Here is a 57,388-nt window from a genome sequence, read left to right as displayed (position 1 = left end):
CATCTGTGTCACGACGGCGTCCCACCGATGCGTGGGCACCAGCGCATTGACGCCTTTGTCGGCCACCAGCTCGATGTCGTGATCGGCGAGGTTGATGTACAGAAGAATGCCGGTTCGCTCGCTGGTGTGGGTCACCCCGAGCTGACGAAACAGATGCACGGCGCGTTGACGGCACGACTGCCCGTGCCACACTGCCGCGAGCGGCATGGCGGCTTCGATCACGAGACGGATCTCGCAACGATGCTCCGCCTCGGACGCCCGGATCGCGGCTTCGAGCGTATCGAGCGCGCGGTCAGGGAAGATCCAGCGTGCGTGGGCGCGCCAGGTGCCGAAGTGCCGCAGCCAGCGCGAGACGTCATGCGCCTGTTCGTGCCGCGCTTCATGTGGCGTGCGATGCGGTTCCGAAGTCGTCGACGACGTGTCGTGTGTCATGGTCATCACCAGTTCCCCGAGGAGCCGCCGCCGTCGAAACCACCGCCACCGCCGCCGCCAAAACCGCCCCCGCCCCCGCCGCCCCCTCCGAAGCCGCCGCCATCGTTGCGTCCCCAGCCGCCGCCGAGTCCGCCTCCGAGGCCGGCACCGAAGCCGCCGGCGCCGATGCGTCCGCGCTGGCCGGTGAGCACGCGCGAGCGCGGGTCGTTGGCGTCCGCACCGGGCAGGCCGGGGCCACGGAAGCGCCTGCGGCTTTCCATGATCACGACCATCGCGATGATGAAGATGATGAACAGCAGCGGCAGGAAGTCCGACAGATCGGAGTGCGGCGCGCGTGTCGAAGGCAGATCGGGCGCCGGCAGCGCTTCGTTGTTCATCGCCGCCTGCACGGCCGCCACGCCGGCCGCGAGACCGCCGAAGAAGTCGCCGTTGCGGAAGTAGGGGGCCATCACGTCGCGCAGGATGCGCCCGGAGATCGCGTCGGTCAGCGAGCCCTGCACGCCGCGTCCGACCTCGATGCGCATCTTGCGCAGGTCGTTCGGATTGTTCTTCGCGATGAGCATGATGACGCCGTCGTCGACGCCCTTGCGCCCGGCCTTCCATGCGTCCGCTACGCGAATGCTGTACTGGTCGATCGTCTCGGGCGCCGTGCTCGGCACCATCAGAATGAAGATCTGGCTGCCGCGCTGTTGCTCGTATTGCGCGAGCTGCGTCTCGAGTGCGTTGCGTTGCTCGGGCGTCAGCGTACCGGTCAGATCGGTCACGCGCGCCGTGAGCGCGGGCACGGCCACCAGATCTTCCGCGCCGGCCGGCAGCGCCAGCCAGCACAGGCTGGCGAGCACCAGCGCCCAGAGCATCCACACCGGGCCCGGCATGCGCGAGCGCGTGCCGTTGACCCGGACTGCCTGATTCGCCTGAACTGCCCGAACCGCCACCATGAACCGCTCCTTAGAACTTGACCGTCGGGGCCGTCGAGATCGCCTTCTCGTTCTCGACCGTGAAGTTCGGCTTGGCGCTGTAGCCGAACATCTTGGCCGTCAGATTGTTCGGGAACTGGCGCACGTACACGTTGAAGTCCTGCACCGCCTGAATGTAGCGATTGCGCGCCACGGTGATGCGGTTTTCCGTCCCTTCGAGTTGCGACTGCAGGTCGCGGAAGAGGCCGTCGGCCTTCAGGTTCGGATAATTCTCCGAGACGGCCATCAGGCGCGACAGTGCGCCCGACAGCTCACCCTGCGCCTGCTGGAAGCGCTTGAACGCCTCGGGGTCGTTCAGCGTCTCGGGCGTGACCGTGATGCTGGTGGCCTTGGCGCGGGCGTTGATCACGTCGGTGAGCGTCGACTGTTCATGCGCCGCGTAGCCCTTGACCGTATTGACCAGGTTCGGCACCAGGTCGGCACGTCGCTGATACTGGTTGACGACCTCGGCCCAGGCGGCCTTGACCGCTTCGTCCTTGACCTGGATCTCGTTGTATCCGCACGCGGACAGCAACGACGTGAGCAGCCCGAGCGCGAGCCATCGGACGAACGACTGGCGAAGTTTCGCCGGCAGCAGCATTTGCATGGTGTTTCCCCTTGTTATGGGCGAACGAGTGACCAATGACGTGAGAACGTCACGCGGCAAAGGGTAGCGGATCGACCCGCGGCGCTCACGCGAGTGTCCCGAACGCGTCGCGCGCGGCGTCGATCGTCGCATCGATGATCGTGTCGTCGTGCGTGGCGGAGACGAAACCGGCTTCGAACGCGCTCGGTGCGAGATACACGCCGCGATCGAGCATCGCATGGAAGAACTTGTTGAAGCGCGCGACATCGGAGGTCGTGACTTCGGCGAAGCTCTGCGGCACGTTGGCGCGGAAGTAGAGCCCGAACATGCCGCCCACGCTGTCGCCGGAGAACGGCACACCGGCAGCTTGCGCCGCGTCGACCAGCCCGCTCACGAGTCGCGACGTGCGCTTGGCCAGGTCTTCGTAGAAGCCGGGCGCCTGAATCAGCTTGAGCGTGGCCAGACCGGCCGCGACCGCGAGCGGATTGCCCGAGAGCGTGCCGGCCTGATAGACGCCGCCGAGCGGCGCGAGGTGCGACATGATGTCGCGACGTCCGCCGAAGGCCGCCGCCGGCATGCCGCCGCCGATGACCTTGCCCAGACACGTGAGGTCGGCCGTAATGCCGTAGAGCGCCTGCGCGCCGCCCAGCCCGACGCGGAAGCCGCACATCACTTCGTCGAAAATCAGCACGGCACCGTGCGCGGTGCACAGCTCGCGCAGCGATTGCAGGAAGTGGCGCGAACCGCGTACGAGATTCATGTTGCCGGCGACTGGCTCGACGATCACGGCAGCGATCTCGCCACCCTGACCGGCGAACAGCTCGCGAAGCTGTTCGACGTTGTTGTACTCCAGCACGAGCGTGTCGCGCGTGACTTCGGGCGGCACGCCGGCCGAGGACGGCGCGTTGCGCGTCGAATCGGCGAAGGTGAGCAGGCCCGAGCCCGCCTTCACGAGCAGGCTGTCGGCGTGGCCGTGGTAGCAGCCCTCGAACTTGACGATCTTGTTGCGACCAGTGAAGCCGCGTGCCAGACGCAGCGCGCTCATCGTGGCTTCGGTGCCCGACGACACCAGGCGCACCTGCTCGATGGACGGCACGAGGCGGCAGATCTCCTCGGCCATGACCACTTCGGCCTCGGTCGGTGCGCCGAAGCTGAAGCCTTGCGTCATGGCCGCCTGAACGGCCGAAACGACTTCCGGATGCAGGTGACCGACGATCATCGGACCCCACGAGCCGATGTAATCGATGTAGCGCGTACCCTCGGCGTCCCACATATAGGGGCCTTGCGCGCGGGCGATGAAGCGCGGGGTGCCGCCGACCGAGCGGAAGGCGCGTACGGGCGAGTTCACGCCGCCGGGAATGGTTTGCTGGGCGCGCTCGAAGAGGGCGGCGTTGGTGGTGGATTCGGACATGACTTCAGCTTTGCGGCGTTGCCGGGCACAGGGGCCCCGATGCGTCGATTCTAGCGGATGCCGTCGGCGTCCGGGACTTCTCGCGGCGCGGGGGTTCTGTTAGATTGGGGGCAACTCTCTTAACGTCAAGGAAAAACAGGCCCGTCGACATGTCCACCGTCAACTCCCAACGTCCCTCGATTACTGTCTCGACTCTCGACATCGAACGCCTCGAAGCGCTCATGGCGCAGGCGCCGCGCGCGGCATTGCCGTATGTGGAGGCACTCGAAACAGAGCTCGCCCGGGCGAACGTCGTTGACCCGGAACAGATGCCGGCCGACGTTGCCACCATGAATTCGGTGCTGCGCTATCGCGATCTGGCCACGCAACAGGAACATCGCGTGACGCTGGTGTATCCGCAGCATCTGGCGGCTGCGGAAAACGGTCTGTCGGTGCTCGCGCCGGTAGGCAGCGCGCTGCTCGGCCTGCGCGTCGGTCAGTCGATCCACTGGCAAGTGCCGGGTGGCCACCTGATCGAGCTAGAATTGCTCGGCATCGACTACCAGCCGGAAGCCGCTGGCGAATACCACCGCTGATTCACCTCTCCGCAGCACCACTGGGAGATTCGGATCTCCCGAGTCTCCCAACCTTCCCCCGCAGTTTCACGCTTTCCCCCTCTCGGAATCTCCGCAGTCGTCCTGACGCGTTCGCGTTCGTCCCGAGATTGGGGCTGAATGTGGGACCGGCGGACCGGCCCCGGCGAATCAGCGACGCAGCCAGCCGCGTGCGATCGGCCACGCCATCAGGCGGCGGTAGATACCTTCGAAGATCGCCGTGACGATACGGCTCGTCTCGCGTGCGCTCGCCGTGCGCATGATCAGCGCGACGACGATCGACACGACCAGGCCGCCCAGCATGTCGACCGGCCAGTGCACGCCGAGATACACGCGCCCCCAGCACACGGGCAGGGCGCAGATCAGCAGCAGCTTGCCGAGCAGGCGCGGTGTGCGCGCCATCGTCCCCATCAGCACGAAGGCCGACGTGAACATGATCGAGGCGTGATTGCTCGGGAAGGCGCTCGTCGGCGCGTGCGGCAGCAGGTTCGTGCCCAGGCCGACGACGAACGGTCGCGGTTCGAACCACGCCAGCCCGATTACGAAGTTGACCAGCAACACCAGTCCCACGCCCAGCAGCCCGTGCACGGCGCCTTCGCGGTCGCGTCCGCCGGCAAGCCACAGCGTGAAGAGCCCCACCGGCAGGAGCAGGATCAGGTATTTGGCGAGGAAGACGGCTACGGCCAGTTCGCCTTCGCTGACGTTGGGCGAGGCGTTGATGGCCAGAAAGAGGGCGCGGTTGAGCGAATCCATGAAGTCCGGGACAAGTGATTGGCCACCGGTCGTGCGGCGACGCTGCCGGACCTTCTGCGATGGGATTCCCAGACGCAGTGCCAGCGCATCGACGGCCGCCGGCAGGCGGTTTGTGACGAAAACATGACAGATTCTGACGGAGTGTCTGCGCGATGGAAAGTTTCCGTTGTCATCATTTTGTAACACGTTGAATTGTCACTTTTCTTTCGACGCACTCGGGGGTAGAATCGCGCCGTCATAGCTCTCAGGAGGTCCTTCCGTGGACAGTAGTTCTAGTGGTAGTTGCCGGTCGACGCAGGTCGACACCATCACCGCGAGTTAGTCCCCGGGATCTTCCCCGCCGCTGACTCGCTTAGTCGGGTTGGCGCGCACCTCAGATGTTCGTATCGATCGCTCGATGCCCACGGCCACTGCGCCGAAGGGCGTTTTTGGGCCATACCGATAGCGTCCGTCTCTCGTAGCACGCTCCCTCATCAGTTTTACGTTTGCCGTTCGGGCTGTCCCGCCGTGCGTGTGTGTTCGCGTGTTGTCCCTGCCCGTCTGCCGGGCGAGTGACGCGAACCCGACGCCCGTGCCGGGCGGATTGCCGCGCGGCCGGGAGATGTATCGTGTTCCGTTACTCCATGACCCTTCGCGGAGGCAATCCGCAAGCCCTGATGCTGCCGTCCCAGTGCCTGCATCACTATCAGGTGGATTCGCACGCCGATGCGGCGTGCGCCACGGCGGCAGTGCCGGGCAAGACGGCGCGCCTGCGGCAATGGCTGGGTGCCGTCGTGCGTCGCGACAAGCGCGCCGGCTGACGCCACCGCCCGATCTTTCCGGGGCGCCGCCGATTCCCTGTTCCCCGAATCGCCGGCGCCTCTCCGAAGCCTTCTCTGGATGTATCCCATGCAACAAGCTCTCACGCTCAGCGAGCGTCTGATTGCGGTGCTCGGCGCGCGCCTCGGCCTGCGCTTCTTCCGCCGTCGCGACATGCTCGAAACGCTCGATGCGCCCGCCCACGGCCACGAGGCACCGCCAGGTCTGCTTGACGCCGCCCGCGACGCCGGACCGGACCTGCTCGCCCGTCTGCACACGACGCGCGACGGACTTTCCGACGACGAAGCCGCCACCGTGCGCGCACACGCCGGGTCCAATGAAGTCGAGCACGAAAAGCCGCTGCCCTGGTGGCGCCATCTCTTCAACTGCTACCGCAATCCGTTCAACCTGCTGCTCACTGCACTGGCCGCTGTCTCTTACGCGACCGACGACACCGAGGGAACGATCATCATCGCGTCGATGGTGATCATTTCCACGGTGTTGCGATTTGTGCAGGAAGCGCGTTCGAACAAGGCGGCGGAAAAGCTCAAGGCGATGGTCAGCACCACGGCGACCGTGTTGCGGCGCAATGTCGAGCCCGACGCTGCGAACGTGCGCGCGATGGGCCGACTGGGACGCGAAATCCCGCTGGCCGAACTCGTGCCGGGCGACATCGTGTTGCTCGCGGCGGGTGACATGATTCCGGCGGATGTGCGCATTCTGGCGGCCAAGGACCTGTTCGTCTCGCAATCGGCGCTCACCGGCGAGGCGCTGCCCGTCGAGAAATTCGCGCACGCCTGTGAGTCGGGGGGCAGCAACCCGCTTGCCTACGACAACCTTGCCTTCATGGGGACGAACGTCGTCAGCGGTTCGGCCACCGTCGTGGTGGTGGCTACCGGTGCGCGCACTTTCTTCGGCTCGCTCGCGCAACGCGTGAGCGCGCAACAACCGACCGTCACGTCGTTCCAGCAGGGCGTGAACCGCGTGTCGTGGGTACTGATTCGCTTCATGCTGGTCATGACGCCGATCGTCCTGCTCATCAACGGCTTTACTAAGCACGACTGGCTCGAGGCGTCGCTGTTCGCGTTGTCGGTCGCGGTGGGTCTCACGCCCGAGATGCTGCCGATGATCGTGACTGCCACGCTGGCGAAGGGGGCGGTGGTGCTCTCGCGCAAGAAGGTCATCGTCAAGCGGCTCGACGCCATTCAGAACTTCGGCGCCATGGACGTGCTCTGCACCGACAAGACCGGCACGCTGACGCAGGACAAGATCTGCCTGGAGCGCCACACCGATGTCTGGGGACACGCGTCGGAAGACGTGCTCGAACACGCCTATCTGAACAGCTTTTACCAGACCGGCCTGAAGAACCTGCTCGACGTCGCGGTGCTCGATCACGCCGAATTGCATCAGCGGCTGGACGTGGTCAACCGTTACCGCAAGATCGACGAGATTCCGTTCGACTTCCAGCGTCGTCGCATGTCGGTGGTGGTCAGCGAGAACGGCGAACACCACGAACTGATCTGCAAGGGCGCGGTGGAAGAAGTGATGGCGGTGTGCGACCGCGTGCAGCACGGTGCGAATGTCGAGCCGCTCACGCCCGACGTGCTGGCACGTCTGCGCCGCGTGACGGCCGATCTGAATGCCGAAGGTCTGCGTGTCGTGGCCGTGGCGACGCGCCATCTGCCGCCGGTGCGCGACAGCTACAGCGTTGCCGATGAAAGCGAACTCGTGCTCGTCGGCTATATCGCGTTCCTCGATCCGCCCAAGGAGTCGACGGCGCCTGCACTGAACGCGCTCGCTGCCGCAGGCGTCGACGTCAAGGTACTGACCGGCGACAACGATCTCGTGACAGCCAAGGTCTGCCGCGAGGTCGGTCTGAAGGTGACCGGCTGCGTGCTCGGCGACGACATCGAAGCGATGAGCGACGCCGAGCTTGCCACGACGGTCGGGCGTGCCAACGTGTTCGCCAAGCTGACCCCGGCGCACAAGGAGCGTATCGTGCGCATGCTGCGTGCGAATGGCCACGTCGTGGGCTTCATGGGCGACGGTATCAACGACGCCCCGGCGCTGCGCGCGGCGGATATCGGGATCTCGGTCGATACGGCGGTGGATATCGCCAAGGAAGCGGCCGATCTGATCCTGCTGGAAAAGAGCCTGATGGTGCTCGAGCAGGGCGTGATCGAAGGGCGGCGCACGTTCGCGAACATGCTCAAGTACATCAAGATGACGGCCAGCTCGAACTTCGGCAATGTCTTCTCGGTGCTGATCGCGAGCGCGTTCCTGCCGTTCTTGCCGATGCTGCCGCTGCAGTTGCTCACGCAAAACCTGCTCTACGACCTGTCGCAAACCACGATTCCGTTCGACAACGTCGACAGCGAGCAACTGACGAAGCCGCAGCGCTGGAATCCGGCGGATCTGTCGCGCTTCATGGTGTTCTTCGGCCCGATCAGCTCGATTTTCGACGTGCTGACGTTCCTCGCGATGTGGCATCTGTTCGGCGCGAACAGCGTGGAGCACCAGACACTGTTCCAGTCGGGCTGGTTCGTCGAGGGCCTGCTCTCGCAGACGCTGATCGTTCACCTGATCCGTACGCGTCGTCTGCCGTTCGTGCAGAGCCGCGCCGCATGGCCGCTCATGCTGATGACGGGGGCCGTGATGCTGATCGGCATCATGCTGCCGATGTCGCCGTTCGCCGAGACGTTCAAGATGCAGGCGTTGCCGCTGGCGTACTTCCCGATGCTTGCAGCGATCCTGCTGGCCTACGCCGTGCTTACGCAGATGATGAAGGGCATCTTCGCGCGGCGCTTCGGATGGCAGTGAGCGACACGGTGTCGTGCTGATCCACCCCGTCCGGCGGCGCTCGCCGGCGCAGGACGGGGCAGGACGAGCCGGATGAAGTCACGCAGCGCGCGCCAGGCAAGGCGCGCGCGTATGCGTCAGTTGACGTGCACGCGCGTGCCATCGCCTGCCGATGCGTACGTGGGCAGCCCCGCCTCCGAACGGCGATTGGGCGACACGACAATTCCCAGTTCGTCGTACAACGCGTCGAGCGCCTCGCGTGTGCCGACGAGCAGCGCCGTGGTTTGCCCGGTGACATCCGTGACGACGCTCACCAACGTCTGGCCCTGACACGTTTCATGCGCGGCGACGAACTGCGTCGATGTCAGCGCGGCGAGCGTTGCGAAACGTTCGGCCTGCACGATGCCGTTGATCTGAAAGACCGGCTGCGCGGCGCCCGTCGCGCGCGGCGCGAGTCGCACATGGGTGCCATCGCTATACGCGCCCAGCGCGGCGAACAGTCTCTCGCGGCCGTGCGTGCCGATGGCGCAGTAATCGCCGTGCACCCAGCGGGAAATCGTATTGCCGGTGATGCCGGTCGCATAGGCGAGCCGGGCGAGCGTGGTGCCGGAGAGCTTGATGAGCAGCCGGGCAACGGTGCGCTGGCGCTGTTCGATATCGTTCATGGCAAGTGTCCCGATGTGAACTTCGTAAGTCATGGATGGCGGGCGGCGACGCGAGGCTTCAGAACGCCATCGTCACTTACAGCTGAGCCTCGATCTCCTTGCGCAATGCCGGTGTACACGGCATGAGCGGACGACGCACGACCTCCGAGCACAGCCCGAGCGAGGCGAGCGCCGCTTTGATCGCCACCGGATTCGGCTCGACGAACAGGCGGCGGATCAGCGGCTTCATGCCGTTGAAGAGCGTGTTCGCGTGCGACACGTCGCCGTCGCGCACGTAGCGGAACAACTTCAGGTAGAGATCGGGGCGCACATGCGCGGCGGCCGAAATGCAGCCCGCCGCGCCTGCCAGCAGCGCAGGCAGCAGTTGCATGTCGTCGCCGCACAGCACGCGCATGTCGACTTGCGAGGGCAGATGCACGAGCGGATGCGCGTCGCACTCCTTGATGGCGGCGAACGCGTCGTGCGACGCGAGTTCGCGGATCGTGTCGACGCCGAGCGTGACGCCCGTGCGCAGCGGCACGTTGTAGAGCACCAGCGGCTTGCGCGTGCCGCTCGCCAGCGTTCGGTAGTGCCAGAGAATGCCTTCCTGTGACGGGCGCAGATAGTAGGGCGGCGGCACGAGATAGCCGGCGATCGGCAGATCGTCGAGGCGTCGCATCTGACGCGCGGCGTTGTTCGTGTCGGCCGCGCCGACACCGGCGAGCACCGGCGCATGACCGTGCGCGAGGTGGCAGGCCGCTTCGACGAGCCAGCGGCGCTCCTCGTCGTCGAGCAGCGTGCCTTCTCCCGTGGTGCCGGCCACGACGAGGCCGCTCACGCCGGCCGCGAGGTAGTAGTCCACCAGCCGCGCGAACGCGTTGCGGTCGATCTGGGCGCCGTTGGCGCCGGACATGGGCGTGACGAGTGGAATCCACACGCCTTCGAAGATGGCTGTGTTCATATCGTGTGAGGCTGGGTTGGCGAAACCGATGAAAAGGATGAATCGAATGACGTCGGCTCGATGCTGCGAGGCGCCAGGACGTTATGCCGTCAGACGCAAACGCAGCGCACCGAACTCGGCCTCGGGCAGCGACTGCATGACGACGTGCATGGCGTGCGACGCTTCGACACGCGGCAAGGCAATCGACACGACGGCGGCGGTGTCGCGCCGGATCGGGCGGATCGTCTCGACGCGCCACGGCAGCGGCAGGCTCATCGCCAGCGTTACGGCGAGCGTGGAGACGGCGGCGCGACTGAGCGTGATGTCGAGCGTGGCGTCGAGCCGCGCGCGAGGGGTGTGTCGATTGCGTTGACGCGTCACCGGGGCGAGCGCCATAACGGTGGGCATGGCGGGCAGTTCGGGTTTCGCGGTGTTGGCACCGGGAGGTTCGAGGCTGGCGGGCTGAGCAAGCGTGAGCATGGCAACGTGTCGGTGAACGACAGGAGTGATGACGAAGCCAGTCTAGGGATGCACGAATAAAAAAGGCGTCAAGATTCTTGACGCCTTGCGGGCAACACCGACGCGTGCGGCGTCAGCTTCCCTTCGGGTACTGCGCGTCGTTGAACAGCACGCTCGCGCCGTGCGGCGCCGTTCCCACGTTATTGCGGAACAGTGCGAAGAGATTGCGCCACGGGTCGAACGGCCGCTGCGGCACGGGTTCCGGCGTGCGGGCGGCGAGTGCCTTGTCATCGACTTCGCAATGCAGAACATTCTTCTCGCAGTCGATGGTGATGATGTCGCCGTCCTGCACGCGCGAGAGCATGCCGCCTTCCTCGGCTTCCGGTGACAGGTGAATGGCCGCCGGGACCTTGCCCGAGGCGCCCGACATGCGACCGTCCGTGACGAGCGCGACGTGATGGCCCTCGTCCTGCAACAAGCCGAGCATCGGCATGAGTTTGTGCAACTCGGGCATGCCGTTCGCGCGAGGGCCCTGGAAGCGCACGACCACCACGACATCGCGTGTCAATTCGCCCGCCTTGAAAGCGGCCTGCGCAGATTCCTGGTCGGAGAACACCCGCGCCGGGGCGCGCACTTTCTGATGCTCCGGCTTGACCGCCGAGGACTTGATGACGGCACGTCCGAGGTTGCCCGCGAGCATGCGCAGTCCGCCCTCGGCTGCGAACGGACGCGACGCCGGGCGCACGATGTTTTCGTCGAGCGAATCGCGCGGTGCATCCTGCCACGAGAGCACGTCGTCGCGCAGGCAGGCTTCCTGCGTGTAGGCGCGCAGACCGTGCCCCATCACCGTGGTGACATCGTTGTGCAGGAACCCGGCGTCGAGAAGTTCGCGGATGAGGAAGTTCAGGCCGCCTGCGGCCTGGAACTGGTTCACGTCGGCCTTGCCGCTCGGGTAGATATGGGCGAGCAGCGGCGTGACGTCGGACAGTTCGGCGAAGTCTTCCCAGTCGAGCAGAATCCCGCCCGCGTGTGCCATGGCGACGAGATGCAGCGTGTGGTTGGTTGAGCCGCCTGTGGCGAGCAGACCGACCACGCCGTTCACGAACGCACGCTCGTCGAGAATGTGCGACGTGGTGATGCCGGATTTCGCCAGTGCCACGGCACGCGCCGTGGCGGCCTGGGTGAGCGCGTGGCGCAGTGGCGTATGCGGATTGACGAACGACGCACCGGGCAAATGCAGGCCCATGAACTCCATGAGCATCTGATTGCTGTTCGCCGTGCCGTAGAACGTGCACGTGCCTTCGGCGTGATAGGCCGCGAGTTCGGCGTCGAGCAGGGCGGCACGTGTCACGCGCCCGGCGGCGTACTCCTGACGGATGCGGGATTTCTCGTCATTCGGCAGCCCCGAGGGCATGGGCCCTGCCGGACTGAAGACTGCGGGCAGGTGACCGAACGCCTGCGCGGCGATGACCAGCCCGGGCACGATCTTGTCGCAAACGCCGAGGAACATGGCCGCGTCGAACATTTGATGGGAGAGGGCCACGGCGGACGCCAGCGCGATCACGTCGCGCGAGAACAGCGAGAGCTCCATGCCGGCGTAGCCTTGCGTCACCCCGTCGCACATGGCGGGCACCCCGCCGGCGACCTGAGCGCTCGCGCCGTGCGCGCGGGCGGCGGACTTGATGATGTCGGGGAACTCGGCGAACGGCGCATGCGCCGAAAGCATATCGTTGTATGCCGTCACGATGCCGATGTTCGGAATGCGTTCGGAGCGGATCTTGAGGCGGTCGTCGGCCGGCGCAGCGGCGAGCGCGTGCGCCAGATTGGCGCAGCCGATCGTCTCCCGCCCGGGCTGCCCCTGTGCGGCACGCGCCACGCCTTCCAGGTAAGCCTGACGCGAGGTACGGCTACGCTCGACGAGGCGTTCGGTCACGCGCTTTACCACCGGATGCAGCGACACGTTATGCGAGGACTGGGTCATGGGGATTCCGGGTCGTTGTGGGTCGCCTCATGCGGATCACGCGTCTGAAATGCCGGCCGCATGCTGGCTTGCGATGCCCTGCCCTACGTCGTCATGCGATGTAGTCAAAGCACGAGATTTTGTTGATTTGCAGTGTAGTTAAACTACAATGCAGTGTCAAAGTTGTGCATTTTCAGTGCCATTCGAGAGCTATGAACACGCCTTCACCCTATACCTTTGTGTTGTTCGGTGCCACCGGCGATTTGTCGCTGCGCAAGGTGTTGCCGGCCCTGTTTCGTGCGTTTCGAACCGGACAGCTGGGGTCGGACGATTCTGCCGACGCGAACGCAAGCGGACGTATCCTCGCGATTTCCCGCAAGCCGATGGACGCAGCCGGGTATCACGCCTGGTGTGAGGAGAATGCGCGCTCGCACATCAAGCCCGATGTCTGGGACGAAGCGGCGTGGAAGCGCTTTCTCGGCACCATCGATTACATGCCGCTCGATCTGGGACGTCAGGAGGAGTTCGGGGTGCTGGCCGAACGCCTGGCGCAGCGTCAGGGTGTGCGGATCTTCTATCTGGCGACCGGGCCGTCGCTGTTCATTCCCATTTGCGAAGGGCTGCGCAGCGCCAGACTCAACGAGAACAGCCGCATCGTGCTGGAAAAGCCGCTGGGGCACGATCTCGCGTCGTCCGAGGCGATCAACGACGCCGTCGGCGCGATCTTCCGCGAAGATCAGATCTATCGCATCGATCACTACCTCGGGAAGGAGGCGGTGCAGAACCTGCTGGCCCTGCGATTCGGTAACGCCATTTTCGAGCCGCTGTGGCGGCGCGATCTGATCGAGAACATTCAGATCACGATTGCCGAGGAAATCGGTGTCGAAGGACGCGGCGAGTTCTATGAACAGACCGGCGCGTTGCGCGACATGGTGCAGAACCATCTGTTGCAACTGCTCTCCATCGTGGCGATGGAGCCACCGTTGTCCATGAACGCCGACGCCGTGCGTGACGAAAAGCTGCGCGTGCTGCGCTCGCTGCGGCAGCTCGACGACGAGTCGGTCGCCCGCAACGTGGTGCGCGGCCAATACGGCGGCGGTGCCATCGGCAAGTCCGCCGTACCTGCTTATCTGGATGAACCCGGCGTACCGGCCGACAGCGAGACCGAAACGTTCGTGGCGCTCAAGGCAGATATCGACAACTGGCGCTGGGCGGGCGTGCCGTTCTTCCTGCGCACCGGCAAGCGCCTCGGCGAGCGTGTTGCGGAGATCGTCGTCAACTACCGCGCCACGCCGTACCCGTTGCTGGGCGAGGCAACGACGCACGCCGGCGTGAACCGGCTCGTCATCCGGCTGCAGCCCAACGAGTCGATTCGCCTCTACTGCCTCGCCAAGCAGCCGGGCGAGGGCATGAACCTGCAATCGGTTCACCTCGATCTGGCGTTCGACCAGTTCTTCAAGGGCCACCGGATGGACGCCTACGAGCGTTTGCTGCTCGACGTCATCAACGGGCGCCTCGCGCTGTTCGTGCGTCGCGACGAACAGGAGCAGGCCTGGCGTTGGGTCGCGCCGATTCAGGCGTACTGGGCGCGCCAGCACAAGGGCCCCAAACGCTACGCCGCCGGAACCTGGGGGCCGCCTGCCGCGAGCGCATTGCTTACGCAGTACGGCACAAGCTGGGTCGAAGAAGACAATTGAGACGGATCGCCGGTCGGGCGGCTCGCGTTCGCGTCCGTCCGTGACGGCGCATCTCGTCCATCGCCGAGGCCACAGGAGGCAGACACCCATGATTCACTGGCGCATATTCCCGACGCGCGAGGCCCAGGCGCAGGCGCTGGCCAACGCAGTGGTCGCCGGACTCGGCGAAGCGCTGACGATTCGTCCGCGCGCGTTGCTGGCCGTTTCCGGGGGCACGAGTCCCCGAGCCTTTCTGACGCAGCTCGCGCGACTTCCCGTGGCGTGGCGCGATATCGATATCACCCTGGTCGACGACCGGTGGCTGCCGCCCGACCACGAGGAGAGCAATGCACGGCTCGTGACCGAGACGCTGATGCCGGGTGCCACGGGCGCGCACTGGCTGCCGCTCGTCGACACGCACACGAACGCCGCACTGCAAGTGCGCACGCTCAACGACACCTGGACGCATGGGGTGCCCCAGGTGTGTGTGCTCGGCATGGGCGAAGACGGTCATACGGCGTCGCTCTTCGCCGACGCGCCGCAATGGCGAGAAGCCATCACCACGCACGACAAGTTCGTGCTCGTGCAGCCGCAACGCGCGCCGCATCTGCGGGTGTCGTGGTCGCTGGCGGCGCTCGGGGCGTGCGAGCGATTGCTGTTGCAGATTCAGGGGCCTGCCAAGCGCGCCGTGCTCGAGGCTGCGCAGACGGACGTCCAGGACAATGCCATTTCCCGGTTGATTCACCGTGAAGGAGTGAATATCGATGTCTTCTGGAGTGAGGAATAATCCGCCGCATCTGAGCGGTCCGCGACTGCTGGCCGACATCGGCGGCACGAACGCCCGCTTCGCGCTGGAGATTTCGCCGGGCGACCTCGTGGAGATCCGCGACTACGCGTGCGACGATTTTCCCGGGGTTCCCGAAGTCATCCGCGCTTATCTCGACGACGCCGATCACGCCGAGCCCGTGCAGCACGCCGCGATCGCGATTGCGAATCCGATCGAAGGCGACGAAGTTCGCATGACGAACCGCGATTGGCATTTTTCCATCGAAGCGACGCGTCGTGCGTTGCGTTTTGAAACGCTACTCGTCGTCAACGACTTTACGGCGCTTGCGATGGCGCTGCCGTATCTGACGGATGCGCAGAAGCGTCAGGTCGGTGCGGGCGAGCCCCGGCCGAACGGCGTGATCGGTCTGCTCGGGCCGGGCACGGGCGTGGGCGTATCCGGACTGATCCCGGCGGGCGACCGGTGGATCGCTTTGGGCAGCGAGGGCGGGCATACCACTTTCGCACCGGCGGACGAGCGCGAGATCGACGTGCTGCGCCATGCATGGAAGCATTTCCCGCACGTGTCGTTTGAACGCCTCGTGGCGGGCCCCGGCATGGCCATCATCTATCAGGCACTCGCCGCCCGGGAGGGACGCCAGGTGCAGGCGCTCGAAACCCCGGACATCGTGAAGCTCGCCCAGACGGGCGATCCACTGGCGCGCGAAACCGTCGACTGCTTCTGCGCGATGCTCGGCACCCTTGCCGGCAATGTTGCGGTGTCGCTCGGCGCCGTGGGGGGCGTCTATCTGGGCGGGGGGGTGATCCCGAAGCTCGGCAAACTGTTCGAGGATTCGCCCTTTCGCCAGCGTTTCGAAGCCAAGGGACGTTTCGAGGCGTATCTGAAGAAGATTCCGACTTACGTGATTACCGCCGACCATCCGGCGTTTCTCGGCACGTCTGCCATTCTTGCCGAGCAACTCGGCACGCATGCGGCCGGGGCGGGTGCGCTGATCGATCGTCTGCATCGCCTGCGCGACCGACTGAGCCCCGCCGAGCAGCGCGTGGCCGAACTCACGTTGAAGCAACCGCGTGCGCTGCTCGCCGAACCTGTCGCCGAAATTGCCCGTCTTGCAAGAGTGAGTCAGCCCACGGTCATTCGCTTTTGCCGCAAGCTCGGCTGTCAGGGGTTGTCGGACTTCAAGCTGAAGCTCGCGAGCGCGCTCACGGGCACGCTGCCGGTGCGCCACGGGCAGGTGCATGTGGGCGATTCGGCCGCCGAGTTCAGTGCGAAGGTGCTCGACAACACGGTGTCGTCGATTCTGCAGATGCGCGAGCACCTCGACGCCCGCAGCGTCGAGGCCGCCGTCAGCCTGCTCGATGGCGCGCGCCGTATCGAGTTCTACGGTCTGGGCAATTCGGGGCTGATCGCGCAAGACGCGCACTACAAGTTCTTCCGCTTCGGCATGCCGACGATCGCCTACGGCGATCCGTATCTGTTGCAAGCCGCGGCGGGGTTGCTCGGCGACGGTGACGTGGTGGTCGCGATTTCCGCGTCGGGCCGCTCGGCGGATCTGAACCGTGCGGTGGAGGTTGCCGTCGGACGCGGTGCGAAGGTCATCGCACTCACGGCGCGTAACTCGCCGCTCGCGCGCAAGGCGACGATCGTGTTGCCCAACGACCACGTCGAGACGATGGGCGCGCACGTGACGATGATTGCGCGCATCCTGCACCTGGCGGCCATCGACGTGCTGGCCGTCGGTGTGGCGATCCAGCGGGCGGGGCCGGGCGCGGAGACGGCCGGCGAGGGCGCGCTCGACTGGCTCGGCCACGGCAGCCAACAGGACGCCGGCAACCCGTCGGCGGCGTGAGCGGGTTGGCGACGGGACAGAGGGGACAGAGGCGGGATGCGGTGGCGGTCGGGCTTTGCGGCTTGAAATTCCTAAACATGTTTAGCATAATGCCGCGTATGAAAATGTCCGATTCCGCCCAACGTTTCGGCTTTCTCGTGGCAGACGTTCAACGTCTGTTCGGGCGCCGCTTCGAGCAGTTTGCGCAACGCACGCTACCAATCACGCGTGCCCAGTGCCGCTTGCTCGCCTATCTTGCCGACAATCGCGGTGTGAGCCAGACCGTACTGGCGGACATTCTCGAAACCTCGCCGCAGACGCTCGCCCGCATGCTGGAGCGCATGGAGGAGGCCGGTTGGGTGCGCCGCCGTCCCGACGCCCGCGATCCGCGCGTCGAACGATTGTTCGTCACGCGCGCCGCCGTGGCGCAGCTGGAAGTGGCGCGCACGCTCTCGGACGAAGTGCGCAACGAAGCGCTGCACGGCCTGACGGCGTTCGAGGCAGTGCAGCTCACGCAGCTGCTGCAAAAGGTGCGCCGCAATCTTCGCAATGTCGTGCCTACGCCGGTCGACACCGTGGTGCCGGCGGTGCTTCGCCGCGACGCGGCGTCCACCGCAAGCGCGAACGACGATCCCGACGTAACGTCGAACCCTGCCAGCGCCCTGACGCATCCACCGGTGGATGGTCCCGGCGACGATGTGTCGGAATGCGCCGACTTGCGGCCGCAGTAGGACGCGCCTAGCATGGAAAGTCTCCAAACCAACCCCGGAGACTGACATGTCGAATCACGTGTACAAGCAGATCGAGTTGACCGGCTCGTCGACGAAGTCCATCGACGACGCGGTCAGATGCGCCATCGAGCGCGCGAGCAAGACATTGCGCAATCTGAACTGGTTCGAGATCACGGAAACCCGCGGGCATATCGAAGACGGCAAGGTCGCCCACTGGCAGGTCACGCTCAAGGTCGGCGTGCGGCTGGAGGATTGACCGGTCGGCGCCATGCCGGATCGGTCGGATTTGCCCGTGTTCCCTGCGTCATCCATCTCCGGGAAGTCCTTTGCGAAACGCCTGGAAATCGATGGAAACCGCCTCGTCGCAGGGACACGCGGGCGTCGTATAGTCGTGTCACAATAGGCGCATACTCGAGATCATGAAAAAGACAGAAGAGGTTTGCGCATGTCCGAACAAGAACCGGTCCATGCCACCCGATCGATCACCGATCCGGTGGAAGCCGTTGCCTACCTGAAGACGATTTACGACGCCAATACGGCGTATCTGCGCGCCGCGTTCGAACGCTTTTCGACACAGAAGGATCAGTCGCGACGGGTGAGTGCGCATTATCCGTTCATCCGCATCACCACCGAAGAGATCACCCAGCTCGACAAGCGTCTGTCCTACGGCTTCGTGTCGGGGCCGGGCAGCTATCAAACGACGGTCACGCGACCGGACCTGTTCGAGAGCTACTACATCGAGCAACTGCGTCGTCTGGCGCACAACCACGGGGTGGCATTCGAAGTCGGCGTGTCCGACGAGCCGATTCCCGTGCACTTCGCCTATCAGGACGGCGTGTATCTCGAAGGCGATCTCGATCAATCGCACCTGCGTGCCATGCGCACGGTGTTCGACGTGCCCGATCTGGCCACGATGGACGACAGCATCGTGAACGGCACGCGCGATCCGCTGCCCGACGAGATCCTGCCGCTCGCATTGTTTACCGCGCCTCGCGTCGACTACTCGCTGCATCGCCTGCGTCACTACACGGCGACGTCGCCCGAGAACTTCCAGAACTATGTGCTCTTCACGAACTACCAGTTCTACATCGACGAATTCGTCGAACTGGGCCGTGAACTGATGAGTGCGACCGACGATCCGGCATTGCGGGTATACCGCAGCCAGTACACGGCGTTCGTCGAGCCGGGCAACGTCACGCACTGGAACCAGAACATCGCCACGCGCGGTGCCGAGGGCACGTCGCCCGGCCGGCTGCCGCAAATGCCGGCGTATCACCTCGTGCGGCCCGACAACACGGGCATCACGATGGTGAACATCGGCGTGGGACCGTCGAACGCGAAGACCATCACCGACCATATCGCCGTGCTGCGGCCGCATGCGTGGGTCATGCTCGGGCACTGCGCCGGGCTGCGTAATTCGCAGCGTCTGGGCGATTACTGTCTCGCCCACGGCTACGTGCGCGAAGACCACGTGCTCGACGACGACCTGCCGCTCTGGGTGCCGGTGCCGCCACTGGCCGAAGTGCAGGTGGCGCTCGAGCGCGCCGTGGCGGACGTGACCCAGCTCGACGACTTCGAGCTCAAGCGCGTGATGCGCACGGGCACGGTCGTCACCGTCGACAACCGGAACTGGGAGCTGCGCGATCACCGGGAGCCGGTGCAGCGCATGAGCCAGAGCCGTGCGATTGCGCTCGACATGGAGAGCGCGACCATCGCGGCAAACGGCTTCCGCTTCCGTGTGCCGTACGGCACCTTGCTTTGCGTGAGCGACAAGCCCCTGCACGGCGAATTGAAGCTGCCCGGCATGGCAGACCGGTTCTATCGCGAGCGTGTCGATCAGCACTTGAAGATCGGGGTGAAGGCGATGGAGCTGCTGCGCGATAACGGTCTCGACCGCCTGCACAGTCGCAAGCTGCGCAGTTTCAACGAAGTGGCGTTCCAGTAACCGCTGCCAGACGTTCAAAACGGAGCGGTCGAAAAAAAGCGCGCTGACCTCACGGTCGCGCGCTTTTTTCATGACGACGGATCAATGTCCGCCGGGCTCATCCCTTACGCGTACACGCGCTTGGCATGAATGCCCAACCCGAGCGCCACGCTGGCGAGGCGGTCGCCGAAGACCGGTGTTGCCTTGGGGAAGGCGGCACACATGGCATCGGAAAGGCAACGAAGGCCCGTCGAGCCACCGGTGAAGTAGAGCGCATCGACGTCTTCCGCGCGCAAGCCCGCCAGCGCTGCCGTGTGTACGGCGCCTGCCGTAATGCTGGCGATCTCGTCGCTCACGGCTTCCACCAGTCCGGCCTCCGAGAAGGCCACACCGAGTTCGCGTTCGATCAGCGACAGGTCGATACGCGTCTCGCCACCGGAGGACACTTCGATTTTCGCGTCTTCTGCATGGCCCACGAGCGCGTGTCCGAGGCGTTGTTCGACGGTGCGCATGAGGCGGCGATGGTGCGCCGGATCGGCATAGAGATGCGCGGTGAGCGCCAGTTCGCCTGCGCGCTTGGGCGTGTAGACGGTATTGATCAGGTGCCACGTTGCCAGATCGAAATAGATCCGGTTGGGGACTTCCTTGCCGTCGGGACCGAGCGCCTTGTAGCCGAGTTCGCGCAGGATGGTCGCCAGCTCGATGCGACGGTCGAAGTCCGTGCCGGCGATATGCACGCCGTGATGCGCGAGCACGTCGTCCTTGCGATCGAGATGGCGGGCGCGCTCCGGTCCCACGCGTACGAGCGAGAAGTCCGACGTACCGCCGCCGATGTCGACCACGAGCACCTGCTGCTCCTGCGTGAGACGCGACTCGTAATCGAAGGCTGCGGCGATCGGTTCGAACTGGAATTGCACGTCCTCGAAGCCGACGTCGCGTGCGCTTTGTTCCAGCGAGCGCTGGGCAGCGGCGTCGGCGCGCGGGTCGTCGTCGACGAAGAACACCGGGCGTCCCATGACCACCTGGCGCAGATCGCCGCCGTCCGTCTTCAGGGCGTGCGTGCGCAGATGCCGCAGGAATGTGGCGATGATGTCGATGTAGCGCATCGCCGAGCCGTTGCCGAGGTCGGTGGTGCTTTCGATCAGGGAGGAGCCGAGCAGGCTTTTGAGCGAGCGCATCAGGCGCCCGTCGTAGCCGTCGATGTAGTCGGAAACGGCCTGACGGCCGAACGACGCGCGACCACCTTCATCGGCATTGAAGAACACGGCGGTAGGCAGGGTGCCGTAGCCGGCTTCAAGTTCGACCAGACGCATGGCGGCGCCGCTCTTAACAGCGACGGCGGAATTCGAAGTGCCGAAATCGATGGCGCAGAAACTCATGGCATTTGCGGCCCACGCAGGCGAGCCGTAAAAGGTCGGCAGTGTAGCACGGCCGGGTGGGCGGCCGGATGAACGCCCGGAAAGCGCCGATGGAGGTCGAACCGCCGCACGCCGCTCATCGGTGCGAGGAGCGCGCGCCCGGCTGCGCCGACGGCAGCGTGCGCAGACTGCTCACCACGGCCGCGACCGCCGCGAACGCGGCCGCAACATAGAGCGAAGTGCGCGTGCCGTACCCCTGCGGCGCCACGCTGAATACCAGTGCCACGAGGGCGGCGCCGGTCGTTTGCCCGGTCAGGCGGGCGGTGCCGAGCATGCCGCTCGCGCCGCCGCTGCGATGCGCCGGTGCCGACATCAGCATGGCGTAGTTGTTCGGCGACTGGAACAGACCGAAGCCGAAGCCACACAGCGCCATGCGCCAGACGATGTCGATCGATGTGGGATGCGCGGGCAACAGGCCGAGCGCGAGCAACCCGAGCGCGAACGCCGCGAGCCCGACGGCGCCGAGCAGCCCCGGCTTGTAGTACTCCAGCAGTCGTCCGGCGAGCGGGGCGACGACCACGATCGTGAGCGGCCAGGCGGTCATCAGCAGGCCTGTCTGGACATGGTCGAAGCCCAGGGTGTCCTGCAGGAAGAAGGGGAGCGAGACGAACGCGAGCATTTGCGCGCAGAACGACGCCATCGACGTGCAGATCGACAGCCCGAAAATCGGAATGCGCAGCAGATCGACGGGCAGCAGCGGCACCGGCTGACGGTGCTGACGGCGCACGAAAACGGTGCCGATGACGACGGCTGCCACGAGTTCAACCGCCACGAGCCAGCGCGCCTGCCCGTGGCCGAACGAGTCGATGCCGGAAATCAGCAGCCCGAACGTCAGGGCGCTCAACAGTGCGCCCGTCCAGTCGAACGGATGCGAGCCGCGTGGGCTGTCGGGCAGCGCGCGCACGGCAATGGCGAAGGCAACAATGCCGAGCGGCACGTTGATCGCGAAGAGCCACGGCCAATGGGCGATGGAGAGCACCCCGGCGGCAATCGTCGGCCCGGCCGCAGACGACACGGCCACGATCAGCGAATTGAGCGCCACGCCGCGTCCGAGCCAGCGCGACGGATAGATGGCTTTGACCAGCGCTGTGTTCACACTCATGATGCCGGCCGCGCCAAAGCCCTGCGCCACGCGGGCGAGCGTGAGGGTGACGAGCGAGTCGGAGAGGGCGCACGCCAGCGAGGCGAGGGTGAAGATGGCGAGCCCGTAGGTATAAACGCGCCGGTAGCTCACGATCTCGCCGAGCGCCGCGAGGGGCAGCAGGGAGATCGTGATGGCGAGTTGATACGCGTTGACGATCCAGATCGAGGTGGCCGGACTGGCGTTCAGATCACGCGCAATCGTGGGTAGCGCAACGTTGGCGATGGCACCATCGAGCACCGAGAGCGAGATGGCGAGCATGACGGTCACGATGGCCCAGACCCGGGCGGGCATGGGCATGCCGTCAGTGTGTGTGTCGGACATGAGAGCAGCAGAGGACGAAATCCGCGCGTCGAGTGCGAACGGCTAACGCGCGCGGCGAAACCGTCATCCTGCCTGAAATCGGGGAAACCGGCGGCTTCGGCCTGAAAACCCCCGTGTTTATTGGGGCGACGTTCAGGAATTGACGTTTTGTCTGTTGAAACTAATATTTCGACAGATAAAACATTGGGCCGTGAATGCCGCCACCGCGTCAACGCGTCGCGCCATCCGGGCTGAAACGTGCAATGCGGACGTTGCCGAGCGGGTGGTACCCCGAGCCGTCGGCTAACGCCGGGAGGTCGACGCCGCTGTCGAGAATGGCCTGAACGCCGACGGTGGCGAGGGTGGTGGCGGGCGAGCGTCCCGGGCAGGCGTGCGCGCCCTGTCCGAAGGTCCACGCCACGTCGTCCGGCAAGTCTTGCGTCGGCGCGGCGGCAAGTACGACGAGGATCGCGTCGCCACGCGACAGCGTGCGCTCGCCGATCACGACGTTCGCATGCAGGAAGCGGCGCGTGTTCTGCACGGGGGGATCGAAGCGAACGACTTCGCGCACGGCGTTCGCCGCGACAGGCAGCCCGGCGGTCTCCGACGTTTGCGTCGTGCACCGCGCTAGACGGCGAAGGCTGTTGGCGACGAGTCCCGCGCAGGCGTCATGCGCTTGCGTGAACAGGCCCATGACATTGGCGGCAAGTGCGCCGTAGTCGACGGCCTCGTCGCGGGCGGCGGCCCGGGCGGTGTCGCGCAACCAACTGCCCGGGGCGTGGGCGTCATCCAGCCACTGATCGACGCGATGGCGCAGCGACGATGCGGCTTGGTGTCCATGAGCCAGAACGTTGATGCGCGGCGCCGGTTTGGCGGACTCTGCCATGGCGGCGACCAGCTTGTGCGCGTCGTCATAGACCTCCGCCCACTGCGCTGGCGCCACGCCAAGCCATGCCGCGAGCGCGTAAATCGGCTGACGGAAAACGTAGTCGTCCAGACGCGCGGCCAGCGCGTCGCCGCACGCGAGATAGGCGTCTGCACAGGCGGCCTGACTCGCTTCGCGAAGTCGGCCGAGTGTGGCGGCGTCGGCGCGAAGCGTGGCGAGTCGCGCGTTGAGCCACGGCTTCATGGCGGCGTGCACCGGGCCGTCGTTCATTCGCACGAGGGCGCCAAACCAGTCGCCTGCGGCGCCGTCGGCGAGCGCTGCCGGAACGCGGGCTCCGATCGGGCGCACGCCGCAGTCGGCATGCCGCAGCACGGCCGCCATGACCTGTGGCCCGGCGGCGACCCACAGGCCAAGCGAAGCATCGTAGTCGAGCGGACGCCGCGCGGCGAGCGACGCATAAAAGGGATATGGATCGGGGTGAACCACGGCTGCGAGTGCGTTCGCGGGCGGCTGCAATGTGGGAGATTCGGCGGTGACGGCAAGCATGGGGCGTCTCTCGATGATGTCTTGATGCTTCTCATCGTAGGCCACGAAGACGCCATCACGTTTCATCACACGCTGAAGTGTTGATCGCATGCCCCGGCCTATACTGCGAGGCATGCACTTCACGGGATGGATGTCATGGATATCGCAAGAGATCACGCCCCCGGCGTCAGCTCGCTCGCCGCGTTGCTCGCCGATGCGGGGCGCATGACCATGCTCTGGTCGTTGATGGACGGCTCTGCGCGTCCGGCGGGCGAACTGGCGCTGGTGGCGGGGCTTTCGCCGTCGAGTGCCAGCGGGCATCTGGCGCGTCTGGTCGACGGCGGCGTGCTGGCACAGGAATCTCGTGGCCGTCATCGTTACTTTCGGATCGCCACGCCCGAGACGGCCGCGGCGATCGAAGCCTTGGCGAGCGCCGTGCTGGCCACGCGAGAACTTCGTCCGAGGGCCGTGCCGGTGAGCCGTTCCACACCGGTGCCATTGCGTCACGCACGCACGTGCTACGACCATCTGGCCGGCGAAGTCGCCGTCGAGCTGTTCTCTCGCATGCACGATCGTCAATGGATTCGGGTCGACGGCAGCGACGTTGCGCTGACCGACGCGGGCACGCGGGGGCTGACGGCACTTGGCGTCGATCTATCGCATGCGCATGCGCGCAGACGCCGCTTCGCGTGTACCTGCCCGGACTGGAGCGAGCGCAAACCCCACCTCGGCGGCGCATTGGGCGCGGCACTCCTGAGCACCTGTCTCGACGCGAAGTGGCTCGAACCCACTCGCGAAGCGCGCGCGCTGCGTGTCACGCCCCTGGGTGAGCGAAGACTTGCAGTGATCGCAGTTTGATTCGGTGTCCGTTTCAACGGCCCATAGAGAAACACCCCGCGGAAATACGCGGGGTGTGAGGCACCGGGAGCGGTGGGCAACGGGACAGGATCCGAAGTCTATCGTCCTGGCCGCCGTGGCGCCGTCACCGGTTGCCGATGAAGCACGTCGTGTGGCGTGTGACTCGCGCCGACACTGGGTATCAACCGATATTGGCGCGAGTGGCCGGCAGCTTAGCTACCGGCGTAAGTCGAGTTGATGAGTGCGAGCGACGAACCCTTCACATGGGCGCGGGCCGCCGTACCGTGGGCTTCCAGCACCGGATACTCGCTGTCGGTCTGCGTGAGCGTGCCCTGGGCCTGCGCTTCGATCAGTTGCTCACGCACCTGTGCGCGCGGCACTGCGAGCTTTTCGCTGTACACGCTCGACTGCCAGAAGAAGTTCTCGTTCGGATAGCCGTTGCCGCCGGTTCCAGCGAAAGCCGCCGGGGCAGCCGCCACGGCAAGGGTTGCGGCGATCATCAGATGGGAAATCGTGCGGGTCATGGTAATTCTCCTGTCGTTGTTTTTCTGGTGGTCGGCCGGCTCGTTCGAGTGTCCGGCACCGCCTACGCCTCTAAGGTAGGACGACCACGTCGCAGGAGTAACCGCATGGCGCGCAACAATACATTGCGGATAATGCGATGGCTCGAAACCCGCATGAATAAAAGAGTTTCAGGCGTTACGTTTGCCCGGGAGCGTCGAGCAGAAGCTCTAATGAGGAGAATAAATCACAGGCGTGCGACAGGATGTCGCGTGCCGCGCGGCGATGGCAAACCCACCCTCAGAATCGATACCCCACTCCCGCCAGAAAGATGTCGCTGTCGCGGTCGTAACCGGTGATGACGCGGTTCCACGACACGCGTGCGACCCAGTGATCGGTCATGCGATACGCCATGCTCATCGTCAGCAGCCCGGCGACCACGTTCTGGGCGCCGTGCGCCGTATGGTTCTCCCGGTACTGGTTCCACGTCACGTAGGGTCCGAAGCCCAGGCCGAGGCTGAGACGGTCATCGAAGAAGTCGTTCTTGAGCCAGGCCTGTACCGCGGCGCCCTGACGACTGCCGAGGTTGCTGTGTCCTTCGTTGATCAGCGATACGGTGCCGTCGATCCAACGACCGAAGCCGTGCCGGTATTCGATGGCCTCGGCCGCAGCGTTCTGCGAGTCGAGACTGTTGACGACCGAGATGCCCGCCATGACCGACACCACATCGCCGGTCGGTACGGCGGGCGTGGTGTTGCCTGCGAGTGGCCCGGGCGATGCGGGCTTGTCCAGTTGATAGCCGACCCCGAGCAGATACGTGACGCTGTTCACGCTCGACGGCGACTGCACGTAGTTCACGCGTGTCTGCACATACCAGCGACTTTCGAAGTACCACGTCGCGGCGAACGAAAACATGGCGCCCCAGCCGTGATCGTCTTCATAGCTGCGGCCACGGCTGCCCTGCACGGTGTCGTAATAGTGATAGGGACCGACGCCGATCGCGAGATCGAGACGTCTGTCGAAGATCGGCTGATGCGCCCAGAACTGCAACGCGAAGCCGTCGCGATGATGATCGGGCACATGGCCTTCGTTCAGCCACGTGAAGCCCGCCGAGAAGTGTTCGCTCAACCCCTGCCGGTAATCGAAACCCCAGGCATACGTATGGGCGTTGTCATCGTTGCGTGCGTTCATGCCGCCCGCGAACACCGTGGCTTCTTGCGCATGTGCCAGGGCCGATGCGCCACACAATAGGCCCGCCATCGCGGCCCGTCGCCACCACTGCCGACAAGTGAGGTCTGTCATAGGTGTCTTCGCAAAGCGAACGCCGGGCGTGTCGCGCTACCGCGCATGCGCAAGCGTCCTGTGCGAAAAATCCTAGCAAGCCAGATGGCTGCCGGGGGCGTTCGGGCAGGTTCGGTAAGCGAAAATCGAATTACGAATCGTTACGAGAAGCGGGGGCGATGGGAGGTCGAGGCGCCGGGGTTGTGCACACCGGCGCGCCAGTTCAGGGGCGCCGATCCGTCAACGCCCGTGGGGACTGGCGACGGCGGACATGAGACGTCAGCCGCGCTCGGCGGCCGCGAGGAAAGCTGGCGAATCTGTCAGTAATACGGCGAGATCGGCCGCCCCTGATCTGACGGCGCGTGCGGTGCGCTCGCGCGTGAGGGTGTCGGTGCCGACGAGCGTGCGCGGCCCGGCTACGCTCAATGCCGCCAACGGACGGCCGTGGCTGTCGAGCACTGCGGCGGCGCAGGCGTCGATGCCCGCTTCGAAGCCGTCCTGGCTCCACGCGCAGCCCGCGTCGCGGTCGGCGGTGAGTTGTGCGTCGAGCGCGGCATAGGTGCGCGCGCTTTGCGCGGTGACGGCCGCGAGCGGCTCCGGGCCGAGCAGTGCGCGGCGGCGCTCGCTGCCCAGATGGGCAAGCAGGGCGCGCCCGGGCGCCGTCAGATGCGCCGTGACGCGACTGCCCGCGCGAATGTTGCTCACCAGCGGCAAGGCGGGGGTTTCGCACAGGAGATAGCGCACCTGCGCCCCGTCGAGCACCGTCAGATAGCTCGACAGGCCGGTCTCGCCCGTCACCCGCGTGAGCACGCGTCGGGCGGTCGCGAGATGGTCCTCGCTGGCGAGCGCGCTGGCGGCGAGCGTCAGAAACCCCAGCCCCAACCGATGGCCGCCCTGCGGCAACGGTTCGAGCACGCCTTCGAATTGCAGCGTCTCGATCAACCGCATGACGGTCACGCGATTCACGCCGATGCGACGGCCGACCTCGCTCATGTTCGCCGTCGAGCCACCGTCCGCGACGAAGCGCAGCAGCTTGAGCGCGCGCATGACCGGCGTCACAAGCCCGGCCTGCGCCGCGTCGGAGGCGTCGGCAGCGTCAGTGGCGTGCCCGGTGGCGGATGCAGCTTTCGTCATGCGTTCGATTCCATGTCAACGGGATGGGGCGGGGCGCCTGCTCGGTGGGTCGGCCCCGTCAGGGCCGCTCAGGCGGCGAGCGGTACCTGCCATGCGTCGTACTCGTAGACCCAGTCGGCATTGCCGCCTTCCTTGAGCCATTGATTGCCGCGTGAGCCGATCTGCACGCGTGCCGTGCGCTCACGGCGCGCGGCCTCGTATCGGCCAAGCGCTGCCGCGAGCGTGGCGGCGTCCGCTTGCGGGCCGGCGGCGGCCAGGTGGCGAGACAGTACCACAGCGTCCTCGATGGCCATGCCTGCGCCTTGCGCCATGAACGGCATCATCGGATGGCAGGCATCGCCGAGCAGCGACACGCGATCGCGCGACCATTGCGGCAGCGGATCGCGCACGTACAGCGCCGACTTCAACACGCTGTCGCACGCGTCGAGCAGCGCGCGGGCCTCGGCGTGATAGTCGGCGTACATGGCGCGCAGTTCATGCACGTCGCCCGGCGCGGTCCACGATTCGAGCGTCCAGCTGTCTTGCGGCGTGGTGGCGAACACGAAGATGTCGCGTCCGAGATTGAGCGGGAACGTCACGATCTGGCTCGACGGATTCGGTCCCCACCACTTCGTGAACGCACCGAGATTCGGCACGCCTTCGAGTTTCTCCGCAGGGACAACCGCACGGTACGCGACCACGCCGGTGAATTCCGGGGACTCGGGCCCGAACAGGCCCGTGCGCACCACCGAATGGATGCCGTCGGCGCCGATGAGCACATCGACCTCGTCATGCGTGCCGTCGGCAAACGCGAGGCGAATGCGCCCGCCTTGTCCCGCTGCCGGTGCTTCGAACGACACGAGCTTCTTGCCCAGCGCAATGGCCTCGGCAGGCACGGTTTGCTCCAGCGCTTGCAGCAGGTCGGCGCGGTGCATCGTGAGTTGCGGCGCGCCGTATTTCGTCTGGGCGGTCTGCGCCATCTCGAGTCGCGACGTCTCTTCGCCAGAATCCCACGTGCGGCTGATGCGATGACTCGGCTGTGCCGCCGTCTTGCGCAACGCTTCGCCCACGCCGAGGCCGTCGAGCGCACGCACGGCGTTCGGCGTCAGATTGATGTCGGCACCCACGCGGGCGAACTGCGCGGCCTGCTCGTACACACGCACGCGAAAACCGGCGCGCAGCAGACCGATGGCGGCGGCCAGACCGCCGATGCCGGCACCGTTGATGCCGATGAGAGGAGCTTGCATGTGTGACTTCCTTAGCGAGAGTGACGGCAAACCAGCCGAAAGTGCCGATCTGTCGCAAAAATTAAAACGTTCAAATATGAACATGATGTTCAAATATTATTGTTTTTGATTCGCATCCCCGCAAGTCTCCCTCGGGTAAATCCGGAGCCGGCGCGTCACCGTCCCGCGCCCCGTGCGGCGGACGATTGGCAACGCTCGCGGGACGAACGGTGCCGTCGATACCCATGTCCGGCGTACCACTGGTGGTGCAACGCACGCGAGATAGCACGCCAATTTTCCCGCAGCAATTCGTGTATCTCCGCTGCGAGTCTCGAGCGTCACCTGGCCTAAGCTTCGCAACGTTGGTTTCATAAGTAATCCAACGTTTCACAGGTGGAACGTCAAGTGAGCGCGCAGAGCAGGGTAACCGGCTTGGGTTGCCGCGTGCCGGACTGGCGTATTCACCGTTCTCGAATCATCGAACGACAGGAGTACACAGATGAAGCGGTTTCCGATGGGGCGGATCCCGGGCATAACGAAGCTTGCGGCAGCCATGCTGCTCGCAGCAGGCGTGCCGATCGCAGCGCACGCGCAGAGCAATGTCACGCTTTACGGCAGCATGGACGCCGGCGTGGCCTATGTGAACAACCAGGGCGGCAGCGCGAACTGGATGGCCCAGCAAGGCGCCACACAACCCGACCGCTGGGGCTTTCGCGGCGTGGAGGATCTGGGCGGCGGCAATCGCGCCATCTTCCTGCTGGAAAACGGCTTCTCGACACTCACCGGCAACGTGATCAAGGCCGGTTCGATGTTCAATCGCCAATCGTGGGTGGGATTGCAGTCGGACAAGATGGGCACGGTCACCATCGGCCACATGACCACCTTCAACTTCGACTGGCTGGGGCCGCTGAGCACCGCCTATCTGGGCATGAACTGGTACATGTTCCACCCGGGTAACATCGACGAACTCGCCAACACCTCGGTTGTCCAGGCGGACAACTCCGTGCGCTACGTCACGCCGGACTTCGCCGGCTTCAAGGCCGGCGCGATGATCTCGATGGGTAACACCACGAACTTCGCCTACGGTCGCAAATGGAGCGTGGCGGCCAATTACACGAACGGCGGCTTCAAGGCGTCGGCCGTCTACTCGAACGAGAACAACCGCACGCCGAACGTGGCAGTGCTCGGCGGCGCCACGTTCCAGGGACAGCCGGTGGCGACCTATGCCGCATCGAACGTCGAGAACATGGGCGCGGGCGTGTCGTATGGCTTCGGCTCGTGGCTGCTGCACGCGTTGTACACGCGTGTGAAGTTGCAGTCGCCCGGCTACAGCGACACGTACCAGTCGTTCGATGCTGGCGCGAACTACGCCACGAGCATCGCGAACACGGTCACCTTCGGCGCCGCGACGACCGACATGTCGGGCAAGCGCTGGACGCAGGTCAGTCTGGGCGACGTCTACGCGCTCTCCAAGCGCACGCAGGTGTACGTGAGCGGTGTGTATCAACACGCCAGCGGCAACGGCGCCATTACGGCGATCAACACGATAGGTGCGTCGTCGACGTCCAGCCAGGTTGTCATCATTTCGGGTGTGCATCACGCCTTCTGAGCCTTGAGCTCGCGCGGCCTTCGCGCACCCTACGAGATTCACCCAGTGGTCTCACCTCACACGCCGGCCGGCTCACGCCCGCCGGCGTTTTTTTCGCCCCGACGCCACGTGCGATCCCGTCGAAAACCTCATGGGTGCGGGTTTCCCCTAGTCAAAAAACAATTTTGACTCCGGTCGCCACTCCCTATAATTGATCCATAAGTAAATCAACGTTTCACATATGAAACGTGACGCGAAAGAGAAAGACAGGCTGGCAGGCCAGGCAAGCGAAGCGTTGCCGGGGGCTGCCCGAAGCAAGTTGAACATCCAGAAACACGGTGGTTTCCCATGCTCAGGTCGATTCAATTGAAGGACGCGAACCTTGCCGAGGCGCATGCCGACGCTCGTCCGGCGCATCACGCCGCGGCACCCCTGCCGTTCGCCATCGAATACCACGGCGTTACGCGTCGGTTCAAAAATCGCCAGGGCAAGGGCGAAATGACGGCCGTCTCGAATGTGTCGATCGGCATCAAGTCGGGTGAGTTCGTCTCGCTCATCGGGCCGAGCGGTTGCGGCAAGAGCACGTTGCTCAACATGGGCGCCGGGCTGTATGCGCCGAGTGAAGGAAAGGTGACGCTGGCGGGCAAGCCGGTGCGCGGCCCGTCGCAGCAAGTGGCGTTCATGTTGCAGAAGGATCTGCTCATGCCGTGGCGCTCGATCCAGAAGAACGTCGAGCTGGGCATGCAGATCCGCGGACGCAGCAAGGCCGAGCGCGCCGAAGTCGCTCGCGCACTGCTCGCACGCTGCCACCTGAAGGGCTTCGAGAATCACTACCCGCATCAACTGTCGGGCGGCATGCGCCAGCGCGCGGCGCTCGCCCGAACGCTGGCTGTCGAGCCGGACGTGTTGCTCATGGACGAGCCGTTCTCGGCACTCGATGCGCAGACCAAGATGGTGCTCCAGCAGGATCTCGCGCAGATGCTCGCCGCCGAAGGCAAGACGGCGCTGATGATTACCCACGATCTGGCCGAAGCGATCGCACTGTCGGATCGCGTGTTCGTGATGAGCGAGCGCCCGGGCACGATCATCGAGGAAATCACGGTCGACCTGCCGCATCGCGACAACCCCATCGAGCGCCGCAAGCAAGCGGGCATGAACGAGTACGTCGCCCACCTGATGGAACTGCTCAAGGTCGGTCGCGACGACCACCTCGGTTAAGCGACACCAAGCGACACCCCCGACATCGCAAGACACTGGAAATCCTCGCTATGAAATCCCTTTCCAAAACGCAACTGACCGTCGGCAGCTTCTTGCTGTTGCTGATCTTCGCGGCCGCGTGGCAATGGGGCCCGAAGGCATTCGGCGTACCCGAGTTCGTGCTGCCCAAGCTGTCGTCGACCATCGTCGAAGGCGCTCGCATGTTCGAAGTCGAGAACCTGTGGCTGCATATCGGCGTGACGGCACTCGAAGTGATCGCGGGCTTCGTGATCGGTTCGGCGCTGGGCGTGCTGATCGGCGTGATCCTCGGCCTGTCGCCGTCGACCGAAGCCATGCTCTCGCCGTACATCCTTGCGTTGCAGATTGCGCCGAAGGTGGCCTTTGCGCCGCTGTTCGTGATGTGGATGGGCTACACCATCTATCCGAAGATCCTCGTTGCGGTGCTGATCGTTTTCTTCCCGGTGATGATCAACGTGCTGGGTGCCGTGCGCTCGGTCGATCCCGACATGGTCAATCTGGTGCGCGCCTTGTGCGGCCGTCGCTGGCAGATCTTCCGCTTCGTCGAGTTCCCGTCGGCCATGCAGGCGCTCTTCGCCGGGCTGCGCATCGCCTCGACGCTGGCCGTGATCGGCGTGACCGTCGGTGAGCTGGTCGGCGGCGACCGCGGCCTGGGCTACCTGCTGGTCTACGGCGAAGGCCAGGGCAATACCGCGATGGTGTTCGTCGCGATCGCCGGTCTGACCGTCATCGGCATTGCCGCGTATGCCGCTGTTGTCTGGCTCGAGCGCCGTGCACTGCACTACGTGCCGCGCGCCGCCATGAACATCGCATGAGCAACGGGGATTCGAAAGTGAACGAATTGCCCATCCTCGCACTGGATACCGACACGCTCGCGCCGCTCGACGGCAAGCGCCTGCTGATCACCGGCGGTGCCCGGGGCCTCGGCGAAGGTTTCGTGCGCGCCGCCGTCAAGCGCGGTGCCGTGGTGACGATCGCCGATATCGCGGTCCACGCCGGCGAGGCACTGGCCGCCGAATTGTGCGACGCGGGTTATGCCGTGTCGTTCGTGCGTGTCGATCTGTCCGACCCGGCCTCCGTCGACGCGGCTGCCCAGGCGGCGTCCGCGCAAATGGGCGGCATCGACGGCCTGGTCAACAACGGCGCCATCACCAACTCGGGCGGCAAGATGGCGACCGAGCTGAGCATCGAGACGTGGGACGCGGTGATGAACGTCAACGTGCGCGGCACATGGCTCATGACGATGGCCGCACTGCCGGCGCTGCGCGCGTCGGGGCAAGGCCGTGTCGTGAACATCGCTTCGGACACCGCTTTGTGGGGCGCGCCCCGCCTGCTCGCCTACACGGCCAGCAAGGGCGCGGTGATGTCGATGACGCGCTCGCTCGCCCGCGAACTCGGCCCGGACGGCATCACCGTCAACGCCATCGCGCCGGGGCTCGTCGAGGTCGAGGCCACGGCCTACGTGCCCGCCGAGCGCCATCGCCACTATCTGGAAGGACGCGCGCTGCCGCGTGCACAGGTGCCGGACGACGTCATCGGCCCCGTGCTGTTCCTGCTCTCCGACGCGTCTCGTTTCGTGACCGGGCAGGTGCTGCCGGTCAACGGCGGTTTCGTCATGCCGTGACGCGCCGCTCATTGCCTTAATCGCACTCAATTCGCAACGCCTCCAAGGAGCTACACCATGGCGCAAGCCGAAGCTAAAAACACCGCGACGCCTCAGGCCGTCGAGAGCTGGACGCAGTCCGAAGGCCAGACGTTCGGCGACTGGCTCGACACGCGTGTGGCGCGTTTCTCGACGCGCAAGTACGACTGGGACGCCTTGAAATTCCAGGCCGACTACGACCCCAAGTACCGTCGCGCGCAAATGCGCTATGTCGGCACAGGCGGCACGGGCGTGGCCAAGGACATCAACACGGTGCCCGCCGGGCACTTCACGTTCTCGACGATGGTGATCCCGGCCGGCAACATCGGCCCGAGCCATATCCACATGGACGTCGAAGAAATCTTCTTCGTGATGCGCGGCAAGATGAAAGTGATCTGCGAGCGCGACGGCGAGACGTGGGAAGCGATTCTCGGCGAGCGTGACCTGATCTCGGTGCCGCCGGGCGTGTACCGCACGGAAATCAACATCGGCGACGAAGACGCACTCATGTGCGTGATGCTCGGCTCGCAAAAGCCGGTCACGCCGACGTATCCGCCCGATTCGCCGCTCGCGAAAATCAAGCGCGAACAGAAGTAAGCCGCGCGCGGGGACACCGAAGTTTCCCTGCGCAACGCAAAGCCCGGTGAAGTCCCGTCTGTCCATACGACGTGCGCGATCTTCACCGGCAGGAATTCACGAAGTCAGACGTTCAGCCCAGCCATGCAAGCCGAAGCCTTTCCGACCGAAGTGCCCGATGATGATGCCGCCGTCGCAGACCTGCGCGCGCGCCTGGATGCCTTCCCGTACCGCACCGTCGCGACGCGTGTCGGCACGGTGGGCTATCGCTGCGTGCTGTCGACGACCGAGCGGGCCGTGCCGGTCGTGATGCTGCACGGCATCGGTTCCGGTGCGGCGTCGTGGCTGGCGCAATTCGAAGCGCCGTCGGTTGGCGCTTCACTGTATGCGTGGGATGCACCGGGCTACGGCCGGACGTCGAATGTCGGCGCACCGGAGCCGCATGCCGATGCGTACGCCGACGCCCTTGAAGCCTGGCTCGATGCCCTCGGTCTTGACCGGGTTGCGCTCGTCGGGCATTCGCTGGGCGCCATCATGGCGACAAAATTCGCGAGCCGCGCGCCGCATCGCGTGCGCGGGCTCTTTCTTTGCTCGCCCGCAGGCGGCTACGGCAAGGCCGATCCGGCCGTACGCCTCGCGAAGCGCGACAGCCGTCTGGCGATGCTCGACAAACTCGGCCCGGCAGGCATGGCGCGCGAACGCAGCGACAACCTCGTCGCGCCGAATGCCGCCGCACTGCCGCGCGCCTGGGTGAAGTGGAACATGTCGCGTGTGTTGCCCGAGGGCTACGCCCAGGCAACGCATCTGCTCTCCAACGGCGATGTCGCCGGTGAGCTGGCGCACTACGTGGCGGCCAACGCCGGTCCGGTGGCCGTCGCGGTCGGCGCGCAGGACGCCGTGACCACGCCCGCAAGCTGCAAAACGATTGCCGACGTGGCCGGCGTGCCGCTGCAGATCATCGAAGGCGCGGGGCACGCGTCGTACATCGAAACGCCTGATGCGCTCAACGCTGCGCTCGCATCGTGGCTCGAACGCGTTGTGGCAGGAGGGCGCTGATATGGCACCGGCTATCCCGAAGCGCGCCGCCGCTACGCCCGTGGACGACGCCTTGATCGACGTGCAGGGTGACGAAGCGCTCGAAGGCGTCGAAGGCGCACCTGCCGAATCGCGTTACCTCGTGCCGGGCCTCGAGCGCGGGCTGCGCATTCTCACGCAGTTCTCGCCGCGCGAATCGGTGTTCAGCGCACCGGAATTGTCGCAGCGCCTGGGCATTCCGCGTACGACGGTCTTCCGTCTGCTGCAGACGCTCGAAGCGATGGGCTTTCTCGAGCGCGCAGGGAGCGAGAAGAACTTCCGCCTGGGTGTGGCAGTGCTGCGCCTCGGCTTCGAATACCTGAGCTCGCTCGAACTGACCGACCTTGGCATTCCCATCATCGAGCGCTTGCGCGACGCGACCCAGCTCACGTCGCACATCGTGATCCGCGACGGGCGCGACATCGTGTTCGTGGCGAAGGCGCAGAGCGTGGCCGGGGTGTTCAACTCCATCAAGGTCAACGTGGGCACGCGTCTGCCCGCGCACGCCACGGTGCACGGCCACGTGTTGATGGGCGATCTGACGCTCGCGGAACTGCGCGCGCTCTATCCCGAAAAGACGCTGGAGAAGTACACGCCCCAGACGCCCGAAACGCTGAACGAGCTGTTCGAGCGCGTGCGCGAAGACGCCGAGCGCGGCTATGCGGTGTCGGCCTCGTCGTTCGAGCGCGGCATCAGCGTGGTGAGCGCACCGGTGCGCAACGATGCCGGGCGTATCTGCGCCGCGATCACGGTCACGATTCCGCGCGCGAATATCGATTCGTCGATGCTCGACGCGGGCCTGATCGGGCAAGTGCGCGAAGCCGCCGACGCGCTCTCGCATCGCCTGAACTACCGGCCGGGCAGCGACGGCCGGACCACCCCCTACATGAAGTCACTGGGATTGAAATGATCAACATCGACCTCTCCTCACGCGCGGCGCTGGTCACGGGCGGTACGTCCGGCATCGGCCTCGCAACGGCGGAGCGCCTGCTCGACGCCGGTGCGGCTGTCGCGATTTGCGGCCGCAATCCGGAGCGTCTGGCACAGGCCGAAGCGCATCTGCGCGAGCGCCATCCGCAGGCGCGTCTCATCGCGGCGCAGTGCAACGTGCTCGTCGAGAGCGACGTGGCCGCGCTGGCCGAGCGCATTCGCGGCGAATTCGGTCGTCTCGACATGCTCATCAACAACGCCGGGCAGGGCCGCGTGTCGACGTTCGCCGACACGACCGACGACGCCTGGCGCGAAGAGCTGGAACTGAAGTACTTCAGCGTCATTCGCACCACCCGCGCGTGCCTGCCGATGCTGCGTGACGCCGCACGCGAGACGGGCGATGCCGCCATCGTCTGCGTCAACTCGCTGCTCGCGCTCCAGCCGGAGCCGCACATGGTGGCCACGTCGTCGGCGCGCGCCGGCATTCAGAACCTCGTGCGCTCGATGGCGAGCGAGTTCGCGCCGGACAACGTGCGCGTCAATTCGATCCTGATCGGGCTGGTCGAGTCGGGCCAGTGGCGTCGACGCTTCGCCGCGCAAGGCGAGGGCAAGACGTGGCAGGAGTGGACCGGCGAGCTGGCGCGCAAGAAGCAGATTCAGTTGCAACGTCTGGGCAAGCCTGAAGAGGCGGCCGCGGCGATCTTTTTCCTGGCGAGCCCGCAATCGTCCTATACGACGGGCAGCCACATCGATGTTTCCGGAGGCTTGGCAAGACATGTCTAACAAAACCACCGTCGGCGAAGTCATCGCGGCGTTCCTCGAACAATGCGGTGTGAAGACCGCATTCGGCGTGATCTCGATTCACAACATGCCGATCCTCGACGCCATCGCGCGTCGTGAAAAGATCCGTTACGTCGGCGCACGCGGCGAAGCGGGCGCCCTGAACATGGCCGATGGCCTGGCGCGCGTGTCGGCCGGTCTCGGCGTGGCGTTTACCAGCACGGGCACTGCAGCGGGCAACGCCGCCGGTGCGATGGTCGAAGCGCTGACCGCGGGCACGCCGGTGCTGCACATCACCGGCCAGATCGAGACGGAGTTCCTCGATCGCGATCTCGCTTACATCCACGAAGCCCCGGATCAGCTCAGCATGCTGAACTCGATCTCGAAGGCCGCCTATCGCGTGCGTTGCGTCGACACGGCGCTCTCGACGGTGCGCGAAGCCGTGCGCGCCGCGCTCACGGCGCCGACCGGCCCGGTCAGCGTCGAGATTCCGATCGACATCCAGGCCGCTGAAATCGAATGGCCCGCCGATCTGGGTGCGCCGCACATCCCGGTGCCGACGCACGACGACACCCGCGTGGCCGAGCTTGCCGACAAGCTGGCGGCGGCGCATCGTCCGCTGCTGTGGCTGGGCGGTGGCGCACGCGGCGCGGAAAGTGCCGTGAAGCGACTGGTCGACATGGGTTTCGGTGTCGTCACGAGTGTGCAGGGTCGCGGCATCGTGCCCGAAGACCATGCCGCGACGCTTGGCGCCTTCAACATTCACCCGACGGTCGAGAAGTTCTACAAGACGTGCGACGCGGTCCTCGTGGTCGGTTCGCGTCTGCGCGGTAACGAAACGCTCAAGTACAAGCTGGCGCTGCCGCGTCCGCTGTATCGCGTGGATGCCGACGGCCTGGCCGATAACCGTGGCTATCGCAACGATCTGTTCGTGCAGGGCGACGCCGCACGCGTGTTGAACGCGCTGGCCGATCGTCTGCAGGGACGCCTGTCGGTCGATCCGGCATTCCACGCCGACCTGGCCGCAGCGCGCGACGCGGCCGTCAAGCAGGTGGCCGAAGGACTCGGCCCGTATCGCCAACTCGTGGCGGCGCTGCAAGGCGCGCTCGGCCGCGACTTCAACTGGGTGCGCGACGTCACGATCTCGAACAGCACGTGGGGCAACCGTCTGCTGAAGATCTTCTCGCCGCGCGCCGGGGTTCACGCGCTGGGCGGCGGTATCGGCCAGGGCATGCAGATGGGCATCGGCGCGGCGCTCGCGGGCAACGCGAAGAAGACCGTGGCGCTGTGCGGCGACGGCGGCCTCATGGTCAACGTGGGCGAACTCGCCACGGCCGTGCAGGAGAAGGCGCCGGTCATCATCCTGCTGATGAACGATCAGTGCTACGGCGTGATCCGCAACATTCAGGACGCGCAGTACGGCGGCCGTCGTCACTACGTGCAACTGCACCAGCCGGACTTCGCGGCGTTCTGCGCCAGCCTCCAACTCAAGCACGAGCGCATCACGGCGATCGATCAGGCAGAAGGGGCCGTGGCCCGCGCTGTCGCGCACGACGGCCCGGTGCTGCTCGAAGTCGACATGCTGTCGGTCGGCAGCTTCGCGTCGCATTTCGCCGGCCCGCCGGTTCGGGAGCCCGTCAATGCATGAGACGAATCATCGTCCCGTGGACGTCGCGCTGATCGGCTTCGGCGCGATCGGCTCCAAGGTCTACGAAGCGTGCGCGAGCGATCCGTATCTGCGCGTGGGTCACGTGATCGTGCCGGAAGATGCCGCAGCGCGTGTGCGCGAGAGCGTGCGTCCGGGCACGGAAGTCGTGTCGTCGGCGCAGGCGCTGTCGAGCCGCCCGGATTTCGTTCTGGAATGCGCGGGCCATAGCGCGCTGTCGGGCCACGTGGTGCCGTTGCTCAAGTCGGGGATCGATTGCGCCGTGGCCTCCATCGGCGCGCTGTCCGACACCGATCTGCTCGCCGCGCTCGAACAGGCCGCGAAGGACGGCGCGTCGACCGTCACGCTGCTCTCGGGCGCCATCGGTGGCATCGACGCGATTGCCGCCGCCCGAGAGGGTGGTCTGGACGAAGTGCTGTACACGGGCCGCAAACCGCCGCTGGGCTGGCAGGGCACCCCTGCCGAGCAGGTGTGCGATCTCGCCACGCTGACCACCGCGACGGTGATCTTCGAAGGCAGCGCCCGCGACGCGGCGCGTCTGTATCCGAAGAACGCGAACGTGGCGGCAACGGTCGCCATCGCAGGCCTCGGCCTCGATGCCACGCGCGTTCGACTGATCGCCGACCCCACGAGCACGCGCAACGTGCACCACATCGTGGCGCGCGGCGCGTTCGGCGAGATGTCGCTGGAGATGTGCGGCAAGCCGTTGCCGGACAACCCCAAGACGTCGGCCCTGACCGCGTACTCGGCCATTCGCGCGCTGCGCAACCGCGTTGCGAACTGTGTGATCTAGCAGGAACTGCATCATGAGCCATCAAGATTTGCTGCAAGGGTTTTCGAGCGATATTCTGGTCGGCGGTGAATGGCGTGCCGGGACCGGCAAGCGCTATCAAAGCCTGTATCCGGCTGACGAAAGCGTGAACGCCGAGATCGCCGCCGCCGGTGCCGACGACGCCGTCGAAGCCGTGGAAGCGGCCGACGCCGCCTGGCGCCGTGCCGACTGGGCAGGCCTGAAACCGCATCAGCGCGCCGCCGTGCTGCACCGCGTGGCTGACGGCATCACGCAGCGCGCCGAAGCCCTCGCGCATCTGCAACGCCGCGACAACGGCAAGCCGATCAGCGAAACGCGTGCGCTCGTGGCGAGTGCGGCGGGCACGTTCCGATATTTCGCGTCGTGCCTGGAAACGCTGGAAGAAACGCTCACGCCTTCGAGGGGTGACTTCCTGACGATGAGCGTGCACGAGCCGTTGGGTGTGGTCGCGGCGATCACGCCGTGGAACTCGCCGATCGCGTCGGACGCGCAGAAGCTCGCTCCCGCGCTCGCCGCAGGCAACGCCGTCGTGCTCAAGCCGGCTGAAGTCACGCCGCTCGCCTCGCTCGAACTGGGGCGCATCTGCGAAGCCGCCGGTGTGCCGCGTGGCGTGCTGTCGGTGCTGCCGGGCAAGGGCTCCGTGATCGGCGACATTCTGGTGCGTCATCCGAAGGTCAAGAAGGTGGCATTCACCGGCGGTACGGAAGTCGGTCGCGGGATTGCGCGTCTGGCGGCCGAGAAGCTGATGCCGGTGTCGCTCGAACTGGGTGGCAAGTCGCCGACCATCGTGTTCGAAGACGCCGATATCGACCACGCCGTGGCGGGCGTGCTCTACGGCATCTTCAGCTCGTCGGGCGAGTCGTGCATCGCCGGGTCGCGCCTGTTCGTGCACAAGGCGATCTTCGACACGTTCGTAGAACGCCTCGTGGCCGGGGCGAAGCAACTGCGCGTCGGCGATCCGCTGCGTGAAGACACGCAGATGGGCCCGCTCGTGACCTCGACGCACCGCGAGTCGATCGAGCGTTACGTCGCCATCGGTCTGGAAGAGGGCGGCCGCCTGCTGTGCGGTGGCGAGCGTCCGGCCGGCGACGGGCGTGAAAAGGGCTACTTCTACCAGCCGACGATCATCGCGGGCCTGACCAATCAGGCGCGCATGGTGCAGGAAGAAATCTTCGGGCCGGTGCTGGCCGTGCTGCCGTTCGAGAACGAAGCCGATCTGCTTGCCGAGGCCAACGACAGCGTCTACGGACTTGCCGCCGGCATCTGGACACGCGACTACAAGCGCGCCTGGCGCATCGGTCGCGCGCTCGAGACCGGCACCGTCTGGATCAACACCTACAAGCAGTTCTCGATCTCGACGCCGTTCGGCGGCTGGAAGGAGAGCGGCATGGGGCGTGAGAAGGGGCGTCTGGGGCTGCTGGAGTACACGAATCAGAAGAGCCTCTATTGGGGCATGAACGACCACCCGCTCGGTTGGGCGGGCAAGGTCTGAGCGAAGCAGAGATGGCATGACAAGCCGCGATGCACGGGGCATCGCGGTAACCGCAACTGAACAAAACTGAGCGAGGCAGAGATATGTTGTCGATTTTCCGTGCATCGTTGGCGCGTCGCGCCTTTCTGACGGCGGGTCTGTGCGCCGTGGCCGGTCTCACGGGCCTGGCCGCACCGGTGGCGGCGCAAGCCCAGCCGGCCACGCAGCAGATCACCTATCTGCTCCCGGCCCCGGCGAACCTGCCGGCCTTCGCGCCGCTGATGCTGGCCGAGAAGAAGGGCTACTACGCCGCCGAAGGGCTGTCGGTGCGCTGGCTGACGGTGCAGGGCGGTGCCGACGTGGGCAAGCAGCTCGCGTCCGGCAACGGCGATCTGGGCGGTGGTCTGGGCGACACGCCGATCGTGCTGCGTCCGAATGGCATTCCGATCAAAGGCGTGGCGCTGCTCGGCGGACGCACGCTGCACCAGTTGGTGGTGCGCGACGACGCGAACATCAAGTCGCCCGCCGACCTGAAGGGCAAGACGATCACTGTGCTGGCCTATCAGGACACCGGCTTCTACGCGACGCTGGGTCTGCTGGCCTCGGCCGGTCTCACGCGCAACGACGCCCGTATCCAGGGCGCGGGTCCCGCAGGCGTGTGGCAGCAGGTTGCCACGGGCAAGGCCGAGGTGATGGTCGGTACGCCGGAGTGGGCGCAGAACATCGAAGACGCGGGAGTGAAGATCACCATGACGTCGACCGACAAGTACTTCCCGGGCATGGCGCAGGCCATTCTGGCGTCGGACAAGACCATTGCCGAGAAGCCGGAAATGATCCGTAAGTTTGTGCGCGCCACGATCAAGTCGGTAGCTGAGATCATGCGCGACCCCGCAGGCGCCGCGAAGGAATACTGCGCCGCCGTGCCGGGCTACAAGGGCAAGGAAGCCGAGATCGAGAAGATCCTCACGTACTACGCACGCAATGTGTATCCGGGCCAGCAGCGTCTGGGCGCGTTCGATCCGGCGCGCGTGACGAAGCTGCAGGACTTCTACGCGCAGGAAAAGGTCATTCGCGACAAGTCGAATCCGGCCGACCTGTTCACCAACCAGTTCGTGCAATAAGGGCAGACGTCTCATGAGCCAGACCACAACGGGCACCGACGGCGCTGCAACGTCCGCAGCCCCCGCGCACCCCGAAACGATGTTGCTGACGGTGTTTCTGCGTCACGACCAGTCGAACAATCTCGACGACTTTCAGGAGCGCCTGAAAGCCGCCGAATGGTGGGAGCGTTTCCCGCCTGCCGGGGTGAAGGTGGTGTCGTGGACCGTGGCGATGGGCTTCGGCCAGATCGTCACGCTCGAACTGCCCCCGCATCTGCTGCCGGTGGTCAACGTGGAATTGGAGCGCTCGGCCTGGGGCGTATTTCGCACCGAATGCTATCCGACTTACGACTTCGTACCCGTGCACGCGCGCATTCGCGAACGGGTTCGCAATGGAGGGAAATGATGGACCGTTATCTCGAACCGCATCAAGCGCGTCTTCATGCGCCGACGCAATACGAAAGCCTGCTGGGCGACGCCATCGAGCGCGCCTACGCGGCCGGCACTCACGATCTGGCGGGCCTTGTCGCCTACCTGAATCGCACCGGCCCCGGCCCGCAGGAGGGTGAGGTCTGGACCGAAGCGATCTACACCGCGCAGATCGCCCGACTGGCCGAAGAGTAAAAACATCACATCGTGCGATCGCCGCCGCCACCCGCGTGCGGCGAGCGCCGCAGAGAGGTCCCCCATGACTACGCAACAGCCTATCCTCACTGCCGACGCCATTCTCGAGCGCGGCCTGAAGAACCTCTGGTATCCGATTTGCCCGTCGCACATGGTCGGCCGCGAGCCGGTCTCGCTGCGCCGCCTGGGCAAGAAGCTCGTGTTCTGGCGCGACCAGGACAACCAGGTCCACGCCCTCGACGATCACTGCCCGCATCGCGGCGCGCCGCTGTCCAAAGGCATCGTGATGGGGGATCGCATCGCGTGCGGCTATCACGGCGTGCAGGTGCGCTGCGACGGCACCGTCATGCGCGTGCCGGGCAGCCCGGGCTGCAAGCTCGAAGGCTCGCGCCCCACGCAGGCGTATCACATCATTGAGCGCAACGGCGCGATCTGGCTGTACAACGCCACCGAGAACATCGACACGCCGCCGCCGCTGGTGCTGCCCGAGGAGCTCGACGCCGACGGCGAGTTCTCGTCGTTCCTGTGCTACACGGAGTGGAAGGGCGATTACCGTTACGTGCTGGATAACGTGATGGACCCGATGCACGGCACGTACCTGCACAAGCAGTCGCACTCGATGGCCGAGGGCGACAACTCGGCGGCGTTCCGCATTCGCGACACCGAGCGCGGCTTCGTCTTCGAGAAGGAAGGCCAGCGCGACGTGAACTTCGACTGGACCGAGTGGGCCGACACCGGCACGCACTGGATGCGTCTGGAGATTCCGTATCCGAAGACGGGCGGCCCCGGCGGCAACTTCGTCATCGTGGGCAGCTACACGCCGATCTCGCCGACCCTGGCCGCCGTGTTCCACTGGCGTTGCCGCAAGCTCGACGGCTGGCAGCGCGACACGTGGCGCTTCCTGTACCGCAATCGACTCGAAGCGCGCCACTGGGCCGTGCTCGAGCAGGATCGCGTGATGCTCGAAGACATGGAAGCCGATGCCAACCAGAACGAACATCTGTACCAGCACGACATGGGCATCGTACGTCTGCGTCGTCATCTGAAGAACCTGGCGAAGGCGGAACTCGAGCGCCTGCAGCAAGGCAAGGCGTAAGCCACACGAGACGATCGATGTCGAACGTTCAATCGCAGAAGGCCGAGCGAATCCGTGCCGCCGACGTGCCCGATCTGGGCACGGCCACGTGGACCAATGGCATTCGCTTCGGCAATGAAATCCTGATGTCGGGCATGACCGCGCATCCGGCCACGCGCAACGCGGAAAAGCCGCTCACGACTTACGAGCAGACGCTCGTGGTGCTCGGCAAGATTCGCGCGCTGGTCGAAGGCGGGGGCGGGTGTCTGGCGAACATCTACAAGCTGGTGGTGTACGTGACGGACATCGCCGACAAGGACGAGGTCGGTCGCGCCCGCCGCGAGTTCTTCGCAGACGTGGCCGCCAACGGCGGCGCGTATCCGTGCTCGACGCTCGTGGAAGTCAGCGGCCTGGTGTTTCCGGAGCTGCGTGTGGAGATCGAGGCGTTCGCACGGCTCGACATCGATTTGTCCGTGGCCGGTTGACGCCCGCGGACGTGAAGAGAATCAGCAATATCTGAGAGCGGCGTTATGAGCAAGTCAAACCTGTCGGCGATGGTGCGCACGCTTCGTTATGAAGCGGCGGGCATCATGAGCATCGAACTCGTGCCTGCGGCGCAAAGCGGCACACCGTTTCCCGATTTCACGCCCGGGGCGCACATCGATCTGCATTTGCCGAGCGGGCTGGTCCGCAGCTATTCGCTCGTGAACGCCCCCGGCGAAGCGAATCGATACGTGCTCGGCATTCTGGCCGACCCGAAGAGCCGTGGCGGTTCGCGCTTCATCCACGACAACTTCCGCGTGGGCATGACGCTGGACATTTCCGCACCGCGCAATCACTTCGAACTCGACGAGAGCGCCGCGCACACCGTGCTGGTCGCGGGCGGTATCGGCGTGACGCCGATTCTGTGCATGTATCGTCGTCTTCGCGCGCTGGGTCGCAGCGTCAAGCTGATGTACTGCGCCCGTACGGCACCGCAAGCGGCGTTTCTCGACGAACTGAACGCGCTTGGCGGCGATGTGACGCTTCACTTCGACGACCAGCACGACGGCAAGCCGGCGTCGCTCGCCACGTTCCTGAGCGGGCAGCCCGCCGACACGCACGCGTACTGCTGCGGCCCCGGTGTGATGCTCGACGCGTTCGAAGCGGCCTGCGCCGAGGCCGGCATCGGTAACGTTCACATCGAACGGTTTGCTGCCGCGCCCGACGCGCCGCCGCCCGCCACGTCCGAAGGCTATGTGGTGAAGCTGGCGAAGTCCGGCAAGGAGCTTGCCGTGCCGGCCGGCGCCACGCTGCTCGAGACGCTGCTGGCCGCCGGCATCGACGCCGAGCACAGTTGCATGGAGGGCGTGTGCGGTGCGTGCGAGACGCGCGTGCTCGACGGCTGTCCCGACCATCGCGACTCGGTGCTGAGTGCGTCCGAGCGCGCCGAGAACAAGGTCATGATGATCTGCGTGTCCGGTTGCAAGGGCGACCGTCTGACGCTGGATCTGTGATCCTTTCCGAACCCGACACTATCCCCGAGACAGTCATGACGATTCTGGGCATCGAACAAATTACCTACGGGGTCACCGACCTCGACACCTGCCGCCGCTTTCTGGCGGACTGGGGCCTGACCGAAGTGCATGCCGACGCCAACGGTGCGCGCTTCGAAACGCTCAATGGCGGCCGCGTGCTGGCGGTGCGTCACGACGATCCGTCGCTGCCGCCGGCCATGGAAGACGGTCCGACGCTGCGCGAAGTGACCTGGGGCGTGACGACGGCCGACGAAGTTTCGGCCATCGCCGATCGTCTCGCCGATCAGCCGGGCTACTACTTCAAGGACGGCGCGACCGGCTGTATCGATCCGAACGGCCTGGCGGTGCGCGTTGAAGTGACGGCCAAACGCGCCGTGGATGTGAAGGGCGCGCCGACCAATCCGTGGGGTATTCCGGCGCAGCGTGTGAACACGCCGAGCCCGGTGTACGAACGGGCGCAGCCGATCGAAGTCGGCCACGTGGTGTTCTTCACCAACGCGCTGGCGGCCACGCAGAAGTTCTATGAGGACAAGCTGGGCTTCGAGCTGTCGGATCGTTATCCCGATCGCGGCGCGTTCATGCGCTGTGCGCCGCATGGCGGCCATCACGACCTGTTCCTGCTGGCGTTGCCCAACGGCAAACGCGGTCTGAATCACGTGGCGTTCACCGTGCGCGACATTCACGAAGTGTTCGGCGGCGGCATGCACATCGATCGCTGCGGCTGGGAGACGCAACTCGGCCCGGGCCGTCACCCGATTTCGTCAGCCTATTTCTGGTACTTCAAGAATCCGTGCGGCGCGTTGATCGAGTACTACGCCGACGAGGACATTCTGACGCCCGAATGGCAGCCGCGCGACTTCGAGCCGGGCCCGACGGTGTTCGCCGAGTGGGCAGTGGATGGCGGAATCGACGGCAATTCGCGTCGTCAGAAAAAGGGCGGCGAAGCGCCGACCGGCAAGTTCATGACCGACACGGCCAAGCGCTGAGTCGGGCATGTCGGGCGCGTCAATCCGGGGGGATGACGCGCCCGGCTTTCGCGAGTTGTCGCGAGAAGCGGGAACCGGCGCGCGATGGGATGCCATGAGGCCCGTGCAAGGCGTGTCTGGACACAAGCCTCGCACGTGAGGCGAACATGGCGCGCCGGCAACCGTCTTGCGGCGAGCTGCGGCACGAGGGGGCATGCATTGCGCAGCCCCCTTTTGCATTTTCGGACGCTGGAGTGCGCCCCGATTACTTGGCCAGTTCGGCGTCGATGGCGGCGACCAGGCGCGGATCGTCCGCCTTCACATCCGGCGAGAAGCGGGCCACGACCTGTCCATTGCGACCGACCAGAAACTTCTCGAAATTCCACAGCACGTCGGCCGGGTTGTCGCGCTCCACGCCGAAGCCCTTGAGGCGTTCGCGGAACGGGCCTTCGCCGGTGGCTTCCGGCTTGGCGTCGACGAGCGCGGTGTAGAGCGGGTGGCGGTCGTTGCCCAGCACGGAGATCTTGGCGAACAACGGGAAGGTGACGTTGTATTGCGTGGTGCAGAAGTCGAGGATCTCGGCATCGGTGCCCGGCTCCTGACCCTTGAAGTTGTTCGCGGGGAAGGCCAGCACTTCGAGTCCGGCGGCGCGCTTGTCTTCGTACAGGCGCTCGAGGCCTTCGTATTGCGGCGTGAGGCCGCACTTCGAGGCGACGTTGACGACCAGACGGACTTTGCCGGCATAGTCGCCCAGCGTGGCAGACGTGCCGTCGTTGCGATTGACGCCGATGGTTTCGAGGTTCGTGCTCATGGAATTGTCCTGTCCTTGATGAAGGGTGAGGCGGAAGTGGGCGGGGCGGTGGACAACCGGTGGTTGTTCACGCGGGGTCAGGCGAGTGTAGCGCAAGCCCGCCACGCTCGCTGGACGCGCCATCGGACTATGGCTCGCTCGCGTCGAGGAGGTCGCGCGTGCGCTGGCCGAAGGCACGCGGCGTGTCGCCCGCCCAGCGTTTGAACGCCCGTGAAAACGCCTTCTCCGACGTGTAGCCGACCTTGTCGGCAACCTCCGCCACGCGCAGATGATGCGTGGCGAGCGCTTCGGCCGCGAGGTGCATGCGTACGCCCGTCAGATGCGCCATCGGTGGGGTGCCGACCAGCGAGGTAAAGCGCGCCACGAAGCGCGAGCGCGACATGCCTGCCAACGCGGCCAACCGGCGCACGTCCCACGGCGCCGACGGCTCGCGGTGAATCGCGAGCACGGCACGGCCGATCTGCTTGTCGAGCAACCCCTTGAGCCAGTGGGCGCCCACGCTCGCGTTCTGCAGCACGTGGGCGCGCACCATCTGCACGCAGAGCACGTCGGACAAACGGGCTGCTGCAATCATCCAACCCGGCTGGCAGGCCATCGACTCCTCGATGAAGTTCTGCAACGTGACTTTCAGCCAGGGGGCAACTGCCGGATCGTCGTGACGGATATGAATCACGGGCGGCAGGATCGCGAAGATCGGATGGCGATGCGCCGATGCGAATCCCACGATTGCCGTGTGCAATTCGCACACCGGGCCGTCGCCGCCGACAATCATGGCCAGTGGCGTGTCCGAGCGCGGCGTGATACCGCGCTCGGCGAGCAGGTCGTCGAAGGGGACGGCCACTACCTCCGGCGTGCTCGCCATGCGGTGCGCGCTGCCGTGCGGCAGCAATACGACATCGCCTTCGCGCATGAACACGGGGGCCTCTCCCTCGACATGGAGCCAGCACGACGCGCCGCGACAGATCCGGAACGGGATGCCCTGCACCGGTGGCTTGTCGAACGCCCACGGGGCGTGCAGCGTGAAGTGGCCGGTCACCACGGCCGTGGCGTGTACGTCTGCCAGAACTTCGCTCAGTTGATCCATCGTGTCTTGTTTGTGATGTGGGGCAGCCGGGCGCATCGGTCACACAAATGCGCCGGTGGGACGAACGGCAACTCATTTGAATTTTGCGGTAGTTCCTTGCGCGCGTCTTGCGATCAAAAATGCAGGCATCCACCTCCCCTTCGAGACGCAAGCATGCTCAGTCCAGAAAAGAACAAACGCCTGACGGAAGTCGGCCCCGGCACTGCCATGGGCGACTATCTGCGGCGCTATTGGCATCCGGTCGCCGGTGTCTCCGAATTCGACGACAAGGCGGTACGTCCGATCCGTCTGTTCGGTGAAGACCTGGTGCTCTACAAGGACCTTTCCGGCAACTACGGTCTGGTCCAGCGGCGTTGTCCGCACCGCAATGCCGATCTGGCGTTCGGCATCGTCGAGCAGTGCGGTCTGCGTTGTGCCTATCACGGCTGGGAGTTCAGTCGCGACGGGGCGTGCACGCATCAGCCGTTCGAGGAGATCGTCGATCCGGAGGCGCGCCTGCGTCAGAAGACCCGGATCGTGGCCTACGAAGTGCGCGCGAAGGCGGGCATGTTGTGGGCGTACATGGGGCCGCTGCCGGCGCCCGAATTACCGGATTGGGAGGCGTTCAGCTACGAGCACGGCTTCGCACAGGTGGTCATGGCCGAGATTCCCTGCAACTGGTTTCAGTGCCAGGAGAATTCCATCGATCCGGTGCACTTCGAATGGACGCACAACAACTGGACGGCCCGCCAGCAGGACGCGACCGCTCCCTACGTGCCCACGCACCTGAAGACGACCTACGAAGAGTTCGATCATGGCTTCGTCTACAAGCGTCTGCGTGCAGCGGAGACGGAAGAGAACGTGATGTGGACAGTGGGCCGGGTGACGCTTTGGCCCAACGGTTTCTATCTGGGGCATCACTTCGAATGGCGGGTGCCCATCGACGACGAAAACACGTTGTCGGTGTTCTGGGTCTTCAATCGCGTGCCGAAGGAGCAGGAGCCGTATGTCCAGCCGCGCATTCCCACCTGGTATGGCCCGTTGTATGACGAGAACGGTGACTGGATCACGTCGCACGTGGCGAATCAGGACTTTGCCGCGTGGGTGGGGCAAGGGCGCATTACCGATCGTTCGAAGGAAACGCTGGGCGCGAGCGACCGTGGTGTCGTGATGCTGCGCCGGAAATTCTTCGACGAACTTGATGCGGTTGCCGCCGGCGCCACGCCGAAGGGGCTGATCGTCGATCCCGCGAAGAACGAGCGCGTGTTTCTGCCGTCGGCTTGCCGCGAGGAAATGCTGAACGGGCTGACGCGTGAGGCGCTGTCGGCGCATCCGTTGCTCGGGCCTTATCTGCACGACTTCTTCGGGCAGGCGGGACAGCCGGACGATGTGCGCGAGGCGTACGAACAGGCGGTCGGCCAGAAGATGCGCGGTGCGAAGTTCTTCACGGTGCACGGCGCGGGGGAGGAGAAGGCGTCGGACGCGGCGTAGTCGGTTTTTGGCGAAAGATCAGGTAGCGACTTGGCGGGATAGCGGCGTCGCGGGCATGCGAAGGCCGATGTGGTTCATCCGGAAGAAGATCTCAAACAAACGCGAGGACAAGGTGAACGTGAAACGCAATCGTTGGACGGCATGGGGACACAAGGCACTGTGCGCGATGGTGGCCGCAGGCACGCTGGGGATGACGGCAGGTGCGGTTCAGGCGCAGGGGGCGGCGCCGCTCAAGGAGGTGACGTTCCTGCTTGCGGCGCCCCCGGGCGAACTGGCGTTTGCGCCGTTCATGCTGGCGCAGAGCCGGGGCTACTACGCGAAGGAGGGATTGAAGATCCGGTGGATCACCGTGCATGGCGGGGCTGCGGTCGGGAAGCAGCTTGCGGCAGGCAACGGCGATATCGGCGACGCGCTCGGCGACACGCCGATTTTGTTGCGCAACAACGGTATCGAGGTCAAGGCCGTCGCATTGATGGGCGGCCATCCGCTGCATCAGTTCATCACGCGCGCGGATCGTGGCATTGCGCAGGCGAGCGACCTGAAGGGAAAGACACTGTCGGTCATGTCGTATGAGGACACCTCGTATTACGTCACGCTGGGCATTCTGGCTGCGGGAAAACTGGCCAAGAGCGATGTGACGATCTACGCCGGCGGACCGAATGGCGTGTGGCAGGACGTCGCCAACGGCCGCTCCGACGGACTGGTCGGTACGCCCGAGTGGGGCGCACGCGTGGAGGAGACCGGCGTGAAAGTGCACTACCGGCCGACGGATCAACTCACACCGGGCATGGGGCAGGCGATCATCGCTTCGGACAAGAAGATTGCGTCCGATCCGGAGACCATCGCGAAGTTCGTCAGGGCAACGATGCAGGCCATGAGCGAGATCGAAGCGGATCCGGTGGCAGCGTCGAAGGCGTATGTCGAAGCCGTGCCGTCCTATGCCGGAAAGCTCGAATTCGTGACGAAAGTGCTCACGTACTACGCGAAGTATGTGTTCCCGAGTCGGTTGCGCCCGGGAGAGTTCGATCCGACGATCGTGGCGCATGTCCAAACCTCGTACGTCGACAAAAAGGTCGTGCGCGCAGCCCAACCGGTGGAGTCGCTTTATACCAATCAATTCATTCCGGTGAGGCGGTAGGCATTGAGAGAGACTGCATAGGCTTACGAATTCATAGGCAAAAAAATCAGGCGGCTTCGCAATTGGCGAGTCGCCTTTTTTTGCGTCATTTAACTCGGAATTGGGACGATTGGGGGACGAAGTGTGGTTTTAAGGATTTCTAAATAATTCAATAAAATCAAGAATGTATGATCATCGATCGATTGTCGATTGACAGTCTGGTAAGCGTATGAAAGGATGCGGCGAATCGAAAAAATTACTAAAAATTTCAAGCGTACACGCTTGCCAATAATCAACGGGGTAGTCCGAATGTTCAGTACCGCTTCTCGCAAAATCGGTGCACCTGCAGCGTCAGCAGGTCATATCAACGCCTTGCCGTCAAGGCAGCCGGACGCCACGCGCTAGCACGCGCGCCTCCCGCCCGAATCCCTGTCAGACCTCGATCGCCGGACTTCGCTCACGCAGCGAAGTCGTGGCGCGTGTGCGTTTGCACATCGGACAGGTATCGCCATCGGGAAGCCGCGCCGAATTCCGTCATTCAACGCATTAGTAGAAGAACAGAGACCTGGGGAATCGTATGAATCGCATCTATCGCGTGGTCTGGAGCGCCAGTCTGGGCATGTATCAGGTGGCTTCCGAAGTGGCCAGCAGCCACGGCAAGAAGTCGCGCGCGGTAGACCGGCGTGCCCGCAAGGCGGCCGTCGCGGCCGTTGCTGCCGCCACGGCAGCCATGTCAGGCGGAGTGGCGGCGCAGACGCAGGTGGGCTGGGTCACGCCCATCGACGCATTGCCACAGGTGTACTACCTGGACGATGTATCGTCGACCAGCGGAACGGGGTGGCAGTGGGACCTCGTCAACCTGCACGTCTTCAATACCGGGGCGAGCAGCCTCGGGATGTCCGGCGCTTTCGGCGCGATCAACATCGACCCCGCGGGCACCCTCAACGGCTCGACCGAAGGTGTCGTGATCGAGACGCCTGCAGGCCCCTCGTTGAACAACGTGCTGAACAACAATGGCCAAGTGTACGGCAGCACGACCGGGGTGACCGTGTCCGGCGCGCTGAGCCGACTCAGCAACAACTGGGTCAACTCAAGCATTGTCGGGTCGATCGGCGGTGGCGCGAGTGGCGTGCAAGCGACGGGCACCATCGGGACGATCAGCAATGCCGGTACGATTTCGGGGGGAACGAACGGTATCAACGCGTTCTTCAACGGCTCGGCGCGCGGCACGATCGACAGTATCGACAACAGCGGGCTCATTACCGGCGGGCAAAAGGGCATTGCGAGTACCGGTGGCACGATCGGCACGATTACCAACGAACGCAATGGCACCACGATAGGGACGATCAGCGGCGGTCTCCAGGGCATCAATAACGTGAACAGCGGCACGGTGCTGGGGACGATCTCGCGCATTCAGAACGATGGGGTGATTACGAGCCAGCGGTCCGCCATCGTGAACAACGGCGACATGGGCACGATTCATAACAGCGCCCAAGGCACGATCGCCGGTGCGTTGGAATATGGCGTGGCCAACTATGGCTCGCTTGGTGCCATCGAAAACGATGGCTCCATTTCCGGCTCGCAAGCCGGTATCGTCGCGACCGGTACCATGGTCACGTCGATTATCAATACGGGCACGATTTCGAGCGACACGCAGGGTGTGCTAAATGTCGTGCGAATCGGCACGATCAACAACTCGGGCCTGATCACTGTTGCGGGTACCTCGGGCGGCCGCGCGGGTGTACAAAGCTTTGGCACGATCTCAGATCTCACCAACTCGGGACGGATCGCTGCGGCGGCGGGCGGAAATTCGGCGGGTGTCAGCAATTGGGGGCGGATCGACAGCTTGACGAACCAGACCGGCGGCACGATCTCTGGTGACTACGGCGTGCTCAATCAGCGCACATCGAGCCCGACGGTGTCGGTGGGCACGCTCACGAACTCAGGCGAAATCACCGGAGTGTCCGTCGGTGTGTACAACGCGGGCAGCAGCATCACGTCGCTCACGAACACCGGCGCCGTCGGTGCAACGCCTGCCGGTACCATCGCAGCCACTGGCACGGGCGGCTATGCCTACGGTATCAGCAACGCGACTTCGACGATCGACGGCACGGTCTACAACGCGACGATTGGCAGTATTGCCAACGCCGGGGTAATCAGCGGAGCGGCGGGTGGCATCAACAACTCCGGCTCGATCAACGAGATTCATAACCTCGCAGGCGGCCTGATCGATGGGGGGGGCGCCGGGTTCGGCATCGTGACGGGCGTGCCCGGCAGCAACATCGGCACCATCAACAACGACGTCGGCGCCACGATCCGCAGTGGAGGCAGTGCCATCATGGTGGGCGGCGGCGGCGGTTCGATCGGCGTGATCAACAATGCCGGTACGATCGCCGGCAACATCGTCAATGGCGGGGCGCAGGACTTGACGATCACGGGTGCCACGGACGGCACCACGTACGGCGTACTGCAGGGATACGCCGGCACCGGTGCCGTCGGCATGATCCAGAACCTGTTGTCGAATCTGCGTTTTGCGGGCGGCAGCGTGCTGCTCAATGACAACGTGCGGATGGGTGCCTACACGATGTACAACAGCGGGGCAAAGCTGCGCCTCGACCGTGTCGTCAATGTGACGGGCAACTATCAGCAGGACGCGAATGCGACGCTCGAAATCCGGGTCGGCGCCGGCGCGACGGCGACGGGTGACCGGACCACGGACAGCGGCTACGGCCGCCTCATCGTCGATGGTCACGTGGCGCTGATGTCCGGTTCGACCATCGCGCTACAGTCGATGGGCTACTCGTTCGCTGCGGGGCAGCGCTACGTCGTGCTCGAAACGACCAATTGGGCCTCCAATTTCAACGAAGCCAACCTCAAGTACGTCATTGGTGGGGCACCCCTCGCCGGCAGCGGCGTGAAACAGAGCAACGGCAACTACCTCGATCTGATCGTCACGCTGATTTCGCCGGAAGAAATCGGCAGGATTGGCGGTACAACGGGAATACCTCAAGGCGTGCCTGCCGGTGGCACGGGTTGGTCGTCCGATGGTAGTAACGTCACCATCTCCGGCACGACCTTCGCCACCGTGACGGGCGCCATCGGCACGTTCACGAACGCCGGCACGCTCACGGGCACGTCGGCCATGGGGATCTCGGCGATCGTCGGTTCGGTGGATCGCTTCGTGAACGATGGCAGCATTGCCTCGACCGGCACGGCCAATTCCGGTTTCTTCAACGGCGGTGCGGTTGGCACGCTGGTGAACAACGGGGAGATCAGGAGCGATTCGCTCGCCGGAGTGAACAACACTGGCACGATGACGTCGCTCGAGAATGGCGGTACGGTCTCCGGCGTTCAGAACGGCCTGGCGAACTACGGCTCGCTCACGTCGGTTCAGAACACGGGGACGTTGAGTGCGCCTTCGGGTTATGGCGCCCTCAACACGGGGCATCTCGGTCAGTTGACCAATCAGGGGCTCATCACGGGCTTTTTCGGGCTGGTCAACTATGCGACGACCCCGGTACCCGGTACGCTCGATCTGGTGACGAACAACGGCAGTATCTCCGGTGTGCAATCAGGCCTGGCGAACTACGGCGGGACGATCACGAAGATCGACAATCGGGCCGGAGGCTCGATGACTGCGGGTAACGCGCAGAACAGCTTCGCATTCGGCATCTATAACGTTGGTACCTCCGTTAACGGTAGCCTGGCCGTGGGCTCCATCGGCACGATCAGCAACGCGGGCGCGATCTCCGGCAGCTACTACGGCATTTTCAACGACAACAACATCGGCCTTATCGATAACCTCGCGGGCGGTGTAATCTCGGGCCTTGGTGGTGCGATTTCGAATCAGGCGCCGGCTGCATCGATTGGCGCGATTCGCAATGCAGGCACCATCGCGGGCTGGATCATCAATCGTTCGCAAAACGAACTGAGCATCAGCGGCGCGACGGACAACACGTTCGGCACCATTACCGGCTACGGCGGTGGCACGAACGTGGGCACCATCGTGAGTACCTATGCCGACGTGCGGCTGACCGGTGGCAATCTGCTGGTGAACAACGACTTCGATCTGCGCACCATGGTCAATGGCACCATTACCGGCGTGCGCACACTGCACAATGCCGGCTCGGTGCTGCAGGTCAACCGGCAGCTCTCGATCTTCGGTAACTACGACCAGGGCGCGAACGCCACATTGCAAATCGGTGTGGCAGGCAGCACCTTGTCGAATTACGGCAGCCTGCTTGTGAGTGGTAACACGTTCATTGCCCCGGGCTCGACCATTGCGCTGCAATCGATGGGCTATGCTTTCGCGGCCGGTCAGCGCTACGTCATTATCGATACGGCCGGCACGACGAACTACAACGAAAGCCAGCTGCGGTATGTCGTCAACGGCAATTCGACGCTCGCCGCCAGCGGTGCGCACCAGGGCAGTACGCTGCTGGTGACGCTCTTCACGCCCAGCGTCTTGGGCGTGGTCAACGGCACGAACAACCTGTTGTCGGGCGTGGGAGCTGTTGAAGCGTCGCAATGGAGCTTCGACGGCACGAACCTGAATGTGACCGGCACTGCGCAGGCGTCGATCACCGGTCGCCTTGGCTCAATCACGAACGCGGGCACGATTGCGAGCACCCTCGTCGGCAGGAGCGCACTGGCCATTGCCAGCAACGGCGGCCAGGTCGATAGCGTGCTGAACAACGGGATGATCTCGGCGACCGGCGGTACGAACTCGGGGCTGTATGTGGGCGGTGTGGTCGGTCAGGTGGTGAACAACGGCACGATCATGTCGGACAACCTCGGTGGTGTGAACAACACCGGCGCACTCACCCGCCTCGAGAACAACAGCCTGATTCAGGGCGCAACGCTGGGCGTCGCCAACACCGGCTCGCTGACGACGCTCGTGAACAACGGCACGATCCAGTCCATGTTCACGTCGTCGAACAGCGTGGGCTTGTGGACCACGGCAGGCGTGGGCACGCTCACCAACAGTGGCCGGATCAACGGCTTCACCGGCGTGATGCTGACCGCCTCCGGCGATCCGCTCCATCCGTCGTCGTTCGGTGAGATCAGGAACAGTGGCACGATTGACGGCTTGCAATACGGTTTTGCGAACTACGGTGGCTCGATCGGCAAGATCGACAACGTCGCAGGGGGCGTATTCTCGGCCGGTACGGGCACGGTGGGCGCCTTGGCCGAAGGCTTGCGCAACTCGTATCAGATCGTGAGCGGCACGGTCTTCGCCGGCACCATCGGCGCGATCAACAACGCCGGAACGATCAAGGGCGACTACTACGGTGTCTACAACGAGTCGTCCATCGGCACGATCAACAACCTGGCCGGCGGTCTGATCACCGGCATCGGCGGCGCCATTTCGAACCAGGCGGCGACGTCGTCGATTGCGGCCATCAATAACGCAGGCACGATTGCAGGCTGGATCATCAACCGATCGCCTAACGAACTGAAGATCGCGGGCGCGACGGACGGCACGTACGGCACACTCACAGGCTTCGGCGGCGCGTTCCCGGGAACCATTGTCAGTACCCTGGCCGATACTCGCTTTACCGGCGGCCGGCTTGTGCTCGACGACCACTTTGACCTCGGCGGCACACGCACGGTACGCAACGACGCCTCGGTGTTGCAGGTCAACCGTTCCCTGAACGTTGGCGGCAACTACGATCAGGCGGCAGGCGGCACGCTCCAGATCGGCGTGGCAGGCAATGCCGTGACCACCGGCGACATGTCGGCCGACAGCGGCTATGGCCGACTCGTCGTGGCGGGCAACACCACGCTGGCGGCCGGTTCGCGCATCGCACTCCAGTCGCTCGGATATTCGTTCGCGATCGGTCAGCGTTACGTTGTGATCGACACCGCCGGTACGGCGAACTACAACGAAGGCTCGCTCAAGTACCGCGTGAACGGTTCGACGACGCTTGGCGCGACGGGTGCGAACGTGGTCAACGGCACGAAGCACGATCTGGTGCTGACGGTGGTCTCCGATCCGAACGCGGGGCAGGACGATGACGCGGGCACAGGCGGTGGCAGCGGCGGTACGGGCGGCAGCAGTGGCACGGGCACCGGTAACGGCGGCGCTGGCGGCAATGCCGGTGGCACGATGCCGGCGTTCGATCCGCGCACCAACGCGACCATTGCGTCGACGCAGAATGCCCAGTCGGCCTTGCGCGGCCTGCTCGGCTACACGGGCGTGAGCAACCCCCAGCTGCTGAATCTGTATAACGCAACGCTGGGCTCGCTGTCCGATGGCTCGACGACATCGGCCAACCGCGTCGGTCAGCAACTCGCTCCGGCGCAGACCACGCGCGCGGCAGGCGCCGCCACGTTCGATTCGATCAATGTGGTGGGCTCGCACGTGAACGGATTGCGCATGGCGTCGGCAGGCGGCACGGGTGTCGCCACCGGCGACGCCGCAGCGAACTGGGGTGTCTGGGGGCAGGCGTTCGGCGGTCACGCCAGCCAGTCCGCACGCGATGGTCTGGACGGCTACGGCGCCAACTACGGCGGCCTGCTTATCGGTGCCGATCGCGCGTTCGGCGACCGCTGGCGCGCCGGCGGTGCATTCCAGTTCTCGCGCACGGTCATCAACAACGACGGCACCACGTCGGGCAACAACACGAGCGTGAATGGCTACGGCCTGATCGGTTACGCCGCTTACACCGGCGAGCCGTGGTACGTGAACCTCACGGGCTCGGTGGTGATGCAGCGCTACAACTCGACGCGCCTGGTATCGATGCAGGGCTTCAACGGTGCGGCGAACGGCAGCTTCAACGGTCAGCAGTACGTGGGCAGTGCCGAATTCGGCTGGCCGCTGGCGCTGGGTCGTGCCATCGTCACGCCGCTCGCAAGCCTCACGTACAGCTATCTGACGCAGAACAGCTACACGGAAACCGGCGGGAATGGTACGGCCCTGTCGGTGGGCAGCGCGAACGCAAGTTCGGTGCGCAGTGCGCTGGGCGCGAAGATCGGCGTGCCGTTCGAGACGTCTTCGGGGACGTGGTTGCCTGAGTTGAGCGTGCGTTGGGTGCATGAGTACAACCGCACGCGCCTGTCGACGGGCGCGAGCTTCGCGGCCGATCCGACGGGCGAGACGGGCTTCACGACCGTCGGTGCGACGCCGGTTTCCGACCTGGCCGACATCTCGCTGGGTCTCACGCTGGTGCGCGCGAACAACATGAGCGCGTCGATCCGCTACAACCTGCAGGCAGGCTCGGGCTTCGTGTCGCACACGGGTATCGTGCGTATCCAGCAGCGTTTCTGACCGGTTGATGCATTGAGCCGACACTGGCGCTCGCAGTCGTTGACACGATTGC

Annotated in this window: 49 protein-coding genes (1 of these 49 running past the window's edge); 31 read left to right on the top strand and 18 right to left on the bottom strand. The window is 65.0% G+C overall.

Annotated elements, in window-relative coordinates; all coding sequences use genetic code 11:
- From ABWO90_RS07620 to hemL, 4 genes are all read right to left on the bottom strand, one after another.
- Positions 1-432 carry the 5' portion of a TPM domain-containing protein gene (locus tag ABWO90_RS07620; RefSeq protein WP_353190604.1) on the bottom strand. The gene continues 144 nt to the left of window position 1, outside the view, so the window shows 432 of its 576 coding nt (coding positions 1-432); the start codon lies at positions 430-432; its stop codon lies off the left edge, out of view.
- A gap of 5 nt (positions 433-437) precedes the next feature.
- Positions 438-1,307, bottom strand: coding sequence for a TPM domain-containing protein (locus tag ABWO90_RS07615; protein WP_502922572.1), 870 nt, complete (start codon positions 1,305-1,307; stop codon positions 438-440).
- 73 nt (positions 1,308-1,380) lie between these two features.
- Positions 1,381-1,995 carry a LemA family protein gene (locus ABWO90_RS07610; RefSeq protein WP_353190603.1) on the bottom strand — a complete coding sequence of 205 codons (615 nt, stop codon included), beginning with the start codon at positions 1,993-1,995 and terminating at the stop codon, positions 1,381-1,383.
- An 85-nt stretch (positions 1,996-2,080) separates the two neighbouring features.
- Positions 2,081-3,385 (bottom strand): glutamate-1-semialdehyde 2,1-aminomutase, encoded by a 1,305-nt coding sequence (hemL, locus tag ABWO90_RS07605; RefSeq protein ID WP_353190602.1) that lies wholly within the window; start codon positions 3,383-3,385, stop codon positions 2,081-2,083.
- Between the two features lie 149 nt (positions 3,386-3,534).
- Between hemL and rnk the strand changes: the two genes are divergently transcribed.
- Positions 3,535-3,960: a nucleoside diphosphate kinase regulator gene (gene rnk / locus ABWO90_RS07600; RefSeq protein ID WP_353190601.1), complete on the top strand. Its 426-nt coding sequence runs from the start codon at positions 3,535-3,537 to the stop codon at positions 3,958-3,960.
- Positions 3,961-4,128: 168 nt separating this feature from the next.
- Here rnk and ABWO90_RS07595 read toward each other — a convergent pair whose 3' ends face one another.
- Positions 4,129-4,731, bottom strand: a complete 603-nt coding sequence (locus ABWO90_RS07595; protein ID WP_353190600.1) for a phosphatase PAP2 family protein — start codon at positions 4,729-4,731, stop codon at positions 4,129-4,131.
- Between the two features lie 608 nt (positions 4,732-5,339).
- Here ABWO90_RS07595 and ABWO90_RS07590 point away from each other — a divergent pair.
- The gene (locus ABWO90_RS07590; protein WP_353190599.1) at positions 5,340-5,531 is read left to right on the top strand and encodes a hypothetical protein; all 192 of its coding nucleotides are present in this window, start codon (positions 5,340-5,342) and stop codon (positions 5,529-5,531) included.
- 88 nt (positions 5,532-5,619) lie between these two features.
- Positions 5,620-8,349: a magnesium-translocating P-type ATPase gene (gene mgtA / locus ABWO90_RS07585; protein WP_353190598.1), complete on the top strand. Its 2,730-nt coding sequence runs from the start codon at positions 5,620-5,622 to the stop codon at positions 8,347-8,349.
- Between the two features lie 116 nt (positions 8,350-8,465).
- Here mgtA and ABWO90_RS07580 read toward each other — a convergent pair whose 3' ends face one another.
- From ABWO90_RS07580 to edd, 4 genes are all read right to left on the bottom strand, one after another.
- Entirely contained in the window at positions 8,466-8,993 is a 528-nt protein-coding gene (locus ABWO90_RS07580) for a hypothetical protein (RefSeq protein WP_353190597.1), read from the bottom strand.
- Positions 8,994-9,069: 76 nt separating this feature from the next.
- Positions 9,070-9,933 (bottom strand): 4-hydroxy-tetrahydrodipicolinate synthase, encoded by an 864-nt coding sequence (gene dapA / locus ABWO90_RS07575; protein ID WP_353190596.1) that lies wholly within the window; start codon positions 9,931-9,933, stop codon positions 9,070-9,072.
- Between the two features lie 81 nt (positions 9,934-10,014).
- Entirely contained in the window at positions 10,015-10,392 is a 378-nt protein-coding gene (locus ABWO90_RS07570) for a hypothetical protein (protein ID WP_353190595.1), read from the bottom strand.
- A gap of 112 nt (positions 10,393-10,504) precedes the next feature.
- Positions 10,505-12,352 carry a phosphogluconate dehydratase gene (edd, locus tag ABWO90_RS07565; protein ID WP_353190594.1) on the bottom strand — a complete coding sequence of 616 codons (1,848 nt, stop codon included), beginning with the start codon at positions 12,350-12,352 and terminating at the stop codon, positions 10,505-10,507.
- A gap of 191 nt (positions 12,353-12,543) precedes the next feature.
- On the opposite strand from edd, the gene zwf reads away from it, so the two are divergent.
- The 6 genes from zwf (at position 12,544) to ABWO90_RS07535 (ending at position 19,298) form a co-directional block, all read left to right on the top strand.
- Positions 12,544-14,028 (top strand): glucose-6-phosphate dehydrogenase, encoded by a 1,485-nt coding sequence (gene zwf / locus ABWO90_RS07560; protein ID WP_353190593.1) that lies wholly within the window; start codon positions 12,544-12,546, stop codon positions 14,026-14,028.
- An 88-nt stretch (positions 14,029-14,116) separates the two neighbouring features.
- Positions 14,117-14,794, top strand: a complete 678-nt coding sequence (pgl, locus tag ABWO90_RS07555) for a 6-phosphogluconolactonase (RefSeq protein ID WP_353190592.1) — start codon at positions 14,117-14,119, stop codon at positions 14,792-14,794.
- A complete protein-coding gene (locus tag ABWO90_RS07550; RefSeq protein WP_353190591.1) occupies positions 14,772-16,643 on the top strand; it encodes a bifunctional transcriptional regulator/glucokinase in 1,872 nt (623 codons plus the stop codon). Before pgl ends, ABWO90_RS07550 begins: the two co-directional genes overlap by 23 nt.
- A 104-nt stretch (positions 16,644-16,747) precedes the next feature.
- Complete coding sequence (locus ABWO90_RS07545) at positions 16,748-17,353, top strand: MarR family winged helix-turn-helix transcriptional regulator (protein ID WP_353190590.1); 606 nt, start codon at positions 16,748-16,750, stop codon at positions 17,351-17,353.
- 46 nt (positions 17,354-17,399) lie between these two features.
- A complete protein-coding gene (locus ABWO90_RS07540; RefSeq protein WP_353190589.1) occupies positions 17,400-17,609 on the top strand; it encodes a dodecin in 210 nt (69 codons plus the stop codon).
- Positions 17,610-17,798: 189 nt separating this feature from the next.
- On the top strand, positions 17,799-19,298 hold the full coding sequence (locus tag ABWO90_RS07535) for an AMP nucleosidase (RefSeq protein WP_353190588.1): 1,500 nt from the start codon (positions 17,799-17,801) through the stop codon (positions 19,296-19,298).
- 104 nt (positions 19,299-19,402) lie between these two features.
- Here the strand turns inward: ABWO90_RS07535 and ABWO90_RS07530 are convergent, their stop codons facing one another.
- The 3 genes from ABWO90_RS07530 to ABWO90_RS07520 all read right to left on the bottom strand — a co-directional run bounded on the left by ABWO90_RS07530 (position 19,403) and on the right by ABWO90_RS07520 (position 23,571).
- Entirely contained in the window at positions 19,403-20,656 is a 1,254-nt protein-coding gene (locus ABWO90_RS07530) for an Hsp70 family protein (protein WP_353190587.1), read from the bottom strand.
- Between the two features lie 115 nt (positions 20,657-20,771).
- Positions 20,772-22,160, bottom strand: a complete 1,389-nt coding sequence (locus ABWO90_RS07525; RefSeq protein ID WP_353190586.1) for an MFS transporter — start codon at positions 22,158-22,160, stop codon at positions 20,772-20,774.
- Between the two features lie 208 nt (positions 22,161-22,368).
- A complete protein-coding gene (locus ABWO90_RS07520; protein ID WP_353190585.1) occupies positions 22,369-23,571 on the bottom strand; it encodes a cytochrome P450 family protein in 1,203 nt (400 codons plus the stop codon).
- Between the two features lie 135 nt (positions 23,572-23,706).
- Between ABWO90_RS07520 and ABWO90_RS07515 the strand changes: the two genes are divergently transcribed.
- On the top strand, positions 23,707-24,408 hold the full coding sequence (locus ABWO90_RS07515) for an ArsR/SmtB family transcription factor (protein WP_353190584.1): 702 nt from the start codon (positions 23,707-23,709) through the stop codon (positions 24,406-24,408).
- A gap of 212 nt (positions 24,409-24,620) precedes the next feature.
- Here the strand turns inward: ABWO90_RS07515 and ABWO90_RS07510 are convergent, their stop codons facing one another.
- From ABWO90_RS07510 to ABWO90_RS07495, 4 genes are all read right to left on the bottom strand, one after another.
- Positions 24,621-24,932, bottom strand: coding sequence for a DUF4148 domain-containing protein (locus tag ABWO90_RS07510; protein ID WP_353190583.1), 312 nt, complete (start codon positions 24,930-24,932; stop codon positions 24,621-24,623).
- Between the two features lie 277 nt (positions 24,933-25,209).
- Positions 25,210-26,100, bottom strand: a complete 891-nt coding sequence (locus tag ABWO90_RS07505) for a hypothetical protein (protein WP_353190582.1) — start codon at positions 26,098-26,100, stop codon at positions 25,210-25,212.
- 369 nt (positions 26,101-26,469) lie between these two features.
- Positions 26,470-27,324 carry an IclR family transcriptional regulator gene (locus ABWO90_RS07500; RefSeq protein ID WP_353190581.1) on the bottom strand — a complete coding sequence of 285 codons (855 nt, stop codon included), beginning with the start codon at positions 27,322-27,324 and terminating at the stop codon, positions 26,470-26,472.
- Positions 27,325-27,392: 68 nt separating this feature from the next.
- Positions 27,393-28,550, bottom strand: a complete 1,158-nt coding sequence (locus tag ABWO90_RS07495) for an FAD-dependent monooxygenase (protein ID WP_353190580.1) — start codon at positions 28,548-28,550, stop codon at positions 27,393-27,395.
- Between the two features lie 511 nt (positions 28,551-29,061).
- Here ABWO90_RS07495 and ABWO90_RS07490 point away from each other — a divergent pair.
- The 18 genes from ABWO90_RS07490 (at position 29,062) to ABWO90_RS07405 (ending at position 45,605) form a co-directional block, all read left to right on the top strand.
- Positions 29,062-30,138, top strand: a complete 1,077-nt coding sequence (locus ABWO90_RS07490) for a porin (RefSeq protein ID WP_502922571.1) — start codon at positions 29,062-29,064, stop codon at positions 30,136-30,138.
- A 327-nt stretch (positions 30,139-30,465) separates the two neighbouring features.
- A complete protein-coding gene (locus ABWO90_RS07485) occupies positions 30,466-31,335 on the top strand; it encodes an ABC transporter ATP-binding protein (protein WP_353190579.1) in 870 nt (289 codons plus the stop codon).
- Positions 31,336-31,385: 50 nt separating this feature from the next.
- Positions 31,386-32,168, top strand: a complete 783-nt coding sequence (locus ABWO90_RS07480) for an ABC transporter permease (RefSeq protein ID WP_353190578.1) — start codon at positions 31,386-31,388, stop codon at positions 32,166-32,168.
- Positions 32,165-32,977, top strand: coding sequence for an SDR family oxidoreductase (locus ABWO90_RS07475; protein WP_353190577.1), 813 nt, complete (start codon positions 32,165-32,167; stop codon positions 32,975-32,977). The genes ABWO90_RS07480 and ABWO90_RS07475 overlap by 4 nt, the downstream gene beginning before the upstream one ends.
- A gap of 57 nt (positions 32,978-33,034) precedes the next feature.
- Positions 33,035-33,592, top strand: coding sequence for a cupin domain-containing protein (locus ABWO90_RS07470; protein ID WP_353190576.1), 558 nt, complete (start codon positions 33,035-33,037; stop codon positions 33,590-33,592).
- A gap of 123 nt (positions 33,593-33,715) precedes the next feature.
- Positions 33,716-34,627, top strand: a complete 912-nt coding sequence (locus ABWO90_RS07465; protein ID WP_353190575.1) for an alpha/beta fold hydrolase — start codon at positions 33,716-33,718, stop codon at positions 34,625-34,627.
- A 1-nt stretch (position 34,628) separates the two neighbouring features.
- Positions 34,629-35,555 carry an IclR family transcriptional regulator gene (locus tag ABWO90_RS07460; RefSeq protein WP_353190574.1) on the top strand — a complete coding sequence of 309 codons (927 nt, stop codon included), beginning with the start codon at positions 34,629-34,631 and terminating at the stop codon, positions 35,553-35,555.
- A complete protein-coding gene (locus tag ABWO90_RS07455) occupies positions 35,552-36,358 on the top strand; it encodes an SDR family oxidoreductase (RefSeq protein ID WP_353190573.1) in 807 nt (268 codons plus the stop codon). The genes ABWO90_RS07460 and ABWO90_RS07455 overlap by 4 nt, the downstream gene beginning before the upstream one ends.
- Positions 36,351-38,003 carry a thiamine pyrophosphate-binding protein gene (locus ABWO90_RS07450; RefSeq protein ID WP_353190572.1) on the top strand — a complete coding sequence of 551 codons (1,653 nt, stop codon included), beginning with the start codon at positions 36,351-36,353 and terminating at the stop codon, positions 38,001-38,003. Before ABWO90_RS07455 ends, ABWO90_RS07450 begins: the two co-directional genes overlap by 8 nt.
- Positions 37,996-38,814 (top strand): aspartate dehydrogenase, encoded by an 819-nt coding sequence (locus ABWO90_RS07445; protein ID WP_353190571.1) that lies wholly within the window; start codon positions 37,996-37,998, stop codon positions 38,812-38,814. The genes ABWO90_RS07450 and ABWO90_RS07445 overlap by 8 nt, the downstream gene beginning before the upstream one ends.
- A 13-nt stretch (positions 38,815-38,827) precedes the next feature.
- On the top strand, positions 38,828-40,324 hold the full coding sequence (locus ABWO90_RS07440) for an aldehyde dehydrogenase (protein ID WP_353190570.1): 1,497 nt from the start codon (positions 38,828-38,830) through the stop codon (positions 40,322-40,324).
- Between the two features lie 83 nt (positions 40,325-40,407).
- The gene (locus ABWO90_RS07435; protein WP_353190569.1) at positions 40,408-41,424 is read left to right on the top strand and encodes an ABC transporter substrate-binding protein; all 1,017 of its coding nucleotides are present in this window, start codon (positions 40,408-40,410) and stop codon (positions 41,422-41,424) included.
- A gap of 79 nt (positions 41,425-41,503) precedes the next feature.
- On the top strand, positions 41,504-41,809 hold the full coding sequence (locus tag ABWO90_RS07430) for a hypothetical protein (RefSeq protein WP_353190741.1): 306 nt from the start codon (positions 41,504-41,506) through the stop codon (positions 41,807-41,809).
- Positions 41,809-42,027: a recombinase-like helix-turn-helix domain-containing protein gene (locus tag ABWO90_RS07425; RefSeq protein ID WP_353190740.1), complete on the top strand. Its 219-nt coding sequence runs from the start codon at positions 41,809-41,811 to the stop codon at positions 42,025-42,027. The genes ABWO90_RS07430 and ABWO90_RS07425 overlap by 1 nt, the downstream gene beginning before the upstream one ends.
- A 64-nt stretch (positions 42,028-42,091) precedes the next feature.
- Positions 42,092-43,123, top strand: coding sequence for a Rieske 2Fe-2S domain-containing protein (locus tag ABWO90_RS07420; protein ID WP_353190568.1), 1,032 nt, complete (start codon positions 42,092-42,094; stop codon positions 43,121-43,123).
- 17 nt (positions 43,124-43,140) lie between these two features.
- The gene (locus ABWO90_RS07415; RefSeq protein ID WP_353190567.1) at positions 43,141-43,587 is read left to right on the top strand and encodes a RidA family protein; all 447 of its coding nucleotides are present in this window, start codon (positions 43,141-43,143) and stop codon (positions 43,585-43,587) included.
- Positions 43,588-43,632: 45 nt separating this feature from the next.
- Positions 43,633-44,598, top strand: coding sequence for a PDR/VanB family oxidoreductase (locus ABWO90_RS07410; RefSeq protein ID WP_353190566.1), 966 nt, complete (start codon positions 43,633-43,635; stop codon positions 44,596-44,598).
- A 35-nt stretch (positions 44,599-44,633) separates the two neighbouring features.
- Positions 44,634-45,605 carry a VOC family protein gene (locus ABWO90_RS07405; protein ID WP_353190565.1) on the top strand — a complete coding sequence of 324 codons (972 nt, stop codon included), beginning with the start codon at positions 44,634-44,636 and terminating at the stop codon, positions 45,603-45,605.
- Between the two features lie 244 nt (positions 45,606-45,849).
- On the opposite strand, the gene ABWO90_RS07400 is transcribed toward ABWO90_RS07405, so the two are convergent.
- Both ABWO90_RS07400 and ABWO90_RS07395 read right to left on the bottom strand, forming a co-directional pair.
- A complete protein-coding gene (locus ABWO90_RS07400; protein WP_353190564.1) occupies positions 45,850-46,395 on the bottom strand; it encodes a glutathione peroxidase in 546 nt (181 codons plus the stop codon).
- Positions 46,396-46,522: 127 nt separating this feature from the next.
- A complete protein-coding gene (locus ABWO90_RS07395; RefSeq protein WP_353190563.1) occupies positions 46,523-47,479 on the bottom strand; it encodes an AraC family transcriptional regulator in 957 nt (318 codons plus the stop codon).
- 153 nt (positions 47,480-47,632) lie between these two features.
- Here ABWO90_RS07395 and ABWO90_RS07390 point away from each other — a divergent pair, with 153 nt between their 5' ends.
- From ABWO90_RS07390 to ABWO90_RS07380, 3 genes are all read left to right on the top strand, one after another.
- On the top strand, positions 47,633-48,949 hold the full coding sequence (locus ABWO90_RS07390) for a Rieske 2Fe-2S domain-containing protein (RefSeq protein WP_353190562.1): 1,317 nt from the start codon (positions 47,633-47,635) through the stop codon (positions 48,947-48,949).
- Positions 48,950-49,067: 118 nt separating this feature from the next.
- A complete protein-coding gene (locus tag ABWO90_RS07385; protein WP_353190561.1) occupies positions 49,068-50,087 on the top strand; it encodes an ABC transporter substrate-binding protein in 1,020 nt (339 codons plus the stop codon).
- Positions 50,088-50,643: 556 nt separating this feature from the next.
- The gene (locus ABWO90_RS07380; RefSeq protein WP_353190560.1) at positions 50,644-57,336 is read left to right on the top strand and encodes an autotransporter domain-containing protein; all 6,693 of its coding nucleotides are present in this window, start codon (positions 50,644-50,646) and stop codon (positions 57,334-57,336) included.
- Positions 57,337-57,388 lie beyond the last annotated feature (52 nt).

This window comes from Pandoraea pnomenusa (genome assembly GCF_040391475.1).
Lineage (GTDB): Bacteria > Pseudomonadota > Gammaproteobacteria > Burkholderiales > Burkholderiaceae > Pandoraea > Pandoraea pnomenusa_C.
The sequence above is the reverse complement of the archived record's forward strand: the minus strand, read 5'-3'. Positions and strand labels throughout refer to the sequence as shown.

Excerpts from the sequence above, each read along its gene's own strand:
- ABWO90_RS07615 (WP_502922572.1), bottom strand. The coding sequence starts at position 1,307 with ATGCCGGGCCCGGTGTGGATGCTCTGGGCGCTGGTGCTCGCCAGCCTG.
- ABWO90_RS07610 (WP_353190603.1), bottom strand. The coding sequence starts at position 1,995 with ATGCAAATGCTGCTGCCGGCGAAACTTCGCCAGTCGTTCGTCCGATGG.
- hemL (WP_353190602.1), bottom strand. The coding sequence starts at position 3,385 with ATGTCCGAATCCACCACCAACGCCGCCCTCTTCGAGCGCGCCCAGCAA.
- rnk (WP_353190601.1), top strand. The coding sequence starts at position 3,535 with ATGTCCACCGTCAACTCCCAACGTCCCTCGATTACTGTCTCGACTCTC.
- ABWO90_RS07595 (WP_353190600.1), bottom strand. The coding sequence starts at position 4,731 with ATGGATTCGCTCAACCGCGCCCTCTTTCTGGCCATCAACGCCTCGCCC.
- mgtA (WP_353190598.1), top strand. The coding sequence starts at position 5,620 with ATGCAACAAGCTCTCACGCTCAGCGAGCGTCTGATTGCGGTGCTCGGC.
- ABWO90_RS07580 (WP_353190597.1), bottom strand. The coding sequence starts at position 8,993 with ATGAACGATATCGAACAGCGCCAGCGCACCGTTGCCCGGCTGCTCATC.
- dapA (WP_353190596.1), bottom strand. The coding sequence starts at position 9,933 with ATGAACACAGCCATCTTCGAAGGCGTGTGGATTCCACTCGTCACGCCC.
- ABWO90_RS07570 (WP_353190595.1), bottom strand. The coding sequence starts at position 10,392 with ATGCTCACGCTTGCTCAGCCCGCCAGCCTCGAACCTCCCGGTGCCAAC.
- edd (WP_353190594.1), bottom strand. The coding sequence starts at position 12,352 with ATGACCCAGTCCTCGCATAACGTGTCGCTGCATCCGGTGGTAAAGCGC.
- zwf (WP_353190593.1), top strand. The coding sequence starts at position 12,544 with ATGAACACGCCTTCACCCTATACCTTTGTGTTGTTCGGTGCCACCGGC.
- pgl (WP_353190592.1), top strand. The coding sequence starts at position 14,117 with ATGATTCACTGGCGCATATTCCCGACGCGCGAGGCCCAGGCGCAGGCG.
- ABWO90_RS07550 (WP_353190591.1), top strand. The coding sequence starts at position 14,772 with ATGTCTTCTGGAGTGAGGAATAATCCGCCGCATCTGAGCGGTCCGCGA.
- ABWO90_RS07545 (WP_353190590.1), top strand. The coding sequence starts at position 16,748 with ATGTCCGATTCCGCCCAACGTTTCGGCTTTCTCGTGGCAGACGTTCAA.
- ABWO90_RS07540 (WP_353190589.1), top strand. The coding sequence starts at position 17,400 with ATGTCGAATCACGTGTACAAGCAGATCGAGTTGACCGGCTCGTCGACG.
- ABWO90_RS07535 (WP_353190588.1), top strand. The coding sequence starts at position 17,799 with ATGTCCGAACAAGAACCGGTCCATGCCACCCGATCGATCACCGATCCG.
- ABWO90_RS07530 (WP_353190587.1), bottom strand. The coding sequence starts at position 20,656 with ATGAGTTTCTGCGCCATCGATTTCGGCACTTCGAATTCCGCCGTCGCT.
- ABWO90_RS07525 (WP_353190586.1), bottom strand. The coding sequence starts at position 22,160 with ATGTCCGACACACACACTGACGGCATGCCCATGCCCGCCCGGGTCTGG.
- ABWO90_RS07520 (WP_353190585.1), bottom strand. The coding sequence starts at position 23,571 with ATGCTTGCCGTCACCGCCGAATCTCCCACATTGCAGCCGCCCGCGAAC.
- ABWO90_RS07515 (WP_353190584.1), top strand. The coding sequence starts at position 23,707 with ATGGATATCGCAAGAGATCACGCCCCCGGCGTCAGCTCGCTCGCCGCG.
- ABWO90_RS07510 (WP_353190583.1), bottom strand. The coding sequence starts at position 24,932 with ATGACCCGCACGATTTCCCATCTGATGATCGCCGCAACCCTTGCCGTG.
- ABWO90_RS07505 (WP_353190582.1), bottom strand. The coding sequence starts at position 26,100 with ATGAACGCACGCAACGATGACAACGCCCATACGTATGCCTGGGGTTTC.
- ABWO90_RS07500 (WP_353190581.1), bottom strand. The coding sequence starts at position 27,324 with ATGACGAAAGCTGCATCCGCCACCGGGCACGCCACTGACGCTGCCGAC.
- ABWO90_RS07495 (WP_353190580.1), bottom strand. The coding sequence starts at position 28,550 with ATGCAAGCTCCTCTCATCGGCATCAACGGTGCCGGCATCGGCGGTCTG.
- ABWO90_RS07485 (WP_353190579.1), top strand. The coding sequence starts at position 30,466 with ATGCTCAGGTCGATTCAATTGAAGGACGCGAACCTTGCCGAGGCGCAT.
- ABWO90_RS07480 (WP_353190578.1), top strand. The coding sequence starts at position 31,386 with ATGAAATCCCTTTCCAAAACGCAACTGACCGTCGGCAGCTTCTTGCTG.
- ABWO90_RS07475 (WP_353190577.1), top strand. The coding sequence starts at position 32,165 with ATGAGCAACGGGGATTCGAAAGTGAACGAATTGCCCATCCTCGCACTG.
- ABWO90_RS07470 (WP_353190576.1), top strand. The coding sequence starts at position 33,035 with ATGGCGCAAGCCGAAGCTAAAAACACCGCGACGCCTCAGGCCGTCGAG.
- ABWO90_RS07465 (WP_353190575.1), top strand. The coding sequence starts at position 33,716 with ATGCAAGCCGAAGCCTTTCCGACCGAAGTGCCCGATGATGATGCCGCC.
- ABWO90_RS07460 (WP_353190574.1), top strand. The coding sequence starts at position 34,629 with ATGGCACCGGCTATCCCGAAGCGCGCCGCCGCTACGCCCGTGGACGAC.
- ABWO90_RS07455 (WP_353190573.1), top strand. The coding sequence starts at position 35,552 with ATGATCAACATCGACCTCTCCTCACGCGCGGCGCTGGTCACGGGCGGT.
- ABWO90_RS07450 (WP_353190572.1), top strand. The coding sequence starts at position 36,351 with ATGTCTAACAAAACCACCGTCGGCGAAGTCATCGCGGCGTTCCTCGAA.
- ABWO90_RS07445 (WP_353190571.1), top strand. The coding sequence starts at position 37,996 with ATGCATGAGACGAATCATCGTCCCGTGGACGTCGCGCTGATCGGCTTC.
- ABWO90_RS07440 (WP_353190570.1), top strand. The coding sequence starts at position 38,828 with ATGAGCCATCAAGATTTGCTGCAAGGGTTTTCGAGCGATATTCTGGTC.
- ABWO90_RS07435 (WP_353190569.1), top strand. The coding sequence starts at position 40,408 with ATGTTGTCGATTTTCCGTGCATCGTTGGCGCGTCGCGCCTTTCTGACG.
- ABWO90_RS07430 (WP_353190741.1), top strand. The coding sequence starts at position 41,504 with ATGTTGCTGACGGTGTTTCTGCGTCACGACCAGTCGAACAATCTCGAC.
- ABWO90_RS07425 (WP_353190740.1), top strand. The coding sequence starts at position 41,809 with ATGGACCGTTATCTCGAACCGCATCAAGCGCGTCTTCATGCGCCGACG.
- ABWO90_RS07420 (WP_353190568.1), top strand. The coding sequence starts at position 42,092 with ATGACTACGCAACAGCCTATCCTCACTGCCGACGCCATTCTCGAGCGC.
- ABWO90_RS07415 (WP_353190567.1), top strand. The coding sequence starts at position 43,141 with ATGTCGAACGTTCAATCGCAGAAGGCCGAGCGAATCCGTGCCGCCGAC.
- ABWO90_RS07410 (WP_353190566.1), top strand. The coding sequence starts at position 43,633 with ATGAGCAAGTCAAACCTGTCGGCGATGGTGCGCACGCTTCGTTATGAA.
- ABWO90_RS07405 (WP_353190565.1), top strand. The coding sequence starts at position 44,634 with ATGACGATTCTGGGCATCGAACAAATTACCTACGGGGTCACCGACCTC.
- ABWO90_RS07400 (WP_353190564.1), bottom strand. The coding sequence starts at position 46,395 with ATGAGCACGAACCTCGAAACCATCGGCGTCAATCGCAACGACGGCACG.
- ABWO90_RS07395 (WP_353190563.1), bottom strand. The coding sequence starts at position 47,479 with ATGGATCAACTGAGCGAAGTTCTGGCAGACGTACACGCCACGGCCGTG.
- ABWO90_RS07390 (WP_353190562.1), top strand. The coding sequence starts at position 47,633 with ATGCTCAGTCCAGAAAAGAACAAACGCCTGACGGAAGTCGGCCCCGGC.
- ABWO90_RS07380 (WP_353190560.1), top strand. The coding sequence starts at position 50,644 with ATGAATCGCATCTATCGCGTGGTCTGGAGCGCCAGTCTGGGCATGTAT.